Origin of the sequence: Streptomyces sp. NPDC005820 (assembly GCF_040630255.1) — a bacterium.
Lineage (GTDB): Bacteria > Actinomycetota > Actinomycetes > Streptomycetales > Streptomycetaceae > Streptomyces.
Genome location: NZ_JBEXXE010000049.1, coordinates 27,024 through 82,628, shown reverse-complemented (window position 1 = coordinate 82,628; position 55,605 = coordinate 27,024). Strand labels below are relative to the sequence as shown.

52 protein-coding genes, 1 tRNA gene and 1 pseudogene (1 of these 54 cut by a window edge) are annotated in these 55,605 nt (G+C 71.2%); 27 read left to right on the top strand and 27 right to left on the bottom strand.

The window, feature by feature from the left end; translation table 11 throughout:
- Positions 1-1,604: the 3' portion of a glycoside hydrolase family 3 C-terminal domain-containing protein gene (locus tag ABZ464_RS42160; RefSeq protein ID WP_359287205.1), read on the top strand. Its footprint begins 811 nt before the window's first position; only the last 1,604 of its 2,415 coding nucleotides appear in the window; its start codon lies beyond the left edge, outside the window; its stop codon occupies positions 1,602-1,604.
- Between the two features lie 66 nt (positions 1,605-1,670).
- On the opposite strand, the gene ABZ464_RS42155 is transcribed toward ABZ464_RS42160, so the two are convergent.
- Both ABZ464_RS42155 and ABZ464_RS42150 read right to left on the bottom strand, forming a co-directional pair.
- A complete protein-coding gene (locus ABZ464_RS42155; protein WP_359287204.1) occupies positions 1,671-2,648 on the bottom strand; it encodes an aldose epimerase family protein in 978 nt (325 codons plus the stop codon).
- A gap of 15 nt (positions 2,649-2,663) precedes the next feature.
- Positions 2,664-3,560, bottom strand: coding sequence for an SGNH/GDSL hydrolase family protein (locus ABZ464_RS42150; RefSeq protein ID WP_359287203.1), 897 nt, complete (start codon positions 3,558-3,560; stop codon positions 2,664-2,666).
- A gap of 290 nt (positions 3,561-3,850) precedes the next feature.
- Here ABZ464_RS42150 and ABZ464_RS42145 point away from each other — a divergent pair, with 290 nt between their 5' ends.
- Positions 3,851-4,345 (top strand): DUF3145 domain-containing protein, encoded by a 495-nt coding sequence (locus tag ABZ464_RS42145; protein ID WP_359287202.1) that lies wholly within the window; start codon positions 3,851-3,853, stop codon positions 4,343-4,345.
- A gap of 68 nt (positions 4,346-4,413) precedes the next feature.
- Here ABZ464_RS42145 and ABZ464_RS42140 read toward each other — a convergent pair whose 3' ends face one another.
- From ABZ464_RS42140 to fasR, 5 genes are all read right to left on the bottom strand, one after another.
- Positions 4,414-5,694 carry a beta-ketoacyl-[acyl-carrier-protein] synthase family protein gene (locus ABZ464_RS42140; RefSeq protein WP_359287201.1) on the bottom strand — a complete coding sequence of 427 codons (1,281 nt, stop codon included), beginning with the start codon at positions 5,692-5,694 and terminating at the stop codon, positions 4,414-4,416.
- Positions 5,695-5,774: 80 nt separating this feature from the next.
- Positions 5,775-6,023 carry an acyl carrier protein gene (locus ABZ464_RS42135; protein WP_004001566.1) on the bottom strand — a complete coding sequence of 83 codons (249 nt, stop codon included), beginning with the start codon at positions 6,021-6,023 and terminating at the stop codon, positions 5,775-5,777.
- Between the two features lie 81 nt (positions 6,024-6,104).
- Positions 6,105-7,106, bottom strand: coding sequence for a ketoacyl-ACP synthase III (locus tag ABZ464_RS42130; protein WP_359287200.1), 1,002 nt, complete (start codon positions 7,104-7,106; stop codon positions 6,105-6,107).
- A 12-nt stretch (positions 7,107-7,118) separates the two neighbouring features.
- Positions 7,119-8,036, bottom strand: a complete 918-nt coding sequence (locus ABZ464_RS42125) for an ACP S-malonyltransferase (protein WP_359287199.1) — start codon at positions 8,034-8,036, stop codon at positions 7,119-7,121.
- An 89-nt stretch (positions 8,037-8,125) separates the two neighbouring features.
- Positions 8,126-9,331, bottom strand: coding sequence for a fatty acid biosynthesis transcriptional regulator FasR (gene fasR, locus ABZ464_RS42120; RefSeq protein ID WP_359287198.1), 1,206 nt, complete (start codon positions 9,329-9,331; stop codon positions 8,126-8,128).
- A gap of 92 nt (positions 9,332-9,423) precedes the next feature.
- Here fasR and ABZ464_RS42115 point away from each other — a divergent pair, with 92 nt between their 5' ends.
- Complete coding sequence (locus ABZ464_RS42115; protein WP_359287216.1) at positions 9,424-10,080, top strand: pirin family protein; 657 nt, start codon at positions 9,424-9,426, stop codon at positions 10,078-10,080.
- Positions 10,081-10,108: 28 nt separating this feature from the next.
- Here the strand turns inward: ABZ464_RS42115 and ABZ464_RS42110 are convergent, their stop codons facing one another.
- On the bottom strand, positions 10,109-11,812 hold the full coding sequence (locus ABZ464_RS42110; RefSeq protein ID WP_359287197.1) for a protein kinase: 1,704 nt from the start codon (positions 11,810-11,812) through the stop codon (positions 10,109-10,111).
- A gap of 81 nt (positions 11,813-11,893) precedes the next feature.
- Positions 11,894-12,724 (bottom strand): serine hydrolase domain-containing protein, encoded by an 831-nt coding sequence (locus ABZ464_RS42105; RefSeq protein WP_359287196.1) that lies wholly within the window; start codon positions 12,722-12,724, stop codon positions 11,894-11,896.
- 257 nt (positions 12,725-12,981) lie between these two features.
- Here ABZ464_RS42105 and ABZ464_RS42100 point away from each other — a divergent pair.
- The 3 genes and pseudogenes from ABZ464_RS42100 (at position 12,982) to ABZ464_RS42090 (ending at position 15,853) form a co-directional block, all read left to right on the top strand.
- Positions 12,982-14,150 (top strand): annotated as a pseudogene (locus ABZ464_RS42100) (transposase).
- Between the two features lie 195 nt (positions 14,151-14,345).
- Positions 14,346-14,840, top strand: a complete 495-nt coding sequence (locus tag ABZ464_RS42095; protein ID WP_359287195.1) for a MerR family transcriptional regulator — start codon at positions 14,346-14,348, stop codon at positions 14,838-14,840.
- Positions 14,837-15,853 (top strand): aldo/keto reductase, encoded by a 1,017-nt coding sequence (locus ABZ464_RS42090; RefSeq protein WP_359287194.1) that lies wholly within the window; start codon positions 14,837-14,839, stop codon positions 15,851-15,853. Before ABZ464_RS42095 ends, ABZ464_RS42090 begins: the two co-directional genes overlap by 4 nt.
- Here ABZ464_RS42090 and ABZ464_RS42085 read toward each other — a convergent pair whose 3' ends face one another.
- From ABZ464_RS42085 to ABZ464_RS42075, 3 genes are all read right to left on the bottom strand, one after another.
- The gene (locus ABZ464_RS42085; RefSeq protein ID WP_359287215.1) at positions 15,854-16,708 is read right to left on the bottom strand and encodes a DUF4429 domain-containing protein; all 855 of its coding nucleotides are present in this window, start codon (positions 16,706-16,708) and stop codon (positions 15,854-15,856) included.
- A 57-nt stretch (positions 16,709-16,765) separates the two neighbouring features.
- Complete coding sequence (locus ABZ464_RS42080; RefSeq protein ID WP_359287193.1) at positions 16,766-17,983, bottom strand: alpha/beta hydrolase; 1,218 nt, start codon at positions 17,981-17,983, stop codon at positions 16,766-16,768.
- Between the two features lie 92 nt (positions 17,984-18,075).
- Positions 18,076-18,744, bottom strand: coding sequence for a TetR family transcriptional regulator (locus tag ABZ464_RS42075; RefSeq protein WP_359287192.1), 669 nt, complete (start codon positions 18,742-18,744; stop codon positions 18,076-18,078).
- A gap of 66 nt (positions 18,745-18,810) precedes the next feature.
- Here ABZ464_RS42075 and ABZ464_RS42070 point away from each other — a divergent pair, with 66 nt between their 5' ends.
- Entirely contained in the window at positions 18,811-20,430 is a 1,620-nt protein-coding gene (locus ABZ464_RS42070) for an MFS transporter (protein WP_359287191.1), read from the top strand.
- A 271-nt stretch (positions 20,431-20,701) separates the two neighbouring features.
- Complete coding sequence (locus tag ABZ464_RS42065; RefSeq protein ID WP_359287190.1) at positions 20,702-21,007, top strand: small hydrophobic protein; 306 nt, start codon at positions 20,702-20,704, stop codon at positions 21,005-21,007.
- Here ABZ464_RS42065 and ABZ464_RS42060 read toward each other — a convergent pair.
- Both ABZ464_RS42060 and aceE read right to left on the bottom strand, forming a co-directional pair.
- Complete coding sequence (locus ABZ464_RS42060; RefSeq protein WP_359287189.1) at positions 20,961-21,749, bottom strand: ion channel; 789 nt, start codon at positions 21,747-21,749, stop codon at positions 20,961-20,963. The two genes, ABZ464_RS42065 and ABZ464_RS42060, sit on opposite strands and share 47 nt — an antisense overlap.
- A 70-nt stretch (positions 21,750-21,819) precedes the next feature.
- Positions 21,820-24,567, bottom strand: a complete 2,748-nt coding sequence (gene aceE / locus ABZ464_RS42055) for a pyruvate dehydrogenase (acetyl-transferring), homodimeric type (protein WP_359287188.1) — start codon at positions 24,565-24,567, stop codon at positions 21,820-21,822.
- A 341-nt stretch (positions 24,568-24,908) separates the two neighbouring features.
- Here aceE and ABZ464_RS42050 point away from each other — a divergent pair, with 341 nt between their 5' ends.
- The 6 genes from ABZ464_RS42050 (at position 24,909) to ABZ464_RS42025 (ending at position 29,543) form a co-directional block, all read left to right on the top strand.
- Positions 24,909-25,346 (top strand): DUF3052 domain-containing protein, encoded by a 438-nt coding sequence (locus ABZ464_RS42050; protein ID WP_055632985.1) that lies wholly within the window; start codon positions 24,909-24,911, stop codon positions 25,344-25,346.
- Between the two features lie 111 nt (positions 25,347-25,457).
- The gene (locus tag ABZ464_RS42045) at positions 25,458-25,916 is read left to right on the top strand and encodes a peroxiredoxin (protein WP_359287187.1); all 459 of its coding nucleotides are present in this window, start codon (positions 25,458-25,460) and stop codon (positions 25,914-25,916) included.
- 156 nt (positions 25,917-26,072) lie between these two features.
- Entirely contained in the window at positions 26,073-26,648 is a 576-nt protein-coding gene (locus ABZ464_RS42040; protein ID WP_055632983.1) for a calcium homeostasis/redox stress adaptation protein, read from the top strand.
- 152 nt (positions 26,649-26,800) lie between these two features.
- On the top strand, positions 26,801-27,376 hold the full coding sequence (locus ABZ464_RS42035) for a TerD family protein (protein ID WP_359287186.1): 576 nt from the start codon (positions 26,801-26,803) through the stop codon (positions 27,374-27,376).
- Between the two features lie 126 nt (positions 27,377-27,502).
- A complete protein-coding gene (locus tag ABZ464_RS42030) occupies positions 27,503-28,651 on the top strand; it encodes a DUF475 domain-containing protein (protein WP_359287185.1) in 1,149 nt (382 codons plus the stop codon).
- Positions 28,652-28,805: 154 nt separating this feature from the next.
- Entirely contained in the window at positions 28,806-29,543 is a 738-nt protein-coding gene (locus tag ABZ464_RS42025) for a Tellurium resistance (RefSeq protein WP_359287184.1), read from the top strand.
- Positions 29,544-29,633: 90 nt separating this feature from the next.
- Here ABZ464_RS42025 and ABZ464_RS42020 read toward each other — a convergent pair whose 3' ends face one another.
- Positions 29,634-30,380: a TerD family protein gene (locus ABZ464_RS42020; protein WP_359287183.1), complete on the bottom strand. Its 747-nt coding sequence runs from the start codon at positions 30,378-30,380 to the stop codon at positions 29,634-29,636.
- A gap of 186 nt (positions 30,381-30,566) precedes the next feature.
- Here ABZ464_RS42020 and ABZ464_RS42015 point away from each other — a divergent pair, with 186 nt between their 5' ends.
- Genes ABZ464_RS42015 through ABZ464_RS42005 form a run of 3 tightly spaced genes read left to right on the top strand, consistent with a single transcriptional unit; the run spans position 30,567 to position 35,075 of the window.
- Positions 30,567-31,733 (top strand): HpcH/HpaI aldolase/citrate lyase family protein, encoded by a 1,167-nt coding sequence (locus ABZ464_RS42015; RefSeq protein WP_359287182.1) that lies wholly within the window; start codon positions 30,567-30,569, stop codon positions 31,731-31,733.
- 25 nt (positions 31,734-31,758) lie between these two features.
- On the top strand, positions 31,759-34,263 hold the full coding sequence (locus ABZ464_RS42010; protein WP_359287181.1) for a phosphoribosyltransferase: 2,505 nt from the start codon (positions 31,759-31,761) through the stop codon (positions 34,261-34,263).
- Positions 34,263-35,075 carry an HAD family hydrolase gene (locus tag ABZ464_RS42005; RefSeq protein ID WP_359287180.1) on the top strand — a complete coding sequence of 271 codons (813 nt, stop codon included), beginning with the start codon at positions 34,263-34,265 and terminating at the stop codon, positions 35,073-35,075. The genes ABZ464_RS42010 and ABZ464_RS42005 overlap by 1 nt, the downstream gene beginning before the upstream one ends.
- A gap of 41 nt (positions 35,076-35,116) precedes the next feature.
- Here the strand turns inward: ABZ464_RS42005 and ABZ464_RS42000 are convergent, their stop codons facing one another.
- Entirely contained in the window at positions 35,117-35,329 is a 213-nt protein-coding gene (locus tag ABZ464_RS42000) for a zinc ribbon domain-containing protein (protein ID WP_359287179.1), read from the bottom strand.
- A 289-nt stretch (positions 35,330-35,618) separates the two neighbouring features.
- Here ABZ464_RS42000 and ABZ464_RS41995 point away from each other — a divergent pair, with 289 nt between their 5' ends.
- The 3 genes from ABZ464_RS41995 (at position 35,619) to ABZ464_RS41985 (ending at position 40,394) form a co-directional block, all read left to right on the top strand.
- Positions 35,619-37,799 carry a transglycosylase domain-containing protein gene (locus tag ABZ464_RS41995; protein WP_359287178.1) on the top strand — a complete coding sequence of 727 codons (2,181 nt, stop codon included), beginning with the start codon at positions 35,619-35,621 and terminating at the stop codon, positions 37,797-37,799.
- Positions 37,800-37,844: 45 nt separating this feature from the next.
- The gene (locus ABZ464_RS41990; RefSeq protein WP_359287177.1) at positions 37,845-39,125 is read left to right on the top strand and encodes a hypothetical protein; all 1,281 of its coding nucleotides are present in this window, start codon (positions 37,845-37,847) and stop codon (positions 39,123-39,125) included.
- A gap of 96 nt (positions 39,126-39,221) precedes the next feature.
- Positions 39,222-40,394 (top strand): amidase domain-containing protein, encoded by a 1,173-nt coding sequence (locus ABZ464_RS41985; protein WP_359287176.1) that lies wholly within the window; start codon positions 39,222-39,224, stop codon positions 40,392-40,394.
- Here the strand turns inward: ABZ464_RS41985 and ABZ464_RS41980 are convergent.
- Positions 40,382-40,930, bottom strand: coding sequence for a DUF4383 domain-containing protein (locus ABZ464_RS41980; protein WP_359287175.1), 549 nt, complete (start codon positions 40,928-40,930; stop codon positions 40,382-40,384). The two genes, ABZ464_RS41985 and ABZ464_RS41980, sit on opposite strands and share 13 nt — an antisense overlap.
- 76 nt (positions 40,931-41,006) lie before the next feature.
- Positions 41,007-42,380, bottom strand: a complete 1,374-nt coding sequence (locus ABZ464_RS41975; RefSeq protein WP_359287174.1) for a hypothetical protein — start codon at positions 42,378-42,380, stop codon at positions 41,007-41,009.
- A gap of 175 nt (positions 42,381-42,555) precedes the next feature.
- Between ABZ464_RS41975 and ABZ464_RS41970 the strand changes: the two genes are divergently transcribed.
- From ABZ464_RS41970 to ABZ464_RS41960, 3 genes are all read left to right on the top strand, one after another.
- Positions 42,556-42,630: transfer RNA gene (locus ABZ464_RS41970), tRNA-Val, on the top strand.
- Positions 42,631-42,697: 67 nt separating this feature from the next.
- Positions 42,698-43,105 (top strand): DUF6153 family protein, encoded by a 408-nt coding sequence (locus ABZ464_RS41965; RefSeq protein WP_359287173.1) that lies wholly within the window; start codon positions 42,698-42,700, stop codon positions 43,103-43,105.
- Positions 43,106-43,195: 90 nt separating this feature from the next.
- Complete coding sequence (locus ABZ464_RS41960; protein WP_359287172.1) at positions 43,196-43,825, top strand: DUF305 domain-containing protein; 630 nt, start codon at positions 43,196-43,198, stop codon at positions 43,823-43,825.
- A gap of 32 nt (positions 43,826-43,857) precedes the next feature.
- On the opposite strand, the gene ABZ464_RS41955 is transcribed toward ABZ464_RS41960, so the two are convergent.
- From ABZ464_RS41955 to ABZ464_RS41945, 3 genes are all read right to left on the bottom strand, one after another.
- Positions 43,858-44,202, bottom strand: a complete 345-nt coding sequence (locus ABZ464_RS41955) for a hypothetical protein (protein WP_359287171.1) — start codon at positions 44,200-44,202, stop codon at positions 43,858-43,860.
- 101 nt (positions 44,203-44,303) lie between these two features.
- A complete protein-coding gene (locus ABZ464_RS41950) occupies positions 44,304-45,146 on the bottom strand; it encodes a serine hydrolase domain-containing protein (protein WP_359287170.1) in 843 nt (280 codons plus the stop codon).
- 11 nt (positions 45,147-45,157) lie between these two features.
- Complete coding sequence (locus ABZ464_RS41945) at positions 45,158-45,283, bottom strand: hypothetical protein (protein ID WP_359287169.1); 126 nt, start codon at positions 45,281-45,283, stop codon at positions 45,158-45,160.
- 101 nt (positions 45,284-45,384) lie between these two features.
- Between ABZ464_RS41945 and ABZ464_RS41940 the strand changes: the two genes are divergently transcribed.
- The gene (locus ABZ464_RS41940; RefSeq protein WP_359287168.1) at positions 45,385-45,927 is read left to right on the top strand and encodes a GNAT family N-acetyltransferase; all 543 of its coding nucleotides are present in this window, start codon (positions 45,385-45,387) and stop codon (positions 45,925-45,927) included.
- A gap of 1 nt (position 45,928) precedes the next feature.
- Positions 45,929-46,156, top strand: coding sequence for a DUF2277 domain-containing protein (locus ABZ464_RS41935; RefSeq protein ID WP_359287167.1), 228 nt, complete (start codon positions 45,929-45,931; stop codon positions 46,154-46,156).
- Between the two features lie 99 nt (positions 46,157-46,255).
- On the opposite strand, the gene ABZ464_RS41930 is transcribed toward ABZ464_RS41935, so the two are convergent.
- The 5 genes from ABZ464_RS41930 to ABZ464_RS41910 all read right to left on the bottom strand — a co-directional run bounded on the left by ABZ464_RS41930 (position 46,256) and on the right by ABZ464_RS41910 (position 52,080).
- Complete coding sequence (locus ABZ464_RS41930) at positions 46,256-46,870, bottom strand: VTT domain-containing protein (RefSeq protein ID WP_359287166.1); 615 nt, start codon at positions 46,868-46,870, stop codon at positions 46,256-46,258.
- A gap of 204 nt (positions 46,871-47,074) precedes the next feature.
- Entirely contained in the window at positions 47,075-47,530 is a 456-nt protein-coding gene (locus ABZ464_RS41925; protein WP_359287165.1) for a DoxX family protein, read from the bottom strand.
- 111 nt (positions 47,531-47,641) lie between these two features.
- Positions 47,642-49,537 carry an FAD/NAD(P)-binding protein gene (locus ABZ464_RS41920; protein WP_359287164.1) on the bottom strand — a complete coding sequence of 632 codons (1,896 nt, stop codon included), beginning with the start codon at positions 49,535-49,537 and terminating at the stop codon, positions 47,642-47,644.
- A 164-nt stretch (positions 49,538-49,701) separates the two neighbouring features.
- Positions 49,702-51,357, bottom strand: coding sequence for an alkaline phosphatase D family protein (locus tag ABZ464_RS41915; protein ID WP_359287163.1), 1,656 nt, complete (start codon positions 51,355-51,357; stop codon positions 49,702-49,704).
- Between the two features lie 78 nt (positions 51,358-51,435).
- Positions 51,436-52,080, bottom strand: coding sequence for an HNH endonuclease family protein (locus ABZ464_RS41910; RefSeq protein WP_359287162.1), 645 nt, complete (start codon positions 52,078-52,080; stop codon positions 51,436-51,438).
- A gap of 391 nt (positions 52,081-52,471) precedes the next feature.
- Here ABZ464_RS41910 and ABZ464_RS41905 point away from each other — a divergent pair, with 391 nt between their 5' ends.
- Both ABZ464_RS41905 and ABZ464_RS41900 read left to right on the top strand, forming a co-directional pair.
- A complete protein-coding gene (locus tag ABZ464_RS41905; RefSeq protein WP_359287161.1) occupies positions 52,472-53,059 on the top strand; it encodes a TMEM165/GDT1 family protein in 588 nt (195 codons plus the stop codon).
- 185 nt (positions 53,060-53,244) lie between these two features.
- Positions 53,245-53,898, top strand: a complete 654-nt coding sequence (locus ABZ464_RS41900) for an HAD family hydrolase (protein WP_359287160.1) — start codon at positions 53,245-53,247, stop codon at positions 53,896-53,898.
- A 172-nt stretch (positions 53,899-54,070) separates the two neighbouring features.
- Here the strand turns inward: ABZ464_RS41900 and ABZ464_RS41895 are convergent, their stop codons facing one another.
- On the bottom strand, positions 54,071-55,198 hold the full coding sequence (locus tag ABZ464_RS41895; protein WP_359287214.1) for a peptidoglycan-binding protein: 1,128 nt from the start codon (positions 55,196-55,198) through the stop codon (positions 54,071-54,073).
- Positions 55,199-55,605: the final 407 nt, after the last annotated feature.

Below are 55,605 nucleotides of genomic sequence, written 5' to 3'. Positions count from 1 at the left end.
TCGACGAGGCGGTCCGCCGCGTCCTGCGCCTGGCCGCCCGGGTCGGCGTCCTCGACGGCGCAGAGCCCGCCGTCACCGCGCTTCCCGAGCCCGTCGACGGCGAGACCCTGGCCCGTGAGATCGCCGGCCGCTCCTTCGTCCTGCTGCGCAACGAACGCGCCGCCCTGCCCCTGAAGCCCGGCACCGTCGCCCTCATCGGCGCGGCCGCCCGCGACGCCCGGGTCCTCGGCGGCGGCTCCGCCACCGTCTTCCCGGCCCGGATCGTCTCCCCGCTGGACGGCCTCACCGCCGCCCTCCCCGAGGGCGCCCTCACCTACGCCGTCGGTGCCGACCCGACCACCGAACTGGCCGTCGCCGACAAGGGCTTCGTGCTCAGGGCCGTCTGCCGGGACACCGACGGGAACGTCCTCGGCACCGGCTCCGCCCCCAACGGCCAGATCCAGTGGATGGGCGCCGACCTCCCCGAGGGCGTCACCCACGACGCCCTCCACGCCGTCGAGCTGACCGGCGCCTTCACCCCGCGCGAGAGCGGCCCGCACTCCTTCGGCATCAAGGGCACCGGCGCCTTCACCCTCACCGTCGCCGGGACGACGTACTTCGACGGCACCCAGCTGCCCGCCGACGACAGCGACCCCTTCGAGGCCTTCTTCGGCGCCCCCGTGACCCGCGCCCAGGTCGACCTGACCGCCGGCGAACCGGTCGAGGTCTCCCTCACCTACGTCTTCGCCCTCCCCGACGAGTTCCCCTTCAAGGTTGTCGCCTTCGCCCTCGCCCACCAGGAGCCGCAGCGCGGCGAGGAGGAGCTGATCGCCGAGGCCGTCGAGGCCGCCCGCGCCGCCGACACCGCGGTGGTCGTGGTCGCCACGACCGACCGCGTCGAGTCCGAGGGCTTCGACCGCAAGGACCTCGCTCTTCCCGGCCGCCAGGACGACCTGGTCCGCGCGGTCGCCGCCGCCAACCCGAACACCGTCGTGGTCGTCAACTCCGGCTCCCCGGTCGAGCTGCCCTGGCGCGAGGAGGTCGCCGCGGTGCTGCTCACCTGGTTCCCCGGCCAGGAGGGCGGCGCGGCCCTCGCGGACGTCCTGACCGGCGCCCGCGAGCCCGGCGGCCGCCTCCCCACCACCTGGGGCTCCCTCGCCGACGCCCCGGTCACCCGGGTCACCCCGGCCGACGGCGAACTGCCGTACACCGAGGACCTCTTCATCGGCTACCGCGCCTGGGAGAAGGAGGGCAGGACCCCCTCGTACCCCTTCGGCCACGGCCTCGGCTACACCGACTGGGCCTACGAGTCCGTCGAGGTCGCCGCCACCACGGTGACGGTGCGGGTCCGCAACACCGGTGAGCGGGCCGGCCGCGAGGTCGTGCAGGTGTACCTGGCGCCCACCGAGCCCGGCGCCGACCGCCCCGCCCGCCGGCTCGCCGCGTTCGGCGCCGTGGAGGCCGGCCCCGGCGAGAGCGCCGAGGTCACCGTGGAGATCCCGCGCCGCGCCTTCGAGGTCTGGGACGAGGCCGCCCACCGGTGGTTCTTTGTGAAGGGTTCGTACGAAATCCAGGTGGGTAGGTCCATCGCGGACCGCAGGATCACCGCGACGACTAACGTCTGAGGCGGGTACTCCTCACCCCATGAACAGCCCCGGCCCGGGACCTGACCCCTGGGCCGGGGCTATTTCCTATCGGACGCCGAAGCCGTACACCGTCTCCGACCGGTACACCTCGCCCGGCCGCAGCACGGTCGTGGGGAACTCCGGGCGGTTCGGCGAGTCGGGGAAGTGCTGGGTCTCCAGCGCGATCCCCTGACAGGGGGTGAACGGCTCGCCCAGATGGTCCGCGGTGTACACCTGGATCCCCGGCTCGGTCGTCGACACCGTCAGCACCCGCCCGCTCGCCGGATCGTGCAGCTCGGCCGCCTCCTGGGGCGCCGCCGTGACGCCCTTGTCCAGCACGAAGTTGTGGTCGTAGCCGGAGCCGGTCTTACGGGCCGTACGGAAGTCGAAGCGGGTGCCGGCCACCTCCGCCAGCTCCCCGGTCGGGATCAGGTCCGCGTCCACCGGGGTGTACCGCGCGGCGGCCAGCCGCAGTTCATGACCCCCGGCGTCGCCGCTGCCCGGGCCGCCCAGGTTGAAGTAGCTGTGGTTGGTCAGGTTCACCACGGTCGGCGCGTCCGTGACCGCCTCGTACGCGAACCGCAGCGCCCCCGACGCGTCCAGCGAGTACGTCGCCGAGACCTCCAGCCGCCCCGGGAAGCCCTCCTCGCCGTGCCGGGCGACCCGGCTCAGCCGCAGCCCGTGCTCGACCGGCTCCACCTCCCACACCCGCTTGTCGAAGCCGCGCGGACCGCCGTGCAGCGAATTGGGCGCGTTGTTGGGCTCCAGCGCGTACGTCAGCCCGTCCAGCGGGAAGCGGGCCTGTGCGATCCGGTTCGCGTACCGGCCGATCAGGGCGCCCAGGAAGGGCTCCGGGTGGGTGAGATAGCCGTCCAGGTCCGCGAACCCCAGCACCACGTCCGCCGTCCGCCCGTCCCGGTCCGGGACCTCCACGGACTGCACGATCCCGCCGTACGACAGCACCCGCACCCGGGTGCCCGCCCGCTCCAGGGTCCAGCGGTGTACCGGAGTGCCATCGGAAAGTGTTCCGAAGTGTTCGCTCATGGTCGAAACACTAAGTCACGTGACCGGTTCGATGACTTTTCCATAGGCGATCTCCGCGAGCCGCGCCTGGCCGTCCTTGCTCGGATGGAACCAGTCCCAGTGACTCAACTGATCCGTGCCGAACCGGAAGTCGTACACCGCGCCCCCGTCGAACCGGCACCGCGCGTCCTTCGCGCAGACCGCCTTCAGCACCGTGTTGTAGTCCTCCACCCGCCGCTGCACGGTGTCCCGCCGCGCGGTCGCCGCCGCGTCCACCGCGTCCGCGTCGCCCAGCATCGAAGGACACAGGCCGAGCTTCCAGATCTGCTTGCCCAGCGCGTTGGTCCGCCCCTGCGACCACAGCCGCTTGAGGTTCGGCACGCTCGCCACGTACACCTGCGCCTTCGGCAGCGACCGGCGCAGCGTCCGCAGCGCCTCCTCGAACTCCGCCCGGAAGTCCGCCACCGGCGTCATCGCCGCCGGCGACACCCGGCAGGCGTCGTTCGCCCCCGCCATCACCGTCACCAGCTGCGGCTTCTCCGCCGCCGCCTGGGTCATCTGATCCGCCAGATCCGCCATCCGGGCCCCGGTCACCGCGTAGTTCCAGCTGTGCGTGGCCGCCTTCGACGCGCCCAGCAGCCGTACCGCGAGACTGTTCACCTCGGCGCTCGCACCCGTCGCCCAGGACACCTCCGGACAGTCCTGCAGGACCGTACAGGCGTCGAAGCCACGGGTGATGGAGTCGCCCACCGCCGCCATCGACGCCGGGCTCGTGTCCCACAACGGCGCCCGGGACGCCTTCGCCTTCCGCGCCCCCGCGCCCGAGGTCCCCGAGCCGTCGCCCCCGCCCAGCGCGTCACAGCCGGCCAGGCCGAGGACGGCCGCGCAGGTCACGGCGAGCACCGCCCGCACCCGCCGGTTTCGCATCCGCATCCCCTGGTGATCCCCTCGCTCCTCGGACAGACGGCCCCACCCATGACAACGCACAGGAGTTCCCGCGCGCCCGGCACCCCGGGGACGGCGACAAGACAGGACCCACAAGATGGAACGCATCACACCCGTACAGGCGTCCTGCCGAGTGAAAGGCGGACGTTCACGGCACCGGGACCGACGGTACGTCACACTCCTTGCGCCGCCGCACGGTAGCCTCGCCATCAACGCGGCTGCCCCGACACCGCCGCCCTGCCCGCCTGCAAGATGTCCCGCTCTGCCCGGAGGTCCCGGTGACGACACGTGGAGTTCTGTACGTGCACTCCGCGCCGCGCGCGCTCTGCCCGCACGTCGAGTGGGCCATCGCCGGGGTGCTCGGCACGCGCGTCAACCTCGACTGGATCCGGCAGCCCGCCGCGCCCGGCACCTGGCGCTCGGAGTTCTCCTGGAAGGGCGAGGCCGGCACGGCCTCCAAGCTCGCCTCCGCGCTGCGCGGCTGGCACCTGCTCCGCTTCGAGGTGACCGCCGAACCCTGCGCCACCGCCGAGGGCGAGCGCTACAGCTGCACCCCCGACCTCGGCATCTTCCACGCCGTCACCGGCATCCACGGCGACATCCTCATCCCCGAGGACCGCCTGCGCGCGGCCCTGCTGCGCAGCCGGCGCGGCGAGACCGACCTCGAGGCCGAACTGTCCAAGCTGCTGGGCAAGCCCTGGGACGACGAACTCGAGCCGTTCAGATACGCCGGCGAGGGAGCCCCGGTGCGCTGGCTGCACCAGGTCGTCTGAGGCCGAGCCGAACACCTGAAGGGCCCCACCTCGAGAGGTGGGGCCCTTCAGCTCTGTGGAAACGTTTCTCAGACCGAACGGAACGCCAGCACCACGTTGTGCCCGCCGAAGCCGAACGAGTCGTTCAGCGCGGCGATACGGCCCTCCACGGGCAGCTTGCGGGCCTCGCCGCGCACGATGTCCGCGGCGGCCTCGGCCTCGGGGTCGAGGTTCTCGACGTTGATCGTCGGCGGCGCCACCCGGTGGTACAGGGCGAGCACGGTCGCGACGGTCTCGACACCGCCCGCGCCACCGAGCAGATGCCCGGTCATCGACTTGGTCGCCGAGACGGCCATGTGGTCGGCGTCGTCGCCGAAGACCTTGCGCAGCGCCTTCAGTTCGGCGATGTCACCGGCCGGCGTGGAGGTGGCGTGCGCGTTGACGTGCACGATCTCCGCCGGGTCCAGGTCGGTGCGCTCCAGCAGGTTCTGCAGCGCGTGCGAGATGCCGCGGCCCTCCGGCTCCGGCTGCACGATGTCGTGGGCGTCGGCGGAGATGCCCTGCCCGACGGCCTCGGCGTACACCCGGGCCCCGCGCTTCGCCGCGTGCTCCGCGGACTCCAGGACGATCACACCGGCGCCCTCGCCCATCACGAAGCCGTCGCGGGCCACGTCGTAGGGACGCGAGGCGCCCTGCGGGTCCTCGTTGTTCTTGGACATCGCCATCATGTTGCCGAACGCGGCGATGGGCAGCGGGTGGATCGCCGCCTCCGTACCACCGGCGACGACGACGTCGGCGCGGCCGGTACGGATCATCTCGATGGCGTAGCCGATGGCCTCGGCGCCCGACGCGCAGGCGGAGACCGGGGTGTGCACACCGGCGCGGGCGCCCACGAGCAGACCCACGTTGGCGGACGGGCTGTTCGGCATCAGCATCGGCACGGTGTGCGGGGAGACCCGGCGGACGCCCTTCTCCTTCAGCACGTCGTACTGGTCGAGGAGGGTGGTGACACCGCCGATGCCGGAGGCGATGACCGCGCCGAGCCGGTCCGGGTCGACCTTGCCGTCACTGCCGTCCTCACCGGCCTTGCCGGTGAAACCGGCGTCCTTCCACGCCTCCTGAGCCGCGATCAGCGCGAACTGCGCCGAGCGGTCCAGCTTGCGGGCCTGCGGACGCGGGATGACCTCGAGGGGCTCCACGGCGACCGGGGCCGCGATCCGGACGGCCTGGTCGGCCGCCCACTCCTGCTCCAGGACCTTGACACCGGACTTGCCGGCGACCAGGCCCTCCCAGGTAGAGGCTGCGTCGCCACCCAGCGGTGTGGTTGCGCCGATACCGGTGACGACCACGGTGCGATTGGTCGGGCTCACGGATTCTTTCTCCAACGTTACGAGGATTCAGCGGCGCCACCGCCGGGTGGCGGGGCAGTTCAGCCCAGGGGATCGGAAGATCAGCCCTGGTGCTTGAGGATGTAGTCGGTCGCGTCGCCGACCGTCTTGAGGTTCTTGACGTCCTCGTCCGGGATCTTGACGTCGAAGCGCTCTTCGGCGGCGACGACGACCTCGACCATGGACAGCGAGTCGACGTCCAGGTCGTCGGTGAAGGACTTGTCCAGCTGGACGTCCTCAACCGGGATGCCGGCGATCTCGTTCACGATGTCGGCGAGACCGGCGACGATCTCTTCCTGAGTGGCGGCCATGATGGCGCTCCTTCGTTGTGTTCCAGAGGGTGTGGCAGTGGTGCTTTCCGCGACCGGACCGCATGATCCGGCACGGAGTGCCTAGGGGAGGGTAACGACAGTCGCGGCGTAGACGAGACCCGCCCCGAATCCGATGACGAGCGCGGTGTCGCCGCTCTTCGCCTCACCGGTCGCCAGGAGCCGCTCCATCGCGAGCGGGATCGAGGCGGCCGAGGTGTTGCCGGTGGTGCGCACGTCACGGGCGACGGTGACGGACTCCGGCAGCTTGAGAGTCTTGACCATCGAGTCGATGATCCGCTCGTTGGCCTGGTGCGGGATGAAGACGTCCAGCTCGTCGGCGGTGATGCCGGCGGCGTCCAGCGCCTCCTTGGCGACCTTCGCCATCTCGAAGACGGCCCAGCGGAAGACCGCCTGGCCCTCCTGCGTGATCGCGGGGAACTTCTCGACGGTGCCGTCGCGGTAGTCCGTCCACGGCACGGTCTGCTTGATGGTCTCCGACTTGTCGCCCTCGGAGCCCCACACCGTCGGGCCGATCGCCGGCTCGGAGGAGGGACCGACGACGACCGCGCCGGCGCCGTCGCCGAACAGGAAGGCCGTGGCCCGGTCCTCCAGGTCGGTCAGATCGCTCAGCCGCTCCACACCGATGACCAGCACATACTCGGCGGAGCCCTCGACGACCAGACCCTTGGCGAGGGTCAGGCCGTAGCCGAAGCCCGCACAGCCGGCCGAGATGTCGAACGCGGCTGCCTTGTCGGTGCCGAGCTTGTCGGCGATCTCGGTCGCGACGGCCGGGGTCTGCTTGAAGTGCGAGACGGTGGAGACGACCACGGCGCCGATCTGCTGGGCGGTGATCCCGGCGTCGGCGATCGCCTTGCCGGACGCCTCGACCGACATGGCGGCGACGGTCTCCCCGTCGTTCGCCCAGTGACGGGTCTCGATGCCCGAGCGGGAGCGGATCCACTCGTCGGAGGAGTCGATCGTCTCCAGGATGACCTCGTTGGGCACGACCCGGGTGGGCCGGTAGCCGCCGACGCCGAGGATGCGCGCGTACGGATGGCCCTTGCTGGGCCTGATCTTCGCCATCAGGGCTCCTTGTCAGGCGGCGCCATGCTCGGAGAGGAGCTCACGAGCGGCGTCGAGGTCGTCGGGGGTCTTCAGCGCGAGCGTCTTGACGCCGGGCAGGGCGCGCTTGGCCAGGCCGACCAGCGTGCCGCCGGGGCAGACCTCGATGATCGCGGTCGCGCCGAGCTCCTTGAAGGTCTCCATGCACAGGTCCCAGCGGACCGGGTTGGCGACCTGACCGACCAGCCGCTCCAGCACCTCGGCGCCGGTCGGGACGGCCTTGCCGTCCTTGTTCGAGACGTACGTGACCGTCGGATCGGCCGGGGCCAGCTCCGCGGCGGCCTTGGCGAGGGTCTCGACGGCCGGGGCCATGTGGTGCGTGTGGAACGCGCCGGCGACCTTCAGCGGGACGACCTTGCGGACGCCCTCGGGCTTGTCCTCGTTCAGCGCGGCGAGCTGCTCCAGGGTGCCGGCCGCGACGATCTGGCCCGCGCCGTTGACGTTCGCCGGGGTCAGCCCGAGCTTCTCCAGATGCGGCACGGTCACCTCGGGGTCGCCGCCGAGCAGCGCCGACATCCCGGTCGCGGTGACCGCCGCGGCCTCGGCCATGGCCAGCCCGCGCCGGCGGACGAGGCTCAGGGCGGCGGTGTCGTCGAGGACACCCGCGAAGGCGGCCGCGGTGATCTCGCCGACGCTGTGACCGGCGACCGCGCCGGGCCGGACGGCACCAAGTGCCGTGGCGGAGACGATCCCGGCCGCCACCAGCAGCGGCTGGGCGATCGCGGTGTCACGGATCTCGTCCGCGTCGGCGTTCGTGCCGTAGTGCACCAGGTCGAGGTCGATGGCCGCCGACAGGGTACGCAGGCGGTCCTCGACACCGGGGAGGTCGAGCCAGGGGGTCAGGAAGCCGGGCGTCTGGGCGCCCTGGCCGGGAGCGACGAGTACGAGCACTCTCACACTCTCTCTTGTGGACGGCCGGTGCCGCCCGTGGGGACAGGGACGAAGAACGGCAGGGGGTTTTGTGGACCCCCGACAAAAGCCTACGTCTGGGGATCTCCGTCGACGAGGCGCCCCAGGATGAGCGCGATCCGCAGGGTGAATGCGGAGCGTACATCGGATGGCGACCAGCCGGTGACGTCAGTCACACGTCGAAGCCGGTAGCGCACGGTGTTGGGATGCACGAACAGCATCCGCGCCGCGCCCTCCAGACTGCTCGCCTGTTCCAGATAGACGGAGAGCGTCTCCAGCAGCGCCGAGCCGGCCTCCTCCAGCGGTCTGTAGATCTCCTCCACCAACTGCTCGCGCGCGCTCGGATCACCGGCGATCGCACGTTCCGGAAGCAGATCGTCCGCCAGGACCGGGCGTGGCGCGTCCTGCCACGCCGAACACGCCTTGAGTCCGGCGGCGGCGGCCTGCGCGGACCGGGTGGCCGCCAGCAGATCGGGGACGACGGGCCCGGCGACCACCGGACCGGCCGCGAACGGCCCGATCAGGGACTTGGCGACGGCCACCGGATTGTCGCTGCCGCCCGCGATGACGACCAGTCGCGAGCCGAGCACCCCGGTGAGCACCTGGAGCTTGGCGTGCCGGGAGGCCCGCCGGATCGCCTCCACGGTCAGCTCGGAGTCCCCGTCCGGGGCGGTGCCGAGCACGACGCACACATGCTCCGGCGCGTTCCAGCCGAGCGCGGCGGCCCGGCTCACGGCACCCTCGTCGGCCTCCCCGCTGAGCACCGCGTTGACGACGAGCGACTCCAGCCGCGCGTCCCAGGCACCGCGTGCCTCGGCGGCCTGGGCGTACACCTGGGCGGTGGCGAAGGCGATCTCCCGGGCGTAGACGAGCAGCGCCTCGCGCAGCACGCCCTCGTCGCCGGGGGCCGCGACCTCGTCGATCGCGGACTCCATGACCTCGATGGTGGTGCGCACCATCTCCACGGTCTGGCGCAGCGTGATCGCCCGGGTCAGTTCCCGGGGCGCGGTCCCGAACACATCGGTGGAGATCGCCTGCGGGGCGTCCGGGTGCCGGAACCACTCCGTGAAGGCGGCGATGCCGGCCTGGGCGACCAGCCCGATCCAGGAACGGTTCTCCGGGGGCATCGCCCGGTACCACGGCAGCGTCTCGTCCATCCGCGCGATGGCCTGCGCGGCGAGGCTGCCGGAGGACTTCACCAGCCGCTTCAGGGTCGCGGGATGCGGGTGGGCGGGGTGCGCTGCGGCGTCGGGGTGGGTGGTTTCGGGTTCAGGCACGTGCACAAGGTTGCCTTATCGGGAGGGTGGTGTGCGTGGCCGGGGCCTCGGGTGGGCCGGTGAAGGCGCCGTGGGTCTACCGTGGGGGCGTGATGGACGTACGCCGCGCCGACGAGCGCTACCCCGGAGGGGACCCGGCGGCCGGCATCGAGACCCGGCACGCCTTCTCCTTCGGGCCCCACTACGACCCGGACAACCTCCGCTTCGGCGCGCTGATCGCCTGCAACGAGGAGCGGCTCGCCCCCGGCGCCGGGTTCGACGAGCACCCCCACAGCCACACGGAGATCGTGACGTGGGTCGTGGAGGGGCAGCTGACCCACCGCGACTCGCAGGGCCATGAGACGACCGTCCGCCCCGGGGACGTCCAGCGCCTCAGCTCGGCGGCGGGCGTCCGGCACGTCGAACGCAACGACGGCACGGCCCCCCTCACCTTCGTGCAGATGTGGCTGGCCCCCCTGGACCCCGGCGGCGACCCGTCGTACGAGATCGTCCACGGCATCGCGGACTCCACCCCGTACGCCGTCCCGGACGCGGGCGCGATGCTCCACGTGCGGCGTCTGGTGCCGGGGGAGCGGACGGCGGTGCCGGACGCGCCCCGGGCGTACGTCCACGTGGTGCGCGGCACGGTCCGGATGGGCCCGCACGAGCTGGGCCCCGGGGACGCCGTGCGGGCCGCCGACGAGAAGGACCTGGAACTCCTCACCCTGACCGGCCCGGCCGAGGTGCTGGTCTGGGAGCTGTCGGTCTGAAACCGACAGGCGCTGGGCCGGACGCGACCTAGGAGTCGGAGGCTTCCTCGGCGTTGCGCCAGATCGTCAGGTCCAGCGAGACGTAGTCGCTCGGGTCGCTCTCGGCGGCGGTGCCCCGGAAGGTCACCAGCGCAATGTGCCCCGAGTCCGTGTGCACGCAGAGCTGGCTGCCCTTCGAGAGCTGCGAGAGGGAGACGGAGTCGGCGTAGCGGGTCTCCTCGCGGCAGGTCTTCAGCGACCCCTTCTGCGCGTTGTTCAGCAGGACGATCTTGTCACCGGCGCTGTGCAGTTCGTCGTCGTAGTAGTACAGGTCGCTCCCGTAGATCTCGACGTCGTCGTCCTGGGGCTTGGGCGGTGAGTCCGCGAACTGGATGTAGTAGCCGTCCGGGATGTTGATCGACTTGAAGCTCACCGGCTCGGGGTCGGGCAGCGGCTTCGCGGAGGCCGAGCTCGTGGTGTCCGATCCGCTGCCCGAGCTGCTGCTTGTCGAGCCGACCGCGTACAGCAGACCCGTGCAGCCGGCGAGGGGCAGCAGGACACCCGCGATGATGCCCAGCGCGCGCCGGGTGCCGGACGGGCGCGGCGGCGGCTGCCAGCCCGGACGCGGCTGGACGTAGGGACCCGCCTGGGGCGCGTGGTACGGGCCGTGCTGGGCGTACGGCGACGGGTGCGCGGGCGGCGCCATGGGGTGGCCGTAGGCCGGGGTGACCGGCTGCGGCGGGACCTGCGGGGGCGCCGGCGGCATGGTCACCGTCGGTGCCGCGTGCTGCTGCGGCTGGTCGACCTGGGTCAGCGGGGCCGTGGGGGCGGGCGGCGAGGCCAGTTCCGCCGATGCCGAGATCCGCTGGGTGATCTGGGCGCTGATCGCCTTCGGGAGCCAGGAGCCGGACTGGCGCAGCGGGGTCGGTGACGCGTCCTGGCAGAGCTGCACGAGGTCGGCGGGGGAGGGGCGGTCGGCCGGGTCCTTGGCCAGACAGCGGGCGACGAAGGCGAGTTCGGCGGGGAGGCCGGTGAGGTCGGGCTCCTCGTGGACGATCCGGTACAGCACGGCGTGCGAGGGTCCGTCCCCGTACGCGCCGGTGCCGCGCGCCGCGTAGGCGGCCACCTGGCCGAGCGCGAACACGTCGGACGCGGGGGCGACCTCCTTCCCGGCGGCCTGTTCCGGCGACATGAACGCCGGGGTGCCGAGGGAGACGCCGGTGCCGGTCAGGGCGGTGGCGTCGGCGGCCCGGGCGATGCCGAAGTCGATGACCCGGGGTCCGTCGGCGGCGAGCAGCACATTGGAGGGCTTGAGGTCGCGGTGGACGATGCCCGCGCCGTGGATCACCGACAGCGCCTCGGCCGTCCCGGCGAGCAGCAGCAGGAGCGACGGCACCGGCAGCGGGCCGTGCTCGGCGACGGCGGCGGCCAGCGAGGGGCCCGGCACATAGGCGGTGGCCAGCCAGGGCCGGTCGCCCTCCGTGTCGAAGTCGAGGACGGGGGCGGTGTGCAGGCCCTGCACCCGCTGGGCGGCTTGGACCTCCTGCCGGAAGCGGCGGCGGAACTCGGCGTCCTCGCTCAGCTCCGGCCGGATGGTCTTCAGGGCGATCGGATGCCCGCCCGGGGTGTACGACAGGTACACGGTGCCCATGCCGCCCGAGCCGAGCCGTGCCGCGAGCCGGTAACCCGCCACTTCCGCCGGGTCGCCGCTCTCCAACGGGCGGAACTGTCCGCCCGGTTGCACCCCGCCCATGGTTCTCCCCCGAGATCTGAGGCCTGTGTTGCGGCACGAGGGTATCCCGGGGTGATCAACGGCCCGCGGCTGCGGGGTAGTTCAGCGCCCGCCCGCCCGCACCTCGGCGAGCACCGAGTCCGTGAACGGCGGCCACGCCTCGACCGCCCAGGGCCCGAAGGCGCGGTCGGTCAGCGCGACCCCGGCCACCCCGGCGTCGGGGTCGATCCACAGGAACGTACCGGACTGGCCGAAGTGCCCGAAGGTGCGCGGGGAGGACGAACTCCCGGTCCAGTGCGGGGACTTGGTGTCGCGGATCTCGAAGCCGAGGCCCCAGTCGTTGGGGTTCTGGTGGCCGTAGCCCGGTAGGACGCCCTTCGTGCCCGGGTACTGGACGCTCATCGCCTCGGCGACCGTGCGCGGGTCCAGCAGCCGGGGCGCCTGCACCTCGGCCGCGAACCGGAGAAGGTCCTCGACGGTCGAGACGCCGTCCTTCGCCGGGGAGCCCTCCAGCGTGGTGGCCGTCATGCCCAGCGGCTCCAGCACCGCCTGCCGCAGATACTCCGCGAACGGGATGTCCGTGGCCTTCGCGAGGTGGTCGCCGAGCTGTTCGAACCCGGCGTTGGAGTACAGCCGCCGCTCCCCGGGCGCCGCCGTCACCCGGTGCTCGTCGAAGGCGAGCCCCGAGGTGTGCGCGAGGAGATGCCGGACCGTCGCCCCGGGCGGACCGGCCGGCTCGTCCAGCTCCACCGCCCCCTCCTCGTACGCGACGAGCACGGCGTACGCGGCGAGCGGCTTGGTGACCGAGGCCAGCGGGAAGCGCCGTCCGACGGGCCCGTGGGTGCCCAGGACCGTGCCGTCGGCCCGGACGACACCCGCGGCGGCGGAGGGAACCGGCCAGTTCTCGATCAACGCGAGGCTCTTCAGCGACATGCCGTCGAGCCTATGTCCCTCACCTGGTGACTTGCGAGGAGGCCCCGGCGTTCCCGCCCGGGGAGGAATCGCCTCCCGTGACAACGATGCGGAGCGCCACTGCGCTCCCGGCGGAGCCGACGGAAGGCGAACGTGTGTTTCCGTGTTCGCTGATGGGGGTGATCGCGGCGGGAGATGGGTGCAGGTGTGCGGATCTCGCTCGTATGGTCGTGTGAGTGCAGGGGGTGGGCGACGGGAACGAGAGCGGGGGTCTCGGCATGGGGGAAGCGGTGGGGCCCATCGGTGTGGGGCATGCCCGGTACACCTACCGGCTGCGAGTGTCGTCTGCCGCCCGCACTGCTCTGGCGGCGGAGTGGGACCGGTGCCGGTGGACGTGGAACGAGTGTGTCGCCAAGTCCAGGGCCGTGCACCGGCACAACCAGGCCACCGGGCAGAACGCCACGTGCGGCCCGGCACAGCTCGATCGGATGCTGACCGAGGCCCGCACTCGGACGCCGTGGCTGCGTGAGGGCTCGTCGGTTCCCCAGCAGCAGGTCATCCGTGACTTCGGATGGCCCGCCGGGCCGGGATGCCCCGGCACAAGAAGAAGCGCGAGACGCCGACGAGTCTCAACTACACCCAGCGCGGTTTCCGGCTGAGGCACGGCAGGCTGCATCTGGCGGGCGGCATCGTCCTGACGGTGGTGTGGTCGAGGGAACTTCCGGCCGAGCCGTCCTCGGTGCGCGTGTACCAGGACAGCCTCGGGCACTGGTACGCCAGCTTCGTCGTCCCCGCTCAGGCCGAACCCCTGCCGGAGACCGGCCGGGTACTCGGCGTCGACTGGGGCGTGAAGGAGACCGCGACCACCACGTCCGACGCTCACGATCTGCCGCACGCCGGGCACGGCAGCAAGGCTCAGGCGAAGCTGTGCCGGTACGACCGGATGATGGCCCGCCGCAGACCGAAGATGGGACAAGCCGGATCGAAGGGCTACCGCGCGGCGAAGAGGCTGCGGGCGAAGTCGTACAAGAAGGCCGCCCGGCAGCGAAAGGACACCGGCCGTAAGTGGGCCAAGAAAGTTGTCCGTGACCATGACGCCGTCGAGGACTTCAAGCCGAAGTTCCTGGCCAGGACCACCATGGCCCGTAAGGCCGCTGACGCCGCCATCGGCGCCACGAAGCAGGCCCTGATCGAGATGGGCCGCAAGCACGGGCGGGACATCCGCCTCGTCCACCCCGCGCACACGACGATGGACTGCGCGCACTGCGATGCGAGAGCCAAGCACGCACTGCCGCTGGGTGAGCGCACCTACACCTGCACCACATGCGGAACCGTGTCCCCACGAGACAAGAACTCCGCACGCGTGATGCTCGTCCGGGCTGGTCTCAACCCGGCTGGTGCCGACGGCGCAAGACCTCCTGGAGTTCCGCTCCAGGAGGCAGCCTGAGCCAGGAATCCCCTCCCCTTCAGGGAGGGAGGATTCAACTGACGCAGCCGCAGTACCTCGACGGCGTCCTCGGGCAGCGCCCGGCGCACAACGGTCATGGCTCCGCACGCTAACCGTCATGATCAGGCCGCGTCCCCCGAATTCTTACCGATTCCGCTTGCTTGGAGCCCACTCCAAGGTCATAGCGTGGAGGCCATGACGGTGTTGCAGACCACGCCCGTGACCACCGAACAAGCCCCGAGCCCCGCAGACGTCTGCTCCGCGCCACCACCGCGGCATCCCCGCCCCGACGGGCAGGACAGCTACACGATCAGCGAGGTCGTCGCGTTCACCGGCCTGACGGCCCACACCCTGCGCTGGTACGAGCGGATCGGGCTGATGTCCCACATCGACCGCTCGCACACCGGCCAGCGCCGCTACAGCAACCGTGACCTGGACTGGCTCGACCTCGTCGGCAAGCTGCGGCTGACCGGGATGCCGGTCGCCGACATGGTGCGGTACGCGGAGCTGGTGCGCGAGGGCGACAGCACGTACGGCGAGCGCTACGAGCTGCTGGAGGCGACGCGGCGGGACGTCACGGCCCGGATCGCCGAGCTCCAGGACACGCTCGCCGTGCTCGACCGCAAGATCATGTTCTATGCGGACGCCTCGCGCGTCCAGGCGTACGAAGGGGAGAGGACCACCCGATGACCGACAACAGGATCCCGACCGCGCGACTCGGTGAGAACGGCCCCGAGGTCGGTGTCCAGGGCCTCGGCTGCATGGGCATGAGCTTCGCGTACGGCCCCTCGGACGCGAACGAGTCCCGGGCCGCCCTGGAGCGCGCCCTGGAGCTGGGCGTCACCCTGTACGACACGGCGGACGCCTACGGCGCCGGGGAGAACGAGCGCTTCCTCTCCCCGTTCTTCAAGGCGCACCGCGACGAGGTCGTCATCGCCACCAAGTTCGCCCTGTCGATCCCGGCGGACGACCCCACCCGGCGGGTCGTCCGCAACGACGCCCCGTACATCCGCGAGGCCGTCGAGGCGAGCCTGAAGCGGCTGGACGTCGACGTCATCGACCTCTACTACATGCACCGGCGCGATGTGGACGTCCCGATCGAGGACACCGTCGGCGTGATGGCCGAGCTGGTCCGCGAGGGCAAGGTCAAGCAGCTCGGCCTGAGCGAGGTGACGGCCGCCGAGCTGCGCGCCGCGCACGCCGTGCACCCCATCGCCGCCCTGCAGTCGGAGTGGTCCCTGTTCAGCCGGGACATCGAGGCCCACGTGGTCCCGGCCGCCGCCGACCTCGGCGTGACCCTCGTCCCGTACTCCCCGCTCGGCCGCGGCTTCCTCACCGGCTCCTTCACCGACGCCGCCCAGGAGCTCACCGCCGACGACTACCGCCGTACGCAGCCCCGCTTCACCGGCGAGAACGCGGCGGCGAACAGCGCCCTGCTGGAGCCGGTCCGCGCGCTGGCCAAGGCCCACGACGCGACCCTGGGCCAGATAGCCCTGGCCTGGGTCCACCAGCAGACCGAGGTCCACGGCCTCCCGCTGGTCCCGATCCCGGGCACGCGCAAGGCGTCGAGGGTCGAGGAGAACACGGCCGCGGCGGCGATCCGGCTGACGGCGGAGGAGCTGGCGCTGCTGGACCCGATCGCGGCCCGGGTGGCGGGCGACCGTTACGCGGACATGCGGTTCTCCTCGGCCGGCCGCGAGTAGTCACAGCTCCGACAGCAGTTCCGCCTTCTTCGCGGAGAACTCGTCATCGGTCACCAGCCCGGCCCGATGCAGCTCTCCGAGATGCCTGATCCGGTCGGCGATGTCCGAGGGATCGCGTCGTGGGCCCGTGACCGAGGCCACGGGCCCACGGCTGCGTACGGCGGCCAGGACCGCCGCGGCGAACGGCAACGACTCGTGCACCGGCCCGTATCCCAGCCCGAACACCACGGTCCCCGGGTCCTGGTCGGCCTGCGCGGGCGCACCCTCGTGCCGCACCAGCCGGAGATGCCCCTCGAACACCTCCGGCGACCGCCACTCGACCCCGCTCAGCTCGGACACGGCGAAACTCTGGTCGCCGGCCTTCCACTTCGCCGACGACGCCCCCGTCCAGAACCACCGGAACCGCACGGTCCGGCCGTCGAAGGACGCCTTCCCGTCGTACGCCTTGAAGGACAGCGGCGCCTCCGGCGGCGGTACGAGGAACCGTTCCGCCGGTCCGGACTCCTCCCGCTCCCGCAGCCGGGACCGCAGCTCGTCGGCGTAGTACTCCGCGAGCACCTCCCGCTCGGCGGGCAGCACCAGCCGGTAGGGGTCGGAGCCGTCCTTGAGCTGGCCCGCCGCCGCCTCCATGAGCGGATCGGCCCCCGCCCGCGGCTCCGCGCGCAGCACGACGGTCCCGCGCCGGCCCGGGGTGAGCGTCACCCCGGACAGCGCGGTGAGCGGAATTCTTCGTTCACCCAGCGCCGACAGCAGCTTGGGTGTGCGCATCCCCCGTTCGTAGCGGATGAGGACGGAGTCGGACTCGAACTCCCAGGCGGCATGAAATCCGGCCAGTACGTCACCCATGCGGCTCATCGTATGCGGGACACGCATCTTCGTCCCCTCCTCGCGCACGCCGCAATTCCTGCGTCTCTACGCGCGTCCAGCCGTGGTCGTGTCGGACAAACCCTCCCGGCAGGCGCCGGAGTCGTCGGCGCAGTCCACCGAACGGTACGCGCCAGTGCCGATGTCGGCGAGGTTGCGCAGGCTGTCGGTGCCGGGCACGAAGTAGCCGCCGTGGCCCTCCGCGTCCTTCGAGGACACCACCCGTGCCCCGAACGCCCGGGCCATCGGATCCTCGCCGTGCCCGAGCCCGCCGACCTCCAGATGCGGTACGTCCCCCACCCAGTCGTCGGCGTCCCGCATGGCCCACACCAGGGCCTCGGTGCCCAGCTCGGCCGCCTTCTCCACCCGCATACCGGGGCTGCCGGCCACCGCGATGTCGCTCACCCGGTCCGGCAGCGTGTGCGCGGCGACCCCGCACAGCACCGAGCCGTAGCTGTGGCAGAACAGCGAGACCGGCGAGGTGCCCGGCAGGGCGCGCAGCAGGGCGTTCAGCCGCACGGCGCCGTTCTCGGCGCGCATCGCGGTCGCCGAGTCGATGCCGAGGCCGTCGGGGGAGGTGTAGTCGGCCCAGGCGATCACGGCCGTCCGGGTCGAGGGGCGCGCCTCGCGCTCGGCCGCGTACAGCGCCTCGGCCATGCCGACGGGCGCCGAGTACTTGCGGTTGGTGCGCTGGAAGGTGAGCAGATCGGTGTCGACGCCGGGGACGACGACGGAGACCCGCTCGGCGGTGTCCAGGTCGCCGAAGACCTCGGCGGCCCGGCCCGAGCCCTCCGGGTCGAAGGCGAGGATGTGCCGGCCGGCGGCGCGCATCGCCTCGTAGCGGTGCATGCGCCGCCCGGCCTCCTGCTGTCCGGCGGGCGTGAGCCGGCTGTCGTGCATCCGCTTGCGCTCGACGCGGGTCTGCTGGCGCAGGGCGATGCGGTTGGCGCGGTAGCGCAGCTCGACCGGGGCGCCGTTCATGTTGCCCACGGCGAGCGCGTAGTCGTGCGCGAGGCCGGTGCGCTGGGTGGCGGTGAGGGAGGCGAAGAAGTGGGCGAGCCTGCCCGGTGCCGTGTCGAGGTCCGGCAGTGCGCGGCCGTCGATCCGGCCGTGCTCCCAGGCCGAGCGCGAGGCCTTCAACGCGGTGGTCCCCTGGTGGTGGCGTACGGCGGTCCAGCCGGTGGTCGCCAGCATCACGAACACCACCGCCAGGGCGGGGAGAGCGCGCCAGAGGCTCAGTTGCGGGGAGGTGTCGAAGGAAGTCACTGGGAGGACACACTAGGAGAACGGGAGGGTCTCAGGTTAATAAAGTGGCGGGGATCACGTTTCGACCGGCGTGTCGATGGTCATAAACGCCTTCAGCCCTCAAGACCTTCGGGCCGCTCCTCGCGCCAGCTCCCGAGCAGAGCGGGTCCGACCTGGTCGAGGTAGCGGGACGTCAGCGCACGCATACCGGCCAGGCTGAACTCGCCCTCCTCCCGCGCCACCCACTGCCGCTCCGTCACCCGCATCACGCCACTGAACACCGCCACCGCGAGCCGCGGCCGCGGATCGGCGTCCACGTCCAGGCCCTCCCGCTCGGCGATCACGCCCGCGAGGGTCTCCTCGACCTCGGTCGACCGCCGAAGATACGCGGCGAGCAGCACCGGCGTCGACTCGATCACCCGGTACATCCGCAGATGCAGCTCCACGGGTACGACGCTCTCCACGACCTCGTTGATCGAGGACCAGCCGTCCAGCACGGCCTGGCGCAGCGCCTCCATCGGCGGCTCGTGCGCCGGACGCTCCCGCACCGCCTGCACGAACCGCTCCACGGTCAGCTCCACCACCCCCAGCGCGGCCTCCTCCTTGCCGGCGAAGTAGCGGAAGAAGGTGCGCTGGGAGACGTCGACGGCCTCGGCGATCGCGTCGACGGTGGTGTGCTCGTAGCCCCGCGACACGAACAGCTCCACCGCGGCCCGCAGCAGGGCGTCCCGGGTGCGCCGCTTCTTGCGCTCGCGCAAGGTCTGTTCGCGCAGTGTTCGCATAGGTGTCAGTTACTGACTTGTGAACTCGTTTGTCAATTGTCAGTGGCTGTCCTTAGCCTCGAACGCATGACTAGTCAGACCACCATCGACACGACGGGGCCGGGGGACAAGGCGTCAGCAGCCCCGTCGGATCCGCCGCCGGCCCCGGGGCTGCGCGGCCACCCGTGGTTCACCCTCATCACCGTCGCCGTCGGGGTCATGATGGTGGCCCTCGACGGCACCATCGTGGCCATCGCCAACCCGGCCATCCAGAAGGACCTGGGCGCCACCTTCGCCCAGGTGCAGTGGATCACCAACGGCTACTTCCTGGCCCTCGCGGTCTCCCTGATCACCGCGGGCAAGCTCGGTGACCGCTTCGGCCACCGGCAGACCTTCCTGATAGGCGTCGTCGGCTTCGCCGCCGCCTCCGGCGCGATCGGCCTGTCCGACAGCATCGCGCTCGTCGTCACCTTCCGGGTCCTGCAGGGCCTCTTCGGCGCGCTGCTGATGCCGGCCGCGCTCGGTCTGCTGCGGGCGACCTTCCCGGCCGAGAAGCTCAACATGGCCATCGGCATCTGGGGCATGGTCATCGGCGCCTCCACCGCGGGCGGCCCGATCCTCGGCGGTGTCCTCGTCGAGCACGTCAGCTGGCAGTCGGTGTTCTTCATCAACGTGCCGGTCGGCCTGGTCGCCCTCGTCCTGGGCGTGCTGATCCTGCTCGACCACCGCGCGGAAAACGCGCCGCGCTCCTTCGACCTGCTCGGCATCGCGCTGCTGTCGGCCGCGATGTTCTGCCTGGTCTGGGCCCTGATCAAGGCCCCGACCTGGGGCTGGGGCGACGGCAAGACCTGGGCGTTCGTCATCGGGTCCGCGGCCCTCTTCGCCGCCTTCGCCTTCTGGGAGACGAAGGTCAAGGAGCCGCTGATCCCGCTGGCGCTGTTCCGTTCCGTACCGCTGTCGGCGGGCGTGGTCCTGATGGTCCTGATGGCCATCGCCTTCATGGGCGGCCTGTTCTTCGTGACGTTCTACCTGCAGAACGTGCACGGGATGAAGCCCATCGACGCCGGTATGCACCTCCTCCCCCTCACCGGCATGATGATCGTCGGCTCCCCGCTCGCGGGCGCGCTGATCACCAAGCTGGGCCCGCGCATCCCGCTGGCCGGCGGCATGGCGGCCACCGCGATCGCCATGTACGGCATGTCCACGCTGGACACGGACACCGGCAGCGCGGTCATGTCCCTCTGGTTCGCCCTGCTGGGCCTCGGCCTCGCCCCGGTCATGGTCGGCGCCACCGAGGTCATCGTCGGCAACGCGCCCATGGAGCTGTCCGGCGTGGCGGGCGGCCTCCAGCAGGCGGCCATGCAGATCGGCGGCAGCCTCGGCACCGCCGTGCTGGGCGCCGTGATGGCCTCCAAGGTGGACGGCGACCTGCCGGGCAACTGGACCGCGGCGGGCCTGCCCGAGCTCACCCCCGCCCAGCTGGACCAGGCCTCCGAGGCGGTCCAGGTCGGGGTGGCGCCGGTGACGCCCGAGACGCCGGCCGAGGTCGCCGCGAAGATCACCGACGTCGCGCACGACACCTTCATCTCCGGCATGAGCCTCGCGTCCCTGGTCGCGGCCGGGGTCGCGGTCGTCGCCGTGTTCGTCGCGCTGCTCACCAAGCGCGGCGAGAACGCGGAGGCGGGCGCCGGGGTCGGCCACATCTGAGGCCCGTACGGAAGACCGCGCACCGGCGGCGAAGCTGACGCGACGTCAAGGAAATTCCCCTATCAGGGTGACAACGCTAAAGGTCCCTCGCCTCCGGTGCGCGCCACAGGTCACAGTTAGTCAAGCCCTCCGGATGGCAGGGCGGACAGGGCTGCGACGCGCTGCCGGAGGGGGACGGCGCGCCGCAGCCCCGGCCCGTGTCCGGCGGGCATGAATCGCGAGCGGTGGGTACCCGACCATCGGAACATCCCCGGAGAACAGGGAGTTGACGATGGCCGGCTCTGGACACGGCACGCGCAGGTACCCCCGCTCAGCCGGCCGCACCAGGTCAGGGGCCGGGCCGGATCGCGCGACGCTCGGTATCGTCGGCCTCGTCTGCGCGGTCGCCGGTTTCTTCGCCCTGGGCATCGTCCTGGGCCCCGCGGCGATCGTCTGCGGCTGGCTGGCCATGGGCCGTACCTGGTCGGGTTCCCGGCCGGTGCCGGCCCTGGTCGCCGTCGTGCTGGGCGCCATCGACACCCTGCTGGCGGTCATCTGGCTGGCGGGTGCGGCGACACCGGGGACCGGGTTGCTGTGAGGGGCTCGTGCTCCTGAGCCCCGTGCCGGAGTTCCGCGACCTCCTCGCGCAGCGCCCGCACCTCCTCGGTCAACGCGAGGATCGCCGCCGTCTGGGCCCGCTCCTCCACGTCGTCCTTCTCGAAGCGCTCGATGAACCAGGCGGCGATGTTGGCGGTCACCACACCCAGCAACGCGATACCGGACAGCATCAGCCCGACCGCGATGATCCGGCCCATCCCGGTGGTCGGCGCGTGGTCGCCGTACCCCACGGTGGTCATCGTGGTGAACGACCACCACAGGGCGTCACCCAGCGTGCGGATGTTCCCGTCCGGTGAGTCCCGCTCCACCGACAGCACGGCGAGCGACCCGAACATCAGCAGCCCGACGACCACCCCCGCGACATACGTCGTCACCTGGATCTGCGTGGCCATCCGCGCCCGCCGCCCCAGCAGCAGAAGCGTGGAGACGAGCCGCAGCAGCCGGAGCTCCGCGACGAGCGGGAGCACCACCGCGCACAGGTCCAGCCAGTGGGTACGGACGAACGTCCGCCGGTCGGACGCCAGCGCCAGCCGCACCAGGTAGTCCGTGGCGAACGCCCCCCACACGACCCACTCGACCACCGTGCACGCGGCCGTCACCGTATGCCCGGCCGACGTGTCCACGATAGGTACCGCGTAGGCGACCGCGAACACCAGGGCGAGGGCCAGCAGTGGCCGTTGGCTCAGCTCTTCCCAACGCTCCTGCGCCGTACGTGCGTGCATGGAGGCATCGTAAAGAACGCGTAAGGGGTGGTGGAGCCATCGGCCCCACCACCCCTTCGTGCGCTATGCGCTACGCGTCGCCTCCGGCAGCCCCCGGGTCCGCCGCCGCCACGTCGAGCAGCTGGTACCGGTCGATCGCCTGCTTCAGCACCGACCGGTCGAGCTTGCCCTCCCGGGCCAGCTCGGTCAGCACGCCCACGACCACGGACTGCGCGTCGATGTGGAAGAAGCGCCGCGCCGCCCCACGGGTGTCGGCGAAGCCGAAGCCGTCCGCGCCCAGCGACTGGTACGTGCCCGGCACCCAGCGGGCGATCTGGTCCGGCACCGCCCGCATCCAGTCGGAGACGGCCACGAACGGCCCCTCGGCCCCGGACAGCTTGCGCGTCACGTACGGGACCCGCTGCTCCTCCTCCGGGTGGAGCAGGTTGTGCCGCTCGACCTCGACGGCCTCGCGCCGCAGCTCGTTCCAGGAGGTCGCCGACCAGACGTCCGCCTTGACGTTCCACTCCTCGGCGAGGATCTTCTGCGCCTCGACGGCCCACGGCACGGCCACACCCGAGGCGATGATCTGCGCCGGGACGGAGCCCGCCGTGCCCTCGCCGATGCGGTGGATGCCCTTGAGGATGCCCTCGACGTCCACGTTCGCCGGCTCGGCCGGGTGCTGGATCGGCTCGTTGTAGACGGTGAGGTAGTAGAAGACGTCCTCGCCGTGCGGATGCTCCGCCGAGCTGCCGTACATCCTGCGCAGCCCGTCCTGCACGATGTGCGCGATCTCGTACGAGTACGCCGGGTCGTACGCCACACAGCCCGGGTTCGTCGACGCGAGCAGCTGGGAGTGGCCGTCCGCGTGCTGCAGGCCCTCACCGGTCAGGGTGGTGCGGCCGGCGGTCGCGCCCAGCACGAAACCGCGCGCCAGCTGGTCCGACATCTGCCAGAACTGGTCGCCGGTGCGCTGGAAACCGAACATCGAGTAGAAGACGTACACCGGGATCAGCGGCTCGCCGTGCGTGGCGTACGACGAGCCCGCCGCGATCAGCGAGGCCGTGCAGCCCGCCTCCGAGATGCCGTCGTGCAGCATCTGGCCGGTCGGCGACTCCTTGTACGCGAGCAGCAGATCGCGGTCGACGGACTCGTACTGCTGGCCGAGCGGGTTGTAGATCTTCGCGCTCGGGAAGAACGAGTCCATGCCGAAGGTGCGGTACTCGTCCGGCGCGATCAGCACGAACCGCTTGCCGAGCTCCTTGTCCCGCATGAGGTCCTTGAGCAGCCGGACGAACGCCATGGTTGTCGCGATCGACTGCTGGCCGGAGCCCTTCTTCACACTCGCGTACGTCTTGTCCTCGGGCAGCGCGAGCGGCTTGGAGCGCACGACACGGGTCGGGACGTACCCGCCCAGCGACTTGCGCCGGTCGTGCATGTACTGGATCTCCTCCGAGTTCCGCCCCGGGTGGTAGTACGGCGGCGCGCCGGACTCCAGCTCCTGGTCGGAGATCGGCAGATGCAGCCGGTCGCGGAAGCCCTTGAGGTCGGCCACCGTCAGCTTCTTCATCTGGTGCGTGGCGTTGCGGCCCTCGAAGTTCGGACCCAGCGTCCAGCCCTTGATGGTCTTCGCCAGGATCACCGTCGGCTGACCGCTGTGCTCCACGGCCGCCTTGAACGCCGCGTAGATCTTCTTGTGGTCGTGGCCGCCGCGCCCCAGGTGCAGGATCTGGTCGTCGGTCATGCCCTGGACCATCGCCCGCAGCCGCTGGTCGTCGCCGAAGAAGTGGTCGCGGATGTACGAGCCGGACTCGGTGGCGTACGTCTGGAACTGGCCGTCCGGGGTCGTGTTCATCTTGTTGACGAGGATGCCGTCCCGGTCCTGCGCGAGCAGCGGGTCCCAGGTGCGGTCCCAGATCAGCTTGATCACGTTCCAGCCGGCGCCCCGGAAGACCGACTCCAACTCCTGGATCACCTTGCCGTTGCCGCGCACCGGGCCGTCGAGCCGCTGGAGGTTGCAGTTGACGACGAAGGTCAGGTTGTCCAGGCCCTCACGGGCGGCCAGGGACAGCTGGCCGAGCGACTCCGGCTCGTCCATCTCGCCGTCGCCGAGGAACGCCCACACCCGCGACTTCGAGGTGTCGGCGATCCCGCGCGCGTGGAGGTAGCGGTTCATCCGCGCCTGGTAGATCGCGCCGATCGGGCCGAGGCCCATGGACACGGTCGGGAACTCCCAGAAGTCCGGCATCAGCCGCGGGTGCGGATACGAGGACAGCCCGTACGGCGCCTTCGACTTCTCCTGGCGGAACGCGTCCAGGTTCTGCTCGCTCAGCCGGTCCAGCAGGAACGCGCGGGCGTAGATGCCGGGGGAGGCGTGGCCCTGGAAGAAGACCTGGTCGCCGCCGTCGCCCTCGTCCTTGCCGCGGAAGAAGTGGTTGAAGCCGACGTCGTAGAGGGACGCGGAGGACGCGAAGGTGGCGATGTGACCGCCGACGCCGATGCCGGGCCGCTGGGCCCTGGACACCATCACCGCCGCGTTCCAGCGGGTCGCGTTGAGGATCCTGCGCTCGATCTCCTCGTTGCCCGGGAAGAACGGCTCGGCCCTGGTGGGGATCGTGTTGACGTAGTCCGAGCTGCGCATCTCCGGCACGGCCACGCGCTTCTCGCGGGCGCGCTCGATCAGCCGCAGCATGAGGTAGCGGGCCCGCTCCCGGCCGCGCTCGTCGATCGCGGCGTCGAGGGAGTCGAGCCACTCCTGGGTTTCCTCGGGATCGAAGTCAGGAACCTGACTCGGAAGGCCGCCAATGATGATCGGGTTGCGATCGGATCCGGAAGCCACGCTGTTCCTTACTCTCGCTGTTCTCCAGTGTCTGCACCGCCCCCCATCGTGTACCTCGGAAGCCCAAACGTCATCTCTACCCCGAGGTAACCGGTGTCTGTTCGAGTCTCGTATTCTTGGATGGTTCTCAAATACGCAAACGGGGCAGATAGGTGTGGTGTACGTCACCATCCGTCCCGATCTTGTGCCTGGAGTTGCGTCGACACGGCCAGGATCGTCACCGTTTCGGCGGTCTGAACCGCCGGGTACTTGCGCGATCCGCCCCGTCCGTGTGGACTACGGCCAAGCTTCGCGCACGCGCGGGGCTGAGTTATTCCCAAGACATGATCAGGAGGCAACCCGTGAGCGCGACCGCGGACCACGCGGAGGAGCGGACTAGCCCTGCCGTCAGGCTGGGTTTCCAGCCCGAGCAGGTGGTCCAGGAGATCGGCTACGACGACGACGTCGACCAGGAGCTCCGCGAGTCCATCGAAGAAACCATCGGCAGCGAGCTGATGGATGAGGACTACGACGACGTGGCCGACGCCGTGGTGCTGTGGTTCCGCGACGAGGACGGCGACCTGACCGATGCGCTGGTGGACGCCACCACGTACATCGAAGAAGGCGGCTCGATCCTCCTCCTCACGCCGAAGACCGGCCGTGACGGCTATGTGGAGCCGAGCGACATCTCGGAAGCCGCGACGACGGCGGGCCTGTCCGCCTCCAAGAGCGTCAGCGTGGGCAAGGACTGGAGCGGCAGCCGGCTGGTGACGCCCAAGGCCGCGAAGTCCAAGAAGTAGACCGTCCCCGGACGGGTCGAGTCGTCGTGCTCGGCCCGTCCGTCGGCTTCGGGCGGCGGCTGCGTAGGGTGTTCCCACCCAGACAGCCCCACCCGAAGGGACATCCACGCGATGGCGATCCAGGTCGGCGACAAGGCCCCCGACTTCGAGCTCAAGGACAACCACGGCGCCACCGTGAAGCTCTCCGACTTCCGCGGAGAGAAGAACGTCGTCCTGCTCTTCTACCCGTTCGCCTTCACCGGCGTGTGCACCGGCGAGCTGTGCGAGGTGCGCGACAACCTGCCGAAGTTCGCCGACCGCGACACGCAGGTGCTCGCCGTCTCCAACGACTCCATCCACACCCTGCGCGTCTTCGCCGAGCAGGAGGGCCTGGAGTACCCGCTGCTCAGCGACTTCTGGCCGCACGGCGAGGTCTCCCGCGCCTACGGCGTCTTCGCCGAGGACAAGGGCTGCGCGGTGCGCGGCACCTTCGTCATCGACAAGGAGGGCGTGGTCCGCTGGACCGTCGTCAACGCGCTGCCGGACGCCCGTGACCTCGGTGAGTACGTCAAGGCGCTCGACACGCTCTGAGCCCCTACGGCCCCCGCCGTCGCCGACACCTGTGATTCATCGGCTCCAGCGCCTGCGTGGGTCGGGAACCCGTCACTAGGATCGACTCGTTGATCCGATAGATCCGTTATCCACGCACGACGGGGCACCCCGCCCCTGGACACCAATGGAGGACTCGTGGGAGTCAGCCTCAGCAAGGGCGGCAACGTATCGCTGACCAAGGAGGCCCCTGGCCTGACCGCGGTCATCGTCGGTCTGGGGTGGGACGTCCGCACCACGACCGGCACCGACTTCGACCTGGACGCGAGCGCGCTGCTGCTGAACAACGCAGGCAAGGTCGGCAGCGACGCCAACTTCGTGTTCTTCAACAACCTCAAGAGCCCCGACGGCTCCGTCGAGCACACCGGTGACAACACCACCGGTGAGGGCGAGGGCGACGACGAGGCGATCAAGGTCAACCTGGCGACGGTCCCGGCCGACGTCGAGAAGATCGTCTTCCCGGTGTCGATCTACGACGCCGAGAACCGCCAGCAGTCCTTCGGCCAGGTGCGCAACGCGTTCATCCGCGTGGTGAACCAGGCCGGCGGCGCCGAGATCGCCCGCTACGACCTGAGCGAGGACGCCTCGACGGAGACCGCCATGGTCTTCGGCGAGCTGTACCGCCATGGCGCGGAGTGGAAGTTCCGGGCCATCGGCCAGGGCTACGCCTCCGGCCTGCGCGGCATCGCCCAGGACTTCGGCGTCAACGTCTGAGTCGTAGGGCGCGAAGGATTCACCCTCCCCCACTCTCGGCTTCGCTCGAGCGGGGGGACCCCCATCCGGCGCCGCACCGTTTAGGGGCGGCGCCGGACGCGCAGGACAACCGAAGAAGCTCCACGTGGCAGCACCAGGGGAGGACCAGCAATATGGGCGTCACGCTCGCCAAAGGGGGCAACGTCTCCCTGTCCAAGGTCGCGCCGAACCTCACACAGGTGATGGTCGGGCTCGGCTGGGACGCGCGCTCCACCACCGGAGCCGCCTTCGACCTCGACGCCAGCGCGCTGCTGTGCGCCGGCGGCCGGGTGCTCGGGGACGAGTGGTTCGTCTTCTACAACCAGCTCAAGAGCCCCGACGGCTCGGTCGAGCACACCGGCGACAACCTCACCGGTGAGGGCGAGGGCGACGACGAGTCGATCCTGGTGGACCTCCCGAAGGTGCCCGCCCACTGCGACAAGATCGTCTTCCCGGTCTCCATCCACATGGCCGACGAGCGCGGCCAGACCTTCGGCCAGGTGTCCAACGCGTTCATCCGCGTCGTCAACCAGGCCGACGGCCAGGAGCTCGCGCGCTACGACCTGAGCGAGGACGCGTCCACCGAGACCGCGATGATCTTCGGCGAGCTCTACCGGTACGGGGGCGAGTGGAAGTTCCGGGCGGTCGGTCAGGGGTACGCGTCAGGGCTTCGGGGCATCGCCCTGGACTTCGGGGTGAACGTCTCCTAGCGCTTTATGAGCAAAAGCCGGTCCCCCGTGGCCTGCGAAGGGGGCGGGACTAGACTTCGGCTTCAAAGTTTCGTAAAGCCGAGTACGGCGCGGGGGAGACCCGTACACACAGGGATTGGGTAGCCAGTGCTTCTGAAAACCTTCGGCTGGTCGTTCGCGGTCACCGCGCTCGGCCTGGCCGCTGCGGTCTTCTACGGGGGGTGGGAGGCCTTCGGCATCGTGGCGATCCTCTCCGTCCTCGAGATCTCGTTGTCGTTCGACAACGCGGTGGTCAACGCCGGAATCCTGAAGAAGATGAACGCCTTCTGGCAGAAGATCTTCCTCACCGTCGGCGTCCTCATCGCGGTCTTCGGCATGCGACTGGTCTTCCCCGTCGTGATCGTCGCGATCAGCGCCAAGATGGGCCCCATAGAGGCCGTCGACCTCGCGCTCAACAACAAGGACCGCTACCAGGAGCTCGTCACCGACGCGCACCCGTCGATCGCCGCCTTCGGTGGCATGTTCCTGCTGATGATCTTCCTCGACTTCATCTTCGAGGACCGGGACATCCAGTGGCTGCGCTGGATCGAGCGCCCGCTCGCCAAGCTCGGCAAGGTCGACATGCTGTCGGTCTGCATCGCCCTGATCGTCCTGCTGATCACCTCCTTCACCTTCGCCACCCACGCCCACCAGCACGGCGGCGGACATGTCGACAAGGCCCAGACCGTCCTGATCTCCGGCATCGCCGGTCTGATCACCTACATGGTCGTCGGCGGCCTCTCCGGCTACTTCGAGGACAAACTCGAGGAAGAGGAGGAACGCGAGCACGAGGCGGAGGAGGAGGCCGCGCGGACCGGGAAGCCGAAATCCGCCGTGCTGCTGGCCGGCCAGGCCGCGTTCTTCATGTTCCTGTACCTGGAAGTGCTGGACGCCTCCTTCTCCTTCGACGGCGTGATCGGCGCGTTCGCCATCACCAACGACATCGTCCTCATGGCCCTGGGCCTCGGCATCGGCGCGATGTACGTCCGTTCGCTCACGGTCTACCTGGTGCGCCAGGGCACCCTGGACGACTACGTCTACCTGGAGCACGGCGCCCACTACGCGATCGGCGCCCTCGCCGTGATCCTGATGGTCACCATCCAGTACGAGATCAACGAGGTCATCACCGGTCTCGTCGGCGTCGTCCTGATCGCCTGGTCGTTCTGGTCCTCCGTCCGCCGCAACCGTGCGCTGGCGGTCGCCGAGGGAAAAGATGAGGGCTCGGACGAGAAGACCGAGGTCTCGTCCGGGGTGTAGACACTCCGTGGACACCTGAGGCGGGGCCCGGCCGTGTGAACCGGGTTGCGCCGAGGAACGCTCTTTGCGGGGCGGTCGGTGAGGACGCTGTCCTCCACGGCCGCCCCGCCGGTATGTCGTGCGAGACACGTCGTCGAGAAACGTGGGGGCGGGAATGGGCATCTTCGACGGGCTTCTGGGCAGCCGTACGGCCGAGTTCGACTCGGGCAGCGCGGCGACCAACGCGATCGAACTGACCAAACGGCATCACTATGTCTCCCTGACCAAACAGGGCGCGGCCACGGGGAACCTGCGGGTCAACCTGACCTGGCGGATGCGGACCTCGGACATCGGCGGGCCCCAGCGGGAGAGTCTGCTGCGGCACCCCTTCAAGGCGCTCAAACCGCCGGAGGTCATCGGGCACAGCCAGAGCATGGTCAACGTCGACCTCGACCTGGGCTGCCTGTACGAGCTGGCCGACGGCACGAAAGGGGTCGTACAGCCGCTGGGCGGGCTGCTGGGGGACGTCAACGCGCCGCCGTACGTGAAGCTCAGCGGGGACGACCGGTTCGGGTCGGCGTCGGGGGAGACGATGTACGTCAACCTCGACCACCGCGACGACATCAAGCGGCTGCTGGTGTTCGTGTACATCTACGACCAGACGCCGGCGTTCGACCGGACGCACGCGATGGTGACGTTGTATCCCAGCAACGGGCCGCGCATCGAGATAGGTCTCGACGAGCGGCATCCGCAGGCCCGGTCGTGTGCGGTGGTGATGATCGAGAACGTGAAGGGGGAGTTGGTGGTGCGGCGGGAGGTGCGGTTCGTGTACGGGTTCCAGGCGGAGCTTGACCGGTTGTACGGGTGGGGGTTGCAGTGGGGGCGGGGTTACAAGACCAAGGTGGAGAAGTAGCCCCACTCTGAGTGCCGGGTCACGTGCGCGGGCGGGTGCGGCGCCGTTGTGGCTGGTCGCGCAGTTCCCCGCGCCCCTGGGTTTCTCCAGTCACCGGCCGATGAACTGTGGCCCTTGCGGTGGCAGCTGGAAGGAGCCGTCCGGGTAGGCGTAGCCGTGGGTCGGGAGGTTGTTCGGGTAGCCGTACGCCGGCTGGTGCGGGACCTGGGACGTGGGCTGCTCCGGCGGGAGGGGCTGGGAGAGGCTCGGGGTGGGCGGGAGCGGGGCCGGGTCCGCGGTGCCGGCGGCCGCCTCCTCCGCCTCGTCCACCGAGATGCCGAAGTCCGTCGCCAGGCCCTTGAGGCCGTTGGAATAGCCCTCGCCCAGGGCGCGGAACTTCCAGCCCTCGCCGCGGCGGTACAGCTCGCCGCAGATCAGCGCGGTCTCCTCGCCCGTCTCCGGGCGGATGTCGAACGTGGCGATCGGGTCACCGTCGGTCGTCGCGTCGTACAGCAGGATGCTGAGCGAGCGTACGGTGTCGAAGGCGACGCCGTCCGCCGAGGCGACCAGGAGAATCTGACTGACACCGGGCTCGACACCGGCCAGATCTGTCTGGATGGTGTCGGTGAGGCCCTCGGCGCCCCGCTTCTTGCCGAGCCGCCAGACCTTCCCGGAAGGGTGCCGGGGCTGGTTGTAGAAGACGAAGTCCTCGTCGGAGCGCACGCGGCCGTCGGGGCCGAGGAGCAGCGCGGAGGCATCGACGTCCGGGACCCCTTGCCCGGGCGTCCAGCGCAGTACAGCGCGTACCGTGGTTGCCTTGAGCGGGACGTTGGACCCCTTCAGCATCGCGTGCGTCATGCGGTCATCCTGCCCTCTCGGTCCTGATCACGACAACGTGGGGTACACGGACACACAGGGGAACCCACACGGGCGAGTTACCTGAAATTCATGCCCGCAGGGAACCCCTGACATGGACTTCTACGTACTATTACCGGCCACCTCAGGTGGAATCCACAGCCTGACCTTGTAACACGGGGGAGTTTTATGCGTCATTTCGGGCACCTCGCCCCCGAGGCGCGGCAGCGCCTCTTCCACCGGGAGCCCTGCGTCTTCGACGCCGACTCCCCGGCCAGGCTGCTCTCCGCGGCCCTGGGCGCCACGCTCTACAGCCCGGCCACCCGGCCCCGGCTCGCCGACGACATCGTCAAGCAGACCGGGCGCGGCGTGGTCTCGATGGTGCTGTGCCTGGAGGACTCCATCGGCGACGAGGACGTCCCGGCGGGCGAGGAGAACCTCGTCCGCCAGTTCGCCGACCTCGCGGGCCGCGCCGACCTGGACCGGCCGCTGCTGTTCATCCGGGTGCGCACGCCCGAGCAGATCCCCGACCTGGTCCGCCGCCTCGGCCCGCACACGAGCCTGCTGAGCGGGTTCGTGTTCCCGAAGTTCACCGAGGAGCGCGGCATCCCCTTCCTGGAGGCCCTCGCCGCCGCCGAGCACGCGAGCGGCCGCCGGCTGTTCGGCATGCCCGTCCTGGAGACCCCCGAGCTGATGTACCGGGAGTCCCGGGTGGACGCCCTCGAGGGCATCGCCCGCGCGGTCGACAAGTACCGGGGCCGGGTGCTGGCGCTCCGCCTCGGGGTGACCGACTTCTGCTCCGCGTACGGCCTGCGCCGGGCGCCCGACATGACCGCCTACGACGTCCAGATCGTCGCCTCCGTGATCGCCGACGTGGTGAACATGCTGGGCCGCGCCGACGGCACCGGGTTCACGGTGACCGGGCCGGTGTGGGAGTACTTCCGGGTCCCGGAGCGCATGTTCAAGCCGATGCTGCGGCACAGCCCCTTCCTGGAGGGGCAGGCCGTGGAGCTGCGCGAGAGACTGATCGAGCACGCCATGGACGGGCTGCTGCGCGAGATCTCCCTCGACCAGGCCAACGGCCTGCTCGGCAAGACCTGCATCCACCCCTCCCATGTGCCGGCCGTGCACGCGCTGTCCGTCGTCAGTCACGAGGAGTACAGCGACGCGGCGGACATCCTGCGGCCGGAACGCGGCGGTGGGGGTGTGCTCAGGTCCCAGTACACGAACAAGATGAACGAGGTGAAGCCGCACCGCGCCTGGGCCGAGCGCACCATGCTCCGGGCCGAGGTCTTCGGTGTGGCCAACGAGGACGTCAGCTTCGTCGACCTGCTCGCCGCCGGCATCCCCGGCTGAAAACCACCTCACTCTCTAGGGACGCATGAACAACGCAGTGAACAACGGGGTCTGGTCCGGGACCTGGGTCGCCGAGCGGCTCGGTGTCGAACTCGTGGGCGACGCCACGCTGAGGGACCTGCTGGGGCTGGCCCTGCGCCGCAACCCCAAGCGGGCGCATCTGCTGGTCTCCCACGTGCTGGGCAAGCACGTCCCGCAGTCCCCGGCCGTGGTGTACGGCCATGGCGTCGCCCTCGGCCGCCGGGTGCGCGAGCTGCTCGGCGCCGAGGCGGCGGACGCGGTCGTCCTGGGCTACGCGGAGACCGCCACCGGCCTCGGCCACTCCGTCGCCGACGGCCTCGGCACGGCCCCCTACCTGCACTCCACCCGCCGTCCGGTGCCGGGCGTCGCGGCGGCGGGCGGCTTCGAGGAGTCCCACTCCCACGCCACCTCCCACCTCCTGCTCCCTGAGGACCCGTCCCTCCTGGTCGGCGACGGCCCGCTGGTCCTGGTCGACGACGAGTTCTCCACCGGCAACACGGTCCTCAACACGATCCGCGACCTCCACGAGCGCTACCCCCGCCGCCGGTACGTGGTCGTGGCCCTGGTGGACATGCGCTCCCCGACGGACGCGGCCCGCCTGGACGCCTTCGCCCGCGAGATAGGCGCGAGAGTGGACCTGGTGGCGGCGGCGACGGGCACCGTACGCCTTCCGGAGGGCGTCCTGGAAAAGGGCCAGGACCTTGTAACGAGGTTCGACAGCAACCCCCCAGGGGCGCGGGGCGGTGACATATGCGGCTCCGCCGCGTGGGCGCGAGCAACCCCCACGCACCCGCACCCGGCGCACAACCGAGTGGACCTCGACTGGCCCCACGGTCTCCCCGACGGCGGCCGCCACGGCTTCACCCCGGAGCACCGAATACGGCTGGACGCCGCCCTCCCCGCCCTGGCTGCCGGCCTGGCAGACGCACTGCCGAAGGACGCCCGCCGCATTCACATCCTCGGCTTCGAAGAGCTGATGTACGCCCCCCTCCGCCTGGCCGTAGAGCTGGAGCGGACGCTCGACGCGGAGGTGAGCTACTCCACCACCACCCGCTCCCCGGTCCTCGCGGTCGACGACCCCAGCTACGCGATCCGCAGCCGAATCGTTTTCCCGGCCCATGACGACCCCGCCGACGGCCCCGGCGACCGTTATGCCTATAACGTCGCCGGTGCCGGCTTCGACGCCGTGATCGCGGTCGTCGACTCCGTGGCGGACACCCCCGCCCTGCACGCCCCCGACGGCCTCCTCGCCCGGCTCGCCGCGCACACCCCGCACGTGGTCCTCGCGGTCGTACCGTCGTACGTCCCCGAGCCGCTGTACGCAGCCGCACTGCCCGAAAAGAGACCCTCCATGCTGCCCGAGCCCCTCCGCGGCCCCGCCTTCTCCTCGTACGCGCCCGAGGAGGTCGGCTGGCTGCTCCAGGACCTCTCGGACGTGACGCTGGAGGCGCCGACCGAGGAGCGGGAGGAGGCCATCCAGAGCGGCGGCGCGCACTACGCGGAGTCGTTGCCGGTCGAGTACCAGCCGAGCGCGCAGTACCAGGAGCTGTTCCAGGCGGCGCTGGAGACGTCCGCCGCACGCATCGCGCAGGCCGTCGGCGTCGTCACGGAGACGGTGATCGCCGAGCGTTCCCCCCGGCCGGTCCTCGTCTCCCTCGCCCGCGCCGGCACCCCCGTGGGCGTCCTGATGCGCCGCTGGGCCCAGTACCGGCACGGCCTCGACCTGCCGCACTACGCCGTGTCGATCGTGCGCGGCCGGGGCATCGACGCCAACGCGCTGCGCTGGCTGGCCGCCCACCACGACCCGCGGGACGTGGTGTTCGTGGACGGCTGGACCGGCAAGGGCGCCATCACCCGGGAACTGGCCGCGGCGATCGAGGAGTTCGAGGCGGCGGGCGGCGCGGCCGGGTTCGACGCGGAGATAGCGGTGCTGGCGGACCCGGGCTCGTGCGTGCGGACGTACGGCACCCGGGAGGACTTCCTGATCCCCTCCGCGTGCCTGAACTCGACCGTCTCGGGGCTGATCTCGCGGACGGTCCTGCGGGCCGACCTGGTCGGTCCGGACGACTTCCACGGGGCGAAGTTCTACCGGGAGCTGGCCGGCGCGGACGTGTCCGTGGCCTTCCTGGACGCCGTCGCCGCCCGCTTCGGCGAGGTCGCGGAGGCGGTGGCCGCCGCGGTGAAGGAACTCCTCGCCAGCGACCGTACGCCCACCTGGGAGGGCTGGGCGGCCGTCGAGCGGATCAGCGAGGAGTACGGCATCCACGATGTGAACCTGGTCAAGCCGGGCGTCGGCGAGACCACCCGGGTGCTGCTGCGCCGGGTGCCCTGGAAGATCCTGGCGCGGGCCGGGGCGGGCGCCGATCTGGACCACGTACGGCTCCTGGCGGAGCAGAGAGGGGTGCCCGTGGAGGAGGTCGGCGAGCTGCCGTACACCTGTGTGGGGCTGATCCATCCGAAGTACACGCGCGGGGCGACCGGCGCCGACGGCAAGGCGGTGGCCCTCTGATGGCCGTGCTGGTGGCGAGCGACCTCGACCGTACGCTGATCTACTCCCCGTCGGCGCTGGCGCTGACCATGCCGGACGCGCGGGCGCCCCGGCTGCTGTGCGTGGAGGTGCACGAGGCCAGGCCGCTGTCCTTCATGACGGAGACGGCGGCCGGGCTGCTCACCGACCTCGGGGACGCGGCGGTGTTCGCGCCGACGACCACCCGGACGCGCAAGCAGTACCTGCGGATCAATCTCCCGGGGCCGGCCCCGAAGTACGCGATCTGCGCCAACGGCGGGCACATCCTGGTCGACGGGGTCAGCGACCAGGACTGGCACACGGGTGTCCTCGCGCGGCTGGCGGAGCAGTGCGCGCCCCTGGACGAGGTCCGGGCGCATCTGGAGGCCACCGCCGACCCGCTGTGGGTGCGCAAGCACCGGGTCGCCGAGGACCTGTTCGCCTATCTCGTCGTGGAGCGCGAGCTGCTGCCCGAGGAGTGGGTGAAGGAGCTGGCGGCCTGGGCGGAGAACCGGGGCTGGACGGTGTCGCTGCAGGGCCGCAAGATCTACGCCGTGCCGAAGCCGCTGACCAAGAGCGCGGCCGTGCGCGAGGTGGCCCGGCGCACCGGCGCCGAGCTGACCCTGGGCGCCGGGGACTCCCTGCTCGACGCCGACCTGCTGCTGGCCGTGGACCAGGGCTGGCGGCCCGGCCACGGCGAGCTGGCCGACACCGAGTGGACGGCCCCCGGCATCACCGCCCTGCCGGAGCGGGGCGTCCTCGCCGGGGAGCGCATCCTGCGGGAGTTCCTGAAGGCGGTCAGAGGACCCCGGTAGCGGTCGGAGAACCCCGCCAGGGGTCAGAAGCCGGGCTGCGGTCAGGAGCAGCAGCCTCCGCCGCAGCAGCCGCCCCCGCCGCCCGCCCTGGGCGCGGGGGCGTTCGCCGTGCCGCCGACGGACACCGTGGACAGAAGCTTCACGGAGTTCTCATGTCCGGCCGGACAGGCCGCCGGAGCGGAGGACTCCGCCATCGGGCGGCTCAGTTCGAACGTGTTGCCGCAGGTCCGGCAGCGATACTCGTAGCGAGGCATGCCGACAGGCTAATCCCCATATGCCCGGAAGGGCGGGCCAGAGTTTTGCCAGTGTTCGCTTCTGTCGTTTTCTTATGTGGAGACTTTGCGAAGAGCGCTGGTAATTTGAGGGTGCCGCGATGAACCGCGAGGTCGGGGGGATTCAGGGTTTGCAGCCGAGTCCACGGCAACCATGTCAGACCCTCGTACGTCTGTACGTCTGCCTGTGCGAGCAACACGAAGGTGCGGAGGGAGACACGTAGTGGACCAGGTGGGGCAGGGGGAGGAGCCCCAAAGGCCGGACGAAACCATGCAGTTGAAGGTCCCCGCCGCATTCCGGGCGGACGAGACCATGCAACTGCGAATGTCGGACATACCGAAGGTACCCGACACATCCGGGGGTTCGGAGAAAGCGCGTACTCCGAGGAAAAGCCGCAAGGCCCCCCGCCCCTCCGCCTTTGCCCGGATATCCGGGGTTTTGAGCGCCCGTCTGGCCCCCCTTCTCGTGGTCCTGGGTCCCTATGTGACTCGTGTCACTCCCTACGTCCGCAAGCTCCGCCCGCAGTACCCGCGACCCGGCCGCAGCGACTGGCGGCGCTGGGTACCCTCCTGGCGGCAGTGCCTGGGGGGCTTCTTCGCGTCCCTGGGCCTGAGCACCTTCCTCCTCGTCGTCGCCTACGCGGCCACCGACGTCCCGCAGAACCTCAACTCGTACGCGACCCAGCAGGACAACGTGTTCTTCTGGTCCGACGGCACGCCCATGGCCCGCACCGGCTGGGTGCAGCGCCAGGCGATGCCGCTGAAGGACATCCCCGAGGACGTCCGCTGGGCGGTCCTCGCCGCCGAGAACGCGAGCTTCTACAGCGACCCCGGCATCTCCGTGAAGGGCATCAGCCGCGCCCTGTTCCGCACCATCGGCCAGGGCGACACCCAGGGCGGCTCGACGATCACCCAGCAGTACGTCAAGAACGTCTACCTGAACCAGGAACAGACCCTCGGCCGCAAGTTCACCGAGGCGATGATCTCCCTCAAGCTGGACAACCAGATGAGCAAGGACGACATCCTCGAGGGCTACCTCAACACCAGCTGGTTCGGCCGCGGCACCTACGGCATCCAGCGCGCCGCCCAGGCCTACTACGGCAAGGACGTCGGCGAGCTCAACGCCAGCGAGGCCGCGTTCCTCGCCTCCCTGCTCAAGGGCGCCGGCCTGTACGACCCCACCCTCTCCAGCGCCAACCGCGCCCGCGCCGTCGAACGCTGGCAGTGGACCCTGGACCGGATGGTCGAGATCGGCAAGCTGTCGAAGGCCGAGCGGGCCAAGTACACGAAGTTCCCCGAGCCGCTGAAGAGCAACCCCCTGTACGACACCGGTGAGCAGAGCGACTACCTGGTGGAGCTCGCCTCCCAGTACGCCAAGAAGGCCGGCGGCATCTCCGACAAGGACTTCGACCTGGGCGGCTACCAGATCTACACGACCTTCGACAAGAAGCGCGAGGACGAGCTCACCCAGGCCGTCACCGACGCCCGCAAGAAGGCCCAGAAGGACGAGCCGAAGAAGGCGAAGACCGCCCACTACGGCGCCGCCTCGGTCGCCTCCGACGGACGGATCCTCGCCGTCTACGGCGGCCCCGACCACCGTACGCAGGGCTACAACGAGTCCAACGCCACCACCGTCCCGGCCGGCTCCGCCTTCCTGCCCTTCGTCTACGCCGCGGGGCTGGAGAACGGCATCCACAAGACCCGCGAGGACGGGGACGCCGCCGAAGTCACCGGCGAGTCGCTCTACAACGGCAACGACAAGGTCCTGCTGACCACCCCCGAGGGCTACTACTGGGACCGCAGCGGCAAACGGGTCGCCGCCGAGAACGACGGCGGCAGGTCCTACGGGCAGATCTCCCTGCACCGCGCGCTGGAGCTGTCGGTGAACACCCCGTTCATGCAACTCGGCATGGACACCGGCCTGGACAAGGTGCGCGAGACCGCGGAGGCCTCCGGCTTCCTGTCGTCCAGCATCGGCGCCCAGGTGCCCGCGCTGTCCCTGGGCAGCTCCACGCCCAGCGCGATCCGGATGGCGAGCGGCTACTCCACCTTCGCCGCGGACGGAAAGCACACCGAGCCGTACTCGGTGCGGAAGGTCACCAAGAACGGCTCCAAGGTCGTCCTGGCCACCCCCAAGCCCGCGCGGGCGATGCGCACCGAGGTGGCCGAGGAGGTCACCTCCGCGCTCACCGACTCGTTCCGCACCGCGCACCCGTCCGACGTGCCCGCCTCGCAGTCCGGCTCCGCCCCGGCCGGCAAGGCCGGCACCACCGACAAGGACACCGCCTCCTGGTACGTCGGCACCGCCGAGAAGGTGTCCACGGCGGTCGTGGTGTACCGCATCGACCTCACCAAGAGCCTTGAACCACTGCCTCTGGAGGGCGTCGCCGGAACCACCGACGACAGCGTCCCGTACGGCATCTGGTCAGGTGCCATGAGCCCGCTCGGCTGACCACCGAACGGGCCCCGCGTCCCCAACCCGGAGAATGAGCCGCACATGAAGTCACCGTCGGGCCGCCGCCGCAAGGCCGCGGAACCGCGCCGCACCGCCGCCGCGCACCCAGGGTTCCTCACCCTGGCCGCGCTTCTCGTCGTCGCCTCGCTGATGGGCGGCTACCTGGTGCTCGACCGCACCGACAACACCCAGCCCACGGCGTCCTCGGGGGACAGCAAGAAGGCGTCGGCGAAGGCGAGCAAGGAGCCGGAGTGGGACGGCAAGACGCATGTCCTGGGGGACGGCTCCACCTCGTACACCGGTCCGCAGACGGACCAGTTGAAGGCGGAACCGCTCAAGCCGGGTGAGAAGCCGCCCCAGTTCGTCGTCCTCTCCTGGGACGGCGCGCTCGCCGGCGACGACGAGCTCTTCGAGCACTACCGCGAGCTGGCCAAGGAGTACAACGCCCACATGACCTTCTTCCTCACGGGCATCTACCTGCTGCCCAAGAGCAAGAGGGACCTGTACTCCCCGCCGATGCACGACAAGGGCGCCGCGGCGATCAGCTTCCCCACCGACGAGCACATCCGCACCACGCTGGGACAGCTCTCCAAGGCATGGCTGGAGGGCAACGAGATAGGCACCCACTTCAACGGGCACTTCTGCGGCGCCAAGGGCGGCGGCGACTGGAGCGTCGCGCAGTGGAAGAGCGAGATCGACCAGTTCTACGACTTCGTGGAGAACTGGAAGACCAACACCGGCTACAAGAACATGGCCCCGCTGCCCTTCGACTTCAAGAAGGCGGTCGTCGGCGGCCGGGCGCCCTGCCTGGAAGGGCAGACCAACCTGCTCAAGGCGGCCAAGAGTTACGGCTGGCGGTACGACGCGTCCAACCCGGGCGGTCTGCAGGTCTGGCCGACGAAGAAGGACGGCCTGTGGGACTTCCCGCTGCAGGGGCTCCCGTACGGCGACATCCAGGCCCTGTCCATGGACTTCAACTTCCTCTACAACCAGTCGAACGGCGAGACCGAGGGCGACCCCGCCAAGTACGCCGAATGGCAGCAGGAGACCATCGACTCCTACATGTCGGGCTTCAACCGCGTGTACTACGGCAGCCGGGCGCCGCTGTTCATCGGCAACCACTTCGAGAACTGGAACGGCGGCATCTACATGAAGGCCGTCGACCACGTCATCGAGAACGTGTGCACCAAGAAGGAAGTCAAGTGCGTGTCCTTCAAGGAGTTGGCCGACTGGATGGACGTGCAGAAGCCCGAGACGCTGCAGGCGCTGCGCAGCCTGGACCCGGCCCAGTCGCCGGCCGACTGGTCGACCGTCGTGAAGTAACCAAACCTCAACCGTACCCCTCTTCACATCACCCACACACGCCATGCAAAGATGCCCTCCCCGGCATCCCTCCGCCGGGCAAGAGGGGAAACATCAGTGAAGTCAAGGAAATTGAGCCGTTCGAGGCGCCGCGTCACGATAGCCGGGGCGGCCGCCGCCTCGGTCGTGGCGGGGGCGGCGCTGCTCCCGAACTGGTCCGCGGGCGCCGCGGTCGTCGACGACCCCACGGTCGACGCGCAGACGAAGGCCACCTTCCAGCGGCTGGCGGACGCGGTCTTCACCGACCGCACCGACGCCCTGGTCACCGGCAAGCAGGGCGACCGTGAGAAGCCGCTGACCAACGGCTTCTCCGGCGACGTCAAGCTGTCCGCCGGCACGGCCCGCACCGAGGACGCCACCCTGTCCTCGCTGGGGCAGCGCAAGGACAAGCTGGCCAAGGCCGGCGAGAAGTACAGCAAGGCCGCCACCACCGTCACGCTGAACGCCACGCGTGTGACGGGCCGTACGGCCAAGGCCGCGGTCACCGAGACCACGACCCTGACCTACGCGAACGCCGCCCAGGGCCAGCCGAAGACCACGGGGTTCCAGGCCGGGCACGAACTGACCTTCAAGGCCGACCGGCAGGGCAACTGGCAGCTCACCGGCATCGCGGACACCGACCAGGGTGGCCTCGCCGTGAACACGCTGTCCAAGCCGGTGGCGTCCGTCAAGGCCACCACGGCCGACGACACCATGCCGAACGCCGCCCGCGCGGCGATCACCCGCAACCCGGCCGCCGTGCCGAAGACGGGCACCACGTACGACTACAAGGCCATGGCGGCCTACGCCGAGAAGTACGTGTACACCTACAACAAGGACTACCCGGACTTCAACAACCACACCGCGGGCGGCGACTGCACCAACTTCGTCAGCCAGTCGCTGAAGGCGGGCGGCTGGAAGCACGTCCCGGGCTACGTCTACGACTACACCAAGTGGTTCGGCAACGCCGACATCCAGTCGGACTCGTTCGTCGGCGTCAACGAGTGGTCGTGGTTCGCGCAGAACTCCAAGCGCACCACCGCGCTGGCGAACGTCTACCAGCTCGAGGTCGGCGACGTCCTGCAGATGGACTTCGACCGGGACGGGTCCAAGGACCACACCATGATCGTCACGTACAAGGCCAACGGCATCCCGTACGTGACGTACCACTCGAACAACACGCTCCGCCGGTCGGTGGCCAGCCTCGTCGCGTCGTACCCGAACGCGTACTACTACGCCTACCGCACCTGATCGGACCCTGACCGGTCCCGCCGCTCGGACCCGGGTTCCACGAGATCCGGATGGCGGGCCCGCCAGTACGGGTTGTCGTGCGGCAGGGCGGAACCGACCCTGCCGTACATCCCGAAGACCAGCAGCAGGATCCCGATCACAAAGCTCAGCATGCAGTTCTGGATCTTGAAGGCCAGGAAGTTGTAGTCCGTCTCCAGCAGCGCCATGTTCAGGAAGCCGCTGAGAATGAACAGGACGCCGAAGGTCATGTTCAGCGTGGACGCGAAGTTCCCGCCGATCACCATGCCGACGAACAGCAGCAGCCCGACACCGATCGAGAGCCAGCTGAGCGCGCCGTTGGTGTTCAGACTCCAGACCTCGTCCCCGCCGGTGTCGAAGAAACCGATCTCGTCGATGACACCGAAGATCCCGAAGACGACGAGCCCCAGGCCCATCAGCCCGGCCCCGATCCGGTAGACCAGGTTCAGCCGGTGGTCGACGGGCAAGTGGTCGTCGAGCCTGATCCGCCGGCGGGTGTGCAGTACGTGTGCGGCCATATCCGCCTCCTTGTACGTACCCCCCAATATCCGCCCGCCCGGCTCGAGCGGCAAACGTCGGTGACGGCGGCGCCCGTCAGTGGGCCGCGCCGCGCTCCCCGCGGATCCGCGCCACCACACCGGCCACCGCCTGCCGCACCGCCTCCGTCTCGGTGAGGAAGTGCCAGTAGTCGGGGTGGCGGCCCTCCAGGGTGCCGATCGCCCGCTCCAGACGGGCCACCGCGTCGTCCAGGGGGCGCGCGTCCCGGGGATCGGGCGTGTTGCGCCCGGCCATGGCCAGCCGCTGCGCGTCCCGGATCGCGAACCGGGTCCGGTCGATCTCCGCCTGCGGATCCTTCTGCACGGCGTTCAGCCGGTTCAGCCGGTCACCGGCGGCGGAGACCGCCTCGTCGGTGGTGTTCAGCAGCGCCCGCGCCGTGGACAGCAGCGAGGTGGCGTCCGGCCAGCGCTGGGCGTCCCGCGCGGCCCGTGCCTCCCGCAGCCGCGCCTCCGCCTGCGTCACGTTCTCCACGGCCTGCTCGGGCACCCGCTGGAGGTCCTGCCAGCAGGCCGCCGAGAACCGCCGCCGCAGCTCGCTCAGGATCGGGTCGACCTGGCCCGCGCGGGTCGTCAGCGCCTCCGCCCGCGTGCGCAGCGACACCAGCCGGTGGTCGATCTCCGCGGCCCTCTCCGGCAGCCGCTCGGCCTCCACCCGGACCGCCGCGGCCTCCCGGGAGACCCGCTCGGCGCGCTCCAGCGTCTCCTGCACGCCGTGCTGTCCCGCGCCCTGGTTCAGCCGGGTCAGCTCGGGCCCGAGCGCGGCGAGCCGGGCCGCCAGATCGTCCGCCGTCAGCCCGGTCTTCCGTACGGCGTCCAGCGCGTTCGACGCGGCCAGGAGCGCCTGCCGGGCCCGCTCCACGGCGGGCGCGAGGCGGGCCAGCTGGGTCTCGGCCTTCCCGAGCAGCGGGCCGAGCCCCTCGGCGAAACGATCCAGCTCCTTCTTGACGTTGCCCAGCTCGTCCCTGGCCCGGGTCAGCTCGGTCCGCGCCCGCGCCGCCGCCGAGGCCTCCAGGTCGTCCCGGTCGAGGTCATGGGCGTCGACCGCGTCGATGTAGCGGCCGCTGGCCTCGTCGATGCGCCGGCCGATCTCCTCGAAGCCGGAGACCGCCCGCCGGGCGGCGGGGCTGTCGTCCACCGCCGTGATCGTCTCGATGGAGATCCGCAGATCGCGCTGGGCGGTGTCCAGCTCGTAGAACGCGGCCGCCGCGGCGTCCTTCGCGGCCTGCGCCTCGGCGCGCTGGCCCTCGGCCCGCCCGCCGAACCAGCGCCGGGTGCCGCCGCCGGCGAAGGCGGCGGGCAGCGCGAGGGCGACGACGAGCGGCAGGGCGAGCAGGGTGAGGGTGTCCTTCACCGCCGGGCGGTGTGCGCGCGGCACCAACGGCGAGTACGGCTGCGGTGGTGTCGCCGTCACATCCCTCTCCCGTGCTGTGATTCGCCTGAACCGGTGTTCATTCTCCCACCGGTTGAAGACGAACACACGGGCCGGTCAGTTCGCCGTGCGGACCGTGACTTTCGCGGGCCCGGCCGGCGGCCGATACGGGTTTGCGGGACATGGCCCCGGGCAATGTAGGCTGTCGACTCGTCCTGGGTGCGTAGCTCAGGGGTAGAGCGCCTGCCTTACAAGCAGGATGTCGGCGGTTCGAAACCGTCCGCGCCCACCAGGAACACCCGAAGGGCCCCCGGAGAGATCCGGGGGCCCTTCGCGCGTCCGGACGCGGTGTCCCTAAGATGTCTGCTGTGAACGGACTGTGGCGGCGGGCGGTGTGCGTGCTCGGGCTCCTCGTGGGCCTGCTCGGCATGCACGGGCTCGCGCCCGGGGGAGCGTGGTCCGCGCACGCGGAGCCGCGTCCCATGGCGTCCGTCGGGTCCGTCGGGTCCGTCGAGGCCGTCGCCTCCGCCGAAGCCCATGACGGCTGCGCCGGGGAGGAGGGCCACTGCGGCGGCGGACACGCCCAGCACGCCGACTCCACCTGCGCCTCGGCCGCCGTGAGCGGAGGACCGGTGCTGCCGGGCCTGGCGGCCGACCCCGCCCCCGTGGCCGTAGGGGACGAGACCCCGTGCCGCCACGCGGTCGCGGCCCCCGACGGTGCTCGCGCCCCACCCTCCCTGGCGGAACTCCAACTCCTGCGGATCTAGACACCGCTGCGCGCACCCACGCCCCCGTACGACGGGCCGGCGGGGTGCGCCGACGTGTCCACGCACCCATTTCTTCCCAGGAGTTCCCGTATGACCAGCACCACCCGCAGCCCGATCCGCCGCGCCGCCCTGGCGGCGGTGACCGTGACCGCGGCACTGCTCCTCACCGCGTGCGGCGGTGACGCCGAGCCGGCCTCCTCGGCCTCCGCGGCCGCCTCCGGCGGTGAGCACAACGCCCAGGACGTCACCTTCGCCCAGGGCATGATCCCGCACCACCGGCAGGCTCTCGAGATGGCGGGACTCGCCGCCGACCGCGCCTCCTCCGCCCAGGTCAAGGACCTCGCGGCCCGGATCGAGAAGGCCCAGGACCCGGAGATCGAGAAGATGACCGGCTGGCTGAAGGCCTGGGGCGAGGACGTGCCCGAGGAGGGCGCGTCGGCGGACGACTCCATGCCCGGCATGGACCACGCGGGCTCCGGCGGCATGGCCGGGATGATGGACGACGCCGAGATGAAGACGCTGGAGAAGGCGTCCGGCGCGGCCTTCGACACCGCGTTCCTGACCCTGATGGTCGAGCACCACGAGGGCGCCGTCGCGATGGCCGGAACCGAGCGGGACAAGGGCCGCTACCAGTCGGCCAAGGACACGGCCGAGGACATCGTCACCGGCCAGACCGCGGAGATCGCCGAGATGAAGGGACTGCTCGCCGAGAAGAGCTAGGCCTGAAGAGCTAGGCCTGAAGAGCTAGTGGGCTAGTGCTCTTCGCCGGGTGGGGTGCCGTGTGCGTGCTTGAGGCGCGTACGGGCCTCCACCCGGTCCTCGGCGGCGACCTCCGACCAGAAGCGGTGGCAGCTCACGAACACCGCGAGCTCGTGCTCGCGGCGCCGCAGTTTCTCCACCTCGGCCTGCTCGTCGGCCGTCCAGCCCGGGGACGCGGGGCGCTCGATCTTGCGCCAACCGCCCGCGTCGCTGAATCCGTCCAGCGGTTCCACCGACCAGGGGAGCCGCTTCAGCAGGGCCGACAGCTCGGCCCGGACCTGATGCAGCTCCTCCTGACCGGCGCGCAGGTCGCTCGGAAAGTCATAGGTCTTAGCCACACGACAATGGTACGCCTGTTCGATTTTGCGGGGCGAGCTCCTTTGGGGTGTTCGTGTGAACATACGTTCGATGGGGGGTGTGGGGACCGAGGTGCGGGGACTCAGGGACCGGCCGCGCCTCGCCGGAGGACGGTGACGCCCATCCGGTCCGTGCCGTCCGCGTCCCCGTTGAGCCGATGGACCACGACCCAGGCACCGTCCGGCAGCGCCCCGGCGAAGACCGAGGCACGGCCCACCGCCCCGTTGTGCCAGTACAGCGGCCCGGCCGTCTGCCAGCTCGGCGCGGGATCCCCCAGCCGGCGCTCCACCAGCAGCCGTACGACCAGGTCGGCCGTCGCCCGCGGGGTCGCCCACAGACCCCCCGCCGGCAGCATCGCGCCGTCCATCGTCCAGGGCCGCCGCGTTCCCCCGAACCGCCCGGGAGCGAGCAGCCGCCGCTCCGGAGCGGGGCACGCGCTCACCTCCGTGACGTCCAGCGGGCGCAGCACGTGCTCGGTCACCAGCTCCTCGTACGACGCCCCGGACGCGGCGGCGGTCAGCGCCGCGCCGAGCACGGCGTAGCCGAGGTTGGAGTACTCCTCCTCCTGGCCCGGGGGACGGGTGACGAGGGTGTCGAGGCGGGGGAGGAGCGCGTGCAGCGCGGGGCGGTCGAAGGCGGCGTACGGGTCCCGGGGCGGCAGGGGGCCGGGTGGCAGCCGGGGGAGGCCGGAGGTGTGCCGGGCCAGCTGGAGCAGGGTGATCCCGGTCGCGGGGGCCTCGGGCAGCCACCGTTCGACGGGGTCGTCCGGGGACAGCGCTCCGGCCGCCGCCATCCGGGTCAGCACGGTCCCGGTGACGGCCTTGGTGAGCGAGCCGATCTGGACGTACCGGTCGACGGCGTGACCGTCGGCGAGGGCGGGCGGGCCCGCGGAGGTCAGGACACAGCTCGGGACGCGACGCCGCATACGGATCCCCCTCACTCGCCGGCACCGGTCGGCACGGCGCGGCCGGGCGTGCGGCCGGGCGGCGGCAGGACCTCCCGGTCGTCGAGCCGTTCGCGGTGCGGCGCGCTCTCAAGGGCGGGGGGTGCGGAGCCGGGCATGGGTCGTTCCTTCCGGGGCGGGGTGGGGGGTCGTCAGGTCAGTGAAGCCGAGGTCCTTCGGGGGACCGTCGATTGTCGGACCCCCGCTCTACGGTGGAGGCATGGACCCCATCGGTGTGGAGCAGGTGCGGCTGGTGCCCTGGGCGGAGGGCGACTTCTGGCTGCTGCGGCGGACCAACAGTCGGGAGATGACCGAGCATCTCGGCGGCCCGGAGACCGAGGAGCAACTCGCGGCCCGGCACCGGCGGTACCTGGAGCTGCCGGCCGGCCGGATGTACCGGGTCGCGCGCGCGGAGGGCGGCGAGACCGTCGGGGCGATCGGCTACTGGGAGTGCGCCTGGCAGGGGGCGAAGGTGTGGGAGACGGGCTGGGGGATCCTGCCCGAGTTCCAGGGGAGAGGCCTCGCCGTCTCGGCCGCACGGCGGCTGATATCCGTCGTCCGTGAGGAGTCCGGCCGGGGCGGTCACCCCGCCCTGCACGCCTTCCCCAAGGTCGATCACGCCGCCTCCAACGGCGTGTGCCGCAAGGCCGGTTTCACCCTGCTCGGCCAGGCGGACTTCGAGTATCCGAAGGGCAACCCGATCCGATCCAACGACTGGTACGTCGACCTGCGCACCCCGGCGCGGTCAGAGGGAGACTGGTGACATGTGCCGGAGTATCAAGACGCTGCGTCCGCCCGCGCTGCCCGAACAGGCGACGGAGGACGACATCCACGCCGCCGCCCTGCAGTACGTCCGGAAGGTGTCCGGGTTCCGGGCGCCGGCCGCGCACAACAGGGAGGTGTTCGACCACGCCGTCGAGGCGATCGCCGAGGCCACGGCCCAGTTGCTCGGCGGGCTGGAGGTGCGGGGGGCGCCGAGCAGGGCGTCGTAGCACCCGGCGCGCGAGCCGCACAGGCCCGTGCCCGCCGCGGCCGATCCCACGTCGCCGCGGCCGGTCTACGCTGCCGGCCGGTCTACGCCGGCGGCCGCTCTACGCCGCCGGCCGGCGCATGACGTACGCCGCTCCCGCGCCCGCCCCGAAGAGGGCCAGCACGGAGACGCCCGTCGCCAGCCAGGTGGCGCCCAGCCAGTGCGCGCCGAAGTAGCCGAGGGCCACGCTGTACGCGGTCCAGGACAGCCCGGCCAGCGCGGACCAGGGCAGGAAGTCACGGGCGCGGCGGTGCGCGGCGCCGGCGATCAGGGAGACGACCGAGCGGCCGGCGGGGGCGAACCGGGCCAGGACGACCAGCGCGCCGCCGCCCCGGGCGAGGGCCTCGCCGAGACGTTCCTGCGCGGTGGTCAGCCGCCGGGAGCGGGAGATCGCGCGGTCCAGCCGCTCACCGCCCCGCCAGGCCAGCCGGTAGGCCACCAGGTCGCCGAGGACGGACGCGGTCGTCGCGGAGAGCACCAGGACCAGGATGTCCGGCACCTCGTGCGGCACCTGCCCGGCCACCGCCGCGCCCGAGCCCGCCGCCGCGGCGGTGGCCGCCGTGATGACGAGCACCCCGCTCGGCAGTACCGGCAGGAACACGTCCAGCAGGACCGACAGGCCCACCAACGCGTAGATCCAAGGGCTGCCCAGCAAGGCCCCCACACTCTCGAACACCGTTCGCTCCCCCGTGACAATGACAGCCATACAGCGTACGCGTGAGAGGTGACAGAAGGGTCACGGGGGGTGTTTGTGTTCGCACGGCACATTCACTCCCGGACCTGCCCGTGAAGGGCGAGCCTGTGAACACGGGTGCCCTCCCGGTCGTCGTGGCGAGGGCACCCGGCGTACGTCGGTCTGTTATGTCGGTCTGTTGTTCGGTCAGGCCGCGGCGGTGGCCTGCTGGGCGGCCGGCTCGCGCTTCGCGGGCGAGCGCCTGGTGATCAGCCGGTCCACACTCAGGGCGCCCGAACCGGTGAAGACCAGCAGCAGGAAGGCCCAGCAGAACATCGCGGAGGCCTCGCCGCCGTTCTCCAGCGGCCACAGGGCGCCGGGCTGGTGCACCTTGAAGTAGGCGTACGCCATGGAGCCCGAGGCGAGGAACGCGGCGGCGCGGGTGCCGAGGCCGAGCAGCACCAGGACGCCGCAGACCAGCTGGATCGCGGCCGCGTACCAGCCGGGCCAGCTGCCGGTGTCGACGGTGCCGCCTTCCGTGCCGACGGCCCCGCCCAGGACGCCGAAGAGGGAGGCGGCGCCGTGGCAGGCGAACAGCAGGCCGACGACGATGCGGAACAGCCCTAACGCATAGGGCTGTGCGGTGTTGAGGCGAGCGGACATGGTGGGGGGTGCTCCTTCGGTGTCGTGTCGGTCGGACCGTCCGCGTTGGGGACTGGGACGGTCCGTCGGTGGGGGCGGCGGTACCGAATGAGCGATCAACGTTAGGCGTACCTAATCAATGCTTGCAAGTTCAACATTCAGCCATGGCCCGGGCTCCGTCCGGGGTTCCGCTTCCGCCGTCGCCGCACGTAGGACGGCTCTCGCCACCGCGTCCGCGTCCGAAAGCGTGACCGAATCCACGCCCGGGCGGGCGCCCGCCGCCGTCACCCAGTGCACCCCCTCCGTGGGCACCCCGAAGGCGAACCGCCGTGTGTGCGCCCGGCCTTGACGGTCTATCAGGTGATACGGGCGCTGTGTCACGTCCAGTCCGCCGGTGATATGACCGTCGACCGTGTGCGGACGGCACCGGCCGGTCTTCAGCAGCCGGGCCAGCAGCACGTCGGCGGTGCGGCGCAGATCCGGTTCCGGCAGCCGGGCCTCGACGAGCGTGGTCACCCGGACCGCCGAGCCCGGTATCTCCGGGGAGTGGGCGAGCCAGGCCCCGTCCTCCTCGCGCACCTCCAGACGCGGGCCGAGCACCTCCACCACCCCCGCCTCGATCAGCGCGGTCAGCTCCTCGATGCGGCGCCGGGGCGGGCCGATGGACAGAAAGGCGTTGAGCGGGGTGTACCAGCGGTCGAGGTGGTCCCGGCGGGAGGCGCCGGCGAGCCCGCCGTGGTCGACGACCAGCCGCAGCTCGTTGCGCAGATCGCGCAGCACGTCCAGGGCCGCCTTCAGCGGACCCGCCACGTTCCCGCGCTCCGCCTCCGCCGCGTCCCGCCGCAGATGCGCCAGCAGCCACTCCCGCCACTGCCCCGGATGCGCGAACCGCCGTTCCGCGTACGGCCGCGAGATCCGGTCCCAATTCCAGCGGTCGGCCTGCGGCACGCCGAACCCGTCGAGAATCCGGGCCTCTTCGGGGTCCCGGTGCGGCACGGCGAGAAACCGGTCCACGAACTCCGCCCGCCCCGTCAGGGCCGCGTAGTAGACCGTCTCCACCTCCTTGGCCACCAACGGCCAGATGTCCGCCAGGAAATCGGGCGCCTCCCCGGAGTCCGCCCGCTTGCGCAGCCCCGCGATCACCTCCGGCGTCAGCACCAGCGGCAGGTGCCGCCCGTAGGGCCCCTTGGCGTTGTCCCCCCGCGCCTGATACGGCACCCCGCGCCGTGACCCGGCGTGGATCCGGGGCTCGCGGCCCGACGCGACGTACCGCAGCCCGGCGGCGCCCGACCCCGGCTCCGCACGGACGAAGCGGCCGCCCCGCCCCGTCGTCAGCAGGGCCATGTGGTCGAAGAAGTTGAGGCCCAGGCCGCGCAGGAGGACCGGCTCGCCGGGGGCCACGCCGGAGAGGTCGAGGTCGGCCGGGTTGGCGGGGGCGAGGTGGCGCAGACCGTGGCGTTCGGCGTAGGCCGTGTGGCGCTGCTGGGCGCTGTCGGCGATCAGCGGCAGATGGCCCTGGGCCAGCACGACGGCGGACAGGGCGAGCAGGACCCGGCCGTCGTCCAGGGTGAGGACCTGGCGGCCGTCGGCGTCGTCGTCGAGGCGGACCGCACGGGCCGCGTGCGTCTCGACGCGTACCGAGGGCGGCGCCTCGCGCACGGTCCGCGCGAACACCCACTCCAGATAGCGGCCGTAGTGGGCGCGGGTCGGGTACTCGTCCGGGCCCAGCGTGCCGCCCGCCCACTCGTGGAGGCTGGGACCGGGGCGGATCGGGCCGGCGCAGTCCACGCTGTCGTCGGTGAACAGGGTCACCTGCGAGGCCACGGTGTTCATCAGCAGCTCCCGCGACTGCGCGGTGCGCCACACCCGGCCGGGCCCCGGCGGATCGGGGTCGACGACATGGACGGTGAGCCGCACCCCCGGTGGGAGGAGGTCCGCCGCGGACGCGCAGAGGCGTTCCAGGACACTGGTGCCGCGCGGCCCGGCGCCGACCAGGGCGATGACGACGGACGCCGTGGGCGCTTGCACTTCCGCGTTCACTGATGGCAAAGGGATGACTCCCGGGCGTGTGGGGCGCGATGGAGTGGACCGTCCGCCAAGGGTGCTGGAAGCGGACGGTCCGCCTCATCATGCCGCTGGCAGTCACAGAAGCCAACGCGAGCCCCACCGGCCCCAGTTGTCCCGGATACCCCTCATCGGGAGGTCAAGTCGGACTCCTCCACCGTGGCCAACGCGCCCTTTCCACGCGCCTGTTCCAGCCTCAACCGGGCCGAACGGCCGTGCAGGGCCAGGGTCATGAGCTGGTTGCCGAACCAGGGCCCGCCCGTCTTGCGCCAGGCGACGGGCGGCCGCGCACAGCCGCCGTGCCCGGCGAACCGCCGCCCGAGGGCCCGGGCCACCGCGCTCCAGCCGAACCGGAAGCCGGCCCGGATCGACAGCGGGATCGAGTTGTGCACCGGCGAGCAGGTGAGCTGGAGCACCCGCGCGTCCGGGCCGCTGCCGCCACTGCTGCCACTGCCGCCGGGCCATCGCGGCTCGGCCACGTACGCGTGGTGCACATCGCCGGAGAGCACCAGCACCGTCGCCGGCGCGTCGGCCCCCGAGCCGGCCTCGGCGATCAGTTCCGTCAGCGCGGCGAAGGAGCCGGGAAAGGCCGCCCAGTGCTCCAGATCCGCCGCCCGTCTGATCCGCTCCCCGAACCGCGCCCAGCGCGCACCCCGCTCGCCCCGGCACAGGGCCGCGTTCCAGGCCTCGGCGTCGTGCACCAGATGCGGCAGCAGCCAGGGCAGGGAGGTGCCGATCAGGAGATGGTCGTAGGAGCCCCGGTCCTGGAGGGCCTGTTCGCGCAGCCACGCGGCCTCCCCGGGGTCGAGCATCGCCCGCTCGCCCTCGTCGAGGACGCGGGCCGCCCGGGTGTCCACCATCAGCAGCCGCACCCGCCCGAAGTCCCGTCGGTAGCTCCAGCGCACGGACGCGGGGTCGGCGTCGGCGCGGCAGGCGAAGGCGCGCAGGACGTCGGTGGCGTCGGGGGTGGCGCGTACGGCGGCGTAGAGCGGGTCGGCGGCCAGTTCGGCGGGGGAGAGGTTCCCCAGGTGCTGATGGACCCAGTACGACATGAGGCCGCTCAGCAGCCGCTCGCGCCACCAGGGCGTGGCCCGCATGTCGGCGAGCCAGGCGGCGGAGGTGTTCCAGTCGTCGATGACGTCGTGGTCGTCGAAGATCATGCAGCTGGGGACGGTGGACAGCAGCCACCGCACCTCCGGGTCGAGCCAGGACTCGTAGTACAGCCAGGTGTACTCCTCGAAGTCGGCGACCTCGGCGCCGGGCGCGTCCGCGAGGCCTCGGCGGGCCCGTATGCGCTGCTTGACGGCGTCGGAGACCTCGTCGGCGTACACCTGGTCGCCCAGCAGCAGGAGCGCGTCGGGCCGTTCGGCGCCGGGGGCTGCGGCGAGGCGGGCGGCCAGACTGTCCAGGGCGTCGGGGCCGACGGGGTCCTCCGTGTCGGCCGGGGGCGCCGCCCAGCGGCAGGAGCCGAAGGTGATCCGGACGGTGTCGCCGTCGTCCTCGGCCCGGGTCCGGATGACGGAGGGCGGGAAACGGGAGTCGGGCGGCGGCCACACGGACCGGCCGTCGAGGAGCACCTCGTACGCCGTCGTCGTCCCCGGCGTCAGACCGCTCACCGGGACCAGGGCGTAGTGATGGCCCGCCACCTGGAAGGTGCGGGCCGTGCCGCCGGCGCCGTCCGCGCAGCGCACCTCGGCGGCGCACGGACGGCTCGCCTCGACCCAGACGGTCGCGGACGAGGCGTCGGCGTATCTCAGCAGGGGGCCCAGGCGCAGTCCGGCCACGAGATCACACTCCTCCGTCGCCCCGTACGGTACGCAGCGGCGGAGGAGTGTGGGGAGGGCCCGGCACCGACCGTTCGATCAGCAGCTCGCGAGGTAGCTGGTGAGCGCGGACTTCTCGGCCGAGTCGACGGAGAGGTCGTAGTAGTACTTCACCTGCACCCAGGCGCGGACGTAGGTGCAGCGGTAGGAGGTGACCGACGGCATCCACTCGGCCGGGTCCTGGTCGCTCTTCGACTGGTTCACGTTGTCCGTGACGGCGATGAGCTGTGGGCGGGTGACGTCGTTGGCGAACGCCTGGCGCTGGGCGGTGGTCCAGGCGCTGGCACCGGAGTCCCAGGCCTCGGCGAGCGGCACCAGGTGGTCGATGTCGAGGTCGGAGGCGGCGGTCCAGGTGGCACCGTCGTAGGGGGAGTACCAGCTGCCGCTGGTGGCGGTGCAGGCGGAGTTGGTGACGACGTTCGTACCGTCCCGCTTGAGGATGTACTCGCGGGTGTTGCAGGTCCCGCTGATGGTGATCCAGGTCGGGAACAGGTCGCGGTCGTAGCCGGTGCGGTTCTCCGTCGCCACGGTGAGCGAGGCGAGGTAGGAGCGGGCGGTGGCCGCGCTGACCGGGGTGGGGAGGGCGGCGGAGGCGGTGGGGGAGTTGAAAAGCGCGGCGGAGGCTATGAGACCGGTGAGCGCTGCGAGTATGCTCAGTCGTCGACGCGCGTAGAACTTGGGCATGCGAACTCCCTTGAGGGGTGGGGGTGTTGGAGCGCGGGCGGTTGGAATGCTCGCCGCGCCGCATTGCGGGGAGGTGTGCATCCGGTAAGAAGTTAATGACGCGTACATGACACGACAAGGTTTACGACGAAACGATCTCTGTGGGTTTCTCGTACACTGGGCGGAGCAGAAGGGGAGTAGCTCTTCGCCGGACCGTCGACATACTGCTCAGCTCGTCTGAGCCGGCGCCCGGAGGCGGGCCCGTTTTTCCGGGCCGGCCAGCGAGACCTTCGGCAAGCAGTGCACATCCGTGCCCCACGGCACGGATGCCGTGTGCTGCCGTGCCGAGGTGTCGTCGCTCGCGAAGTGCGCGGACTCTCGGTGGGGCGGCCCCCCGACCGATTGAGGAACCTTGATCAGCGTCACCGTCACGGCGGTCGTCTTCGGCGTCGTCTTCCTGGCCGAGCTGCCCGACAAGACCGCGCTCGCCGGTCTCGTCCTCGGCACCCGCTACCGCGCCTCCTACGTCTTCGCGGGCGTCGCCGCCGCCTTCGCGCTGCATGTCGCGCTCGCCGTGGCGGCGGGGAGCGTGCTCACCCTGCTGCCGCAGCAGATCGTGCACGCGCTGACCGGCGTGCTGTTCCTGGGGGGCGCGGCGGTGCTGCTGATGACGAAGGGCGGGGCCGATGGCGATGCGGAGATCCGGCGACCGGAGAACCAGTCCTTCTGGAAGGTCGCGGGTGCCGGATTCATGCTGATCCTGGTCGCCGAGTTCGGTGATCTGACCCAGATCATGACCGCCAACCTCGCCGCCCGCTACGACGACCCGCTCTCCGTCGGCCTCGGCGCGGTGCTGGCGCTGTGGGCGGTGGCCGGACTCGGGATCGTCGGCGGAAAGGCGCTGATGAAGCGGGTGCCGCTGAAGCTGATCACGCAGATCGCCGCGCTGCTGATGCTCGCGCTCGGGGTGTGGAGCCTGTGGGAGGCGGTCGCGGGCTGAGGCCGGCGACCCAGGGGGCGGGTGGGGCGTCGAGCTGAACGCTCGGTGAACGCTTTCCGGGGCGGGTGGCGGTGGATGCCGATTGTTTTGTACCGTGGAGAAACAAAGTGGCTCCCGCCCGTTTTCCCTGACCGGCGGGCGGGGCCGCCTTGTCTCGTCCGTACGTCTTGTGTGGGGAGCCGCTCATGCCGGTCCTGTCCGCCCGTGCCCTCCTGCTCGACATGGACGGCACCCTCGTGAACTCCGACGCGGTCGTCGAGCGGATCTGGCGGCGCTGGGCCGAACGGCACGGGCTGGACGGCGACGAGGTGATGAAGGTCGTCCACGGCCGCCAGGGGTACGCCTCGATGGCCGTGCTGCTGCCCGGACGGCCCATGGAGCAGAACCTCGCGGACAACGCGCGGATGCTGGCGGAGGAGACCGCCGACCTGGACGGCGTGGTGCCGGTGCCGGGGGCGCCGGAGTTCCTCGCCTCCCTGATCGCGCAGGGGGTGCCGCACGCGCTGGTGACCTCGGCGGACGTACCGCTGTCCACGGCGCGGATGGGAGCGGCGGGGCTGCCGCTGCCCGAGCTGCGGATCACCGCCGAGTCGGTGGGGGCGAGCAAGCCGGACCCCGAGGGCTTCCTCAAGGGCGCGGCCGAGCTGGGGATCGCTCCGGAGGAGTGCGTGGTGTTCGAGGACTCCGGAGCCGGGATCGAGGCCGGGCGCGCCGCCGGGATGCGGGTCATGGGCGTCGGGGCGCGGGCCGGGGTGCACGGGCCGGACGTGGTGGTGCGGGACCTGCGCGAGGTGCGGGTGGAGGCTGTGGCGGGTGGGGTTCGGATTCTGGTGGGGTGAGAGTCCCCGGGGGGCGGGAGGGTCGCTGCGGCTGCGGCTGCGGCTGCGGTTGGTGTTGCGGCTGACGGCTGACGGCTGACGGCTGACGGCTGACGGCTGACGGCTGACGGCTGGTGCGGCTGCGATGGCTGTTGTGGCGCCTGCGGCCCTTCGGGCGTGCGGCCCCTTACGGCTACGGCTCCTTGGTCTCCGACTCCAGTCGTGCCCTCGTTGCCGCGCCGTAGACCCCCAGCTCGTCCTCCTGGATGCCGCGGGACCACTGGTAGTTGCGCAGGGCGGTTTCCACCTCGCTGGTGAAGGTGCCGTTCGCTTCGCTGTTGTACAGAGACAACTGGTGCAGCCGGAGCTGGAGTTCGGTGACCTCGTCGCCCTGGTCGCCCAGGCGCAGGACGGGCGCGGCGATGGTCTCCTGGCTGTTGTCGGCCTGGCTGTCGGCGCTGATGGTCCCGGTGGCGCGGGCCGTGGGGGCGGCCGTCGTGCTCGACGTGGCCGAGGGGGAGGCCGACGGCGGGGCGCTCGACTCCGGGGTGGTGGGCGAGGGGCTCTCGCTCTGCGCGGAGGACGGCGGGGCGCTCGACTTCGAGGGGGAGGCGGAGCCGCTCGTGGCGGACGCGGAGGCCGCGCTGGTCGAGGAGTCGGGGACTGCGGCCCGTACGTCCTTCGGGGCGGCCCCGTCGCGCGTCGGCTTCTCGTAGGTGAACAGCCCGCTCGCGAACCCTGCCGCGGCCACCACCGCCACGGCGGCACCGGCGGCCGCGATCACCAGGGCCCGCCGACGCCGGCTGCGCGGCGGCTCCTCGTCGTCCGCTCGGCGCCCGTCCGCCGCCCCCGGCCCCTCGAACAGACTCAGGTCGGCGGTACCGGGCTCGGCACCCGGCAGGATCCGCTGGAGCGGCTGACTCCCGTGCGCGGTGCCCGAGGGGGTCCGCGGGATGGGCCGAGTGCCGTCCGCCAGGCCCGGGGGGATGTGCGGGATGGGCCGAGTGCCGTCCGCCAGGCCCGGGGGGATGTGCGGGATGGGCCGAGTTCCGTCTGCGGCGCCGGACGGGGTGCGGGGGATGGGTCGAGTCCCGTCCCCGGGGCCGGACAGGGGGCTGGGAATGGGCCGAGTTCCGTCCCCGGGGCCGGAGGGGATGTGCGGGATGGGCCGGGTCTCGTCCGCGGCGTCCGAGGGGATCCGCTGGAGCCGCATCGTCTCGTCTGCGGCGGGCGCGGCCCGCGGCGGTGCGGGCGCGTCTGCGGCGGGCGCGGCCCGCGGCGGTGCGGGCGCGTCGGCGGCGGGCACCGCCCGCAAGGGCATGGTCACATCGACGGCGTTCCCGGCCGCGCCGGCACTCGCCCCGGCGCCTCCCCTTGTTCCGCCCTGGCTCGCTCCTGCGCCTCCCCTTGTTCCGGCGCCCTGGCTCGCTCCCGCGCCCCCACTCAGGCCCGGACTCCCCACCGAGCTCCCGCCGGCCCCCGAGCCGCCCTCGCGGCCCAGGCCTGCGCCCGCCGTCCCAGAGCCCCTGCCGCGGCCCAGGCTTCCGCCGGCTTTCCCCGAGCCGCCCTCGCGGCCGAGCTCTCCACTCGCCGTCCCCGAGCCCCCGCCGCGGCCCAGGCTTCCACTGGCCGTCCCCGAGCCGCCCTCGCGGCCGAGCTCTCCACTCGCCGTCCCCGAGCCCCCGCCGCGGCCCAGGCTTCCACTGGCCGTCCCCGAGCCGCCCTCGC

What these genes read in the sequence shown, in the direction of transcription:
- ABZ464_RS42155 (WP_359287204.1), bottom strand. Translation starts at nt 2,648, where the DNA reads ATGAGCGAACACTTCGGAACACTTTCCGATGGCACTCCGGTACACCGC.
- ABZ464_RS42150 (WP_359287203.1), bottom strand. Translation starts at nt 3,560, where the DNA reads ATGCGGATGCGAAACCGGCGGGTGCGGGCGGTGCTCGCCGTGACCTGC.
- ABZ464_RS42135 (WP_004001566.1), bottom strand. Translation starts at nt 6,023, where the DNA reads ATGGCCGCCACTCAGGAAGAGATCGTCGCCGGTCTCGCCGACATCGTG.
- ABZ464_RS42130 (WP_359287200.1), bottom strand. Translation starts at nt 7,106, where the DNA reads ATGGCGAAGATCAGGCCCAGCAAGGGCCATCCGTACGCGCGCATCCTC.
- ABZ464_RS42115 (WP_359287216.1), top strand. Translation starts at nt 9,424, where the DNA reads ATGGACGTACGCCGCGCCGACGAGCGCTACCCCGGAGGGGACCCGGCG.
- ABZ464_RS42110 (WP_359287197.1), bottom strand. Translation starts at nt 11,812, where the DNA reads ATGGGCGGGGTGCAACCGGGCGGACAGTTCCGCCCGTTGGAGAGCGGC.
- ABZ464_RS42105 (WP_359287196.1), bottom strand. Translation starts at nt 12,724, where the DNA reads ATGTCGCTGAAGAGCCTCGCGTTGATCGAGAACTGGCCGGTTCCCTCC.
- ABZ464_RS42095 (WP_359287195.1), top strand. Translation starts at nt 14,346, where the DNA reads ATGACGGTGTTGCAGACCACGCCCGTGACCACCGAACAAGCCCCGAGC.
- ABZ464_RS42090 (WP_359287194.1), top strand. Translation starts at nt 14,837, where the DNA reads ATGACCGACAACAGGATCCCGACCGCGCGACTCGGTGAGAACGGCCCC.
- ABZ464_RS42085 (WP_359287215.1), bottom strand. Translation starts at nt 16,708, where the DNA reads ATGAGCCGCATGGGTGACGTACTGGCCGGATTTCATGCCGCCTGGGAG.
- ABZ464_RS42075 (WP_359287192.1), bottom strand. Translation starts at nt 18,744, where the DNA reads ATGCGAACACTGCGCGAACAGACCTTGCGCGAGCGCAAGAAGCGGCGC.
- ABZ464_RS42070 (WP_359287191.1), top strand. Translation starts at nt 18,811, where the DNA reads ATGACTAGTCAGACCACCATCGACACGACGGGGCCGGGGGACAAGGCG.
- ABZ464_RS42065 (WP_359287190.1), top strand. Translation starts at nt 20,702, where the DNA reads ATGGCCGGCTCTGGACACGGCACGCGCAGGTACCCCCGCTCAGCCGGC.
- ABZ464_RS42060 (WP_359287189.1), bottom strand. Translation starts at nt 21,749, where the DNA reads ATGCACGCACGTACGGCGCAGGAGCGTTGGGAAGAGCTGAGCCAACGG.
- ABZ464_RS42045 (WP_359287187.1), top strand. Translation starts at nt 25,458, where the DNA reads ATGGCGATCCAGGTCGGCGACAAGGCCCCCGACTTCGAGCTCAAGGAC.
- ABZ464_RS42035 (WP_359287186.1), top strand. Translation starts at nt 26,801, where the DNA reads ATGGGCGTCACGCTCGCCAAAGGGGGCAACGTCTCCCTGTCCAAGGTC.
- ABZ464_RS42025 (WP_359287184.1), top strand. Translation starts at nt 28,806, where the DNA reads ATGGGCATCTTCGACGGGCTTCTGGGCAGCCGTACGGCCGAGTTCGAC.
- ABZ464_RS42020 (WP_359287183.1), bottom strand. Translation starts at nt 30,380, where the DNA reads ATGACGCACGCGATGCTGAAGGGGTCCAACGTCCCGCTCAAGGCAACC.
- ABZ464_RS42015 (WP_359287182.1), top strand. Translation starts at nt 30,567, where the DNA reads ATGCGTCATTTCGGGCACCTCGCCCCCGAGGCGCGGCAGCGCCTCTTC.
- ABZ464_RS42010 (WP_359287181.1), top strand. Translation starts at nt 31,759, where the DNA reads ATGAACAACGCAGTGAACAACGGGGTCTGGTCCGGGACCTGGGTCGCC.
- ABZ464_RS42005 (WP_359287180.1), top strand. Translation starts at nt 34,263, where the DNA reads ATGGCCGTGCTGGTGGCGAGCGACCTCGACCGTACGCTGATCTACTCC.
- ABZ464_RS42000 (WP_359287179.1), bottom strand. Translation starts at nt 35,329, where the DNA reads ATGCCTCGCTACGAGTATCGCTGCCGGACCTGCGGCAACACGTTCGAA.
- ABZ464_RS41995 (WP_359287178.1), top strand. Translation starts at nt 35,619, where the DNA reads ATGCAGTTGAAGGTCCCCGCCGCATTCCGGGCGGACGAGACCATGCAA.
- ABZ464_RS41990 (WP_359287177.1), top strand. Translation starts at nt 37,845, where the DNA reads ATGAAGTCACCGTCGGGCCGCCGCCGCAAGGCCGCGGAACCGCGCCGC.
- ABZ464_RS41980 (WP_359287175.1), bottom strand. Translation starts at nt 40,930, where the DNA reads ATGGCCGCACACGTACTGCACACCCGCCGGCGGATCAGGCTCGACGAC.
- ABZ464_RS41965 (WP_359287173.1), top strand. Translation starts at nt 42,698, where the DNA reads ATGTCTGCTGTGAACGGACTGTGGCGGCGGGCGGTGTGCGTGCTCGGG.
- ABZ464_RS41960 (WP_359287172.1), top strand. Translation starts at nt 43,196, where the DNA reads ATGACCAGCACCACCCGCAGCCCGATCCGCCGCGCCGCCCTGGCGGCG.
- ABZ464_RS41950 (WP_359287170.1), bottom strand. Translation starts at nt 45,146, where the DNA reads ATGCGGCGTCGCGTCCCGAGCTGTGTCCTGACCTCCGCGGGCCCGCCC.
- ABZ464_RS41945 (WP_359287169.1), bottom strand. Translation starts at nt 45,283, where the DNA reads ATGCCCGGCTCCGCACCCCCCGCCCTTGAGAGCGCGCCGCACCGCGAA.
- ABZ464_RS41940 (WP_359287168.1), top strand. Translation starts at nt 45,385, where the DNA reads ATGGACCCCATCGGTGTGGAGCAGGTGCGGCTGGTGCCCTGGGCGGAG.
- ABZ464_RS41935 (WP_359287167.1), top strand. Translation starts at nt 45,929, where the DNA reads ATGTGCCGGAGTATCAAGACGCTGCGTCCGCCCGCGCTGCCCGAACAG.
- ABZ464_RS41925 (WP_359287165.1), bottom strand. Translation starts at nt 47,530, where the DNA reads ATGTCCGCTCGCCTCAACACCGCACAGCCCTATGCGTTAGGGCTGTTC.
- ABZ464_RS41910 (WP_359287162.1), bottom strand. Translation starts at nt 52,080, where the DNA reads ATGCCCAAGTTCTACGCGCGTCGACGACTGAGCATACTCGCAGCGCTC.
- ABZ464_RS41900 (WP_359287160.1), top strand. Translation starts at nt 53,245, where the DNA reads ATGCCGGTCCTGTCCGCCCGTGCCCTCCTGCTCGACATGGACGGCACC.
- ABZ464_RS41895 (WP_359287214.1), bottom strand. Translation starts at nt 55,198, where the DNA reads ATGCCCTTGCGGGCGGTGCCCGCCGCCGACGCGCCCGCACCGCCGCGG.